This window comes from Polaribacter sp. BAL334, assembly GCF_015767435.1.
In the GTDB taxonomy this organism is placed as follows: domain Bacteria; phylum Bacteroidota; class Bacteroidia; order Flavobacteriales; family Flavobacteriaceae; genus Polaribacter.
Genome location: NZ_JADWOV010000301.1, coordinates 288,356 through 346,026, shown reverse-complemented (window position 1 = coordinate 346,026; position 57,671 = coordinate 288,356). Strand labels below are relative to the sequence as shown.

The 57,671-nt window shown below is 31.8% G+C and carries 47 protein-coding genes (2 of these 47 running past the window's edge); 20 read left to right on the top strand and 27 right to left on the bottom strand.

The features are described 5' to 3' along the window. Positions 1–1,272: the 3' portion of an RIP metalloprotease RseP gene (gene rseP / locus IU405_RS11020; protein WP_197438657.1), read on the top strand. Its footprint begins 75 nt before the window's first position; only the last 1,272 of its 1,347 coding nucleotides appear in the window; its start codon lies off the left edge, out of view; its stop codon occupies positions 1,270–1,272. A 702-nt stretch (positions 1,273–1,974) separates the two neighbouring features. On the opposite strand, the gene IU405_RS11015 is transcribed toward rseP, so the two are convergent. Beyond that, complete coding sequence (locus tag IU405_RS11015; RefSeq protein WP_197438656.1) at positions 1,975–2,841, bottom strand: cupin-like domain-containing protein; 867 nt, start codon at positions 2,839–2,841, stop codon at positions 1,975–1,977. 68 nt (positions 2,842–2,909) lie between these two features. Then, a complete protein-coding gene (locus IU405_RS11010; RefSeq protein WP_197438655.1) occupies positions 2,910–4,733 on the bottom strand; it encodes a TonB-dependent receptor in 1,824 nt (607 codons plus the stop codon). A 68-nt stretch (positions 4,734–4,801) separates the two neighbouring features. Between IU405_RS11010 and IU405_RS11005 the strand changes: the two genes are divergently transcribed. Together IU405_RS11005 and IU405_RS11000 are read left to right on the top strand one after the other, a co-directional pair. Beyond that, complete coding sequence (locus tag IU405_RS11005) at positions 4,802–6,319, top strand: PLP-dependent aminotransferase family protein (protein ID WP_197438654.1); 1,518 nt, start codon at positions 4,802–4,804, stop codon at positions 6,317–6,319. Between the two features lie 71 nt (positions 6,320–6,390). Further along, complete coding sequence (locus tag IU405_RS11000; RefSeq protein ID WP_197438653.1) at positions 6,391–6,825, top strand: LexA family protein; 435 nt, start codon at positions 6,391–6,393, stop codon at positions 6,823–6,825. A 90-nt stretch (positions 6,826–6,915) separates the two neighbouring features. Here IU405_RS11000 and IU405_RS10995 read toward each other — a convergent pair whose 3' ends face one another. Further along, positions 6,916–9,420 (bottom strand): S9 family peptidase, encoded by a 2,505-nt coding sequence (locus IU405_RS10995; RefSeq protein WP_197438652.1) that lies wholly within the window; start codon positions 9,418–9,420, stop codon positions 6,916–6,918. 105 nt (positions 9,421–9,525) lie between these two features. After that, positions 9,526–9,975, bottom strand: coding sequence for a nucleoside deaminase (locus IU405_RS10990; protein ID WP_197438651.1), 450 nt, complete (start codon positions 9,973–9,975; stop codon positions 9,526–9,528). A gap of 32 nt (positions 9,976–10,007) precedes the next feature. Between IU405_RS10990 and dxs the strand changes: the two genes are divergently transcribed. After that, positions 10,008–11,798, top strand: coding sequence for a 1-deoxy-D-xylulose-5-phosphate synthase (gene dxs / locus IU405_RS10985; protein WP_410896751.1), 1,791 nt, complete (start codon positions 10,008–10,010; stop codon positions 11,796–11,798). A gap of 50 nt (positions 11,799–11,848) precedes the next feature. Here dxs and IU405_RS10980 read toward each other — a convergent pair whose 3' ends face one another. Together IU405_RS10980 and IU405_RS10975 are read right to left on the bottom strand one after the other, a co-directional pair. Then, positions 11,849–15,328: a T9SS type A sorting domain-containing protein gene (locus tag IU405_RS10980; RefSeq protein ID WP_197438650.1), complete on the bottom strand. Its 3,480-nt coding sequence runs from the start codon at positions 15,326–15,328 to the stop codon at positions 11,849–11,851. Between the two features lie 20 nt (positions 15,329–15,348). Further along, complete coding sequence (locus tag IU405_RS10975) at positions 15,349–15,726, bottom strand: hypothetical protein (RefSeq protein ID WP_197438649.1); 378 nt, start codon at positions 15,724–15,726, stop codon at positions 15,349–15,351. A 290-nt stretch (positions 15,727–16,016) separates the two neighbouring features. Here IU405_RS10975 and IU405_RS10970 point away from each other — a divergent pair, with 290 nt between their 5' ends. After that, positions 16,017–17,321: a T9SS type A sorting domain-containing protein gene (locus IU405_RS10970; protein ID WP_197438648.1), complete on the top strand. Its 1,305-nt coding sequence runs from the start codon at positions 16,017–16,019 to the stop codon at positions 17,319–17,321. A 6-nt stretch (positions 17,322–17,327) separates the two neighbouring features. On the opposite strand, the gene IU405_RS10965 is transcribed toward IU405_RS10970, so the two are convergent. The 3 genes from IU405_RS10965 to IU405_RS10955 form a co-directional block, all read right to left on the bottom strand. After that, positions 17,328–18,665, bottom strand: coding sequence for a deoxyguanosinetriphosphate triphosphohydrolase (locus tag IU405_RS10965; protein ID WP_197438647.1), 1,338 nt, complete (start codon positions 18,663–18,665; stop codon positions 17,328–17,330). Positions 18,666–18,795: 130 nt separating this feature from the next. Continuing rightward, the gene (locus IU405_RS10960) at positions 18,796–21,192 is read right to left on the bottom strand and encodes a ribonucleoside-diphosphate reductase subunit alpha (RefSeq protein ID WP_197438646.1); all 2,397 of its coding nucleotides are present in this window, start codon (positions 21,190–21,192) and stop codon (positions 18,796–18,798) included. Positions 21,193–21,325: 133 nt separating this feature from the next. Further along, the gene (locus tag IU405_RS10955; RefSeq protein ID WP_197438645.1) at positions 21,326–22,297 is read right to left on the bottom strand and encodes a ribonucleotide-diphosphate reductase subunit beta; all 972 of its coding nucleotides are present in this window, start codon (positions 22,295–22,297) and stop codon (positions 21,326–21,328) included. A 386-nt stretch (positions 22,298–22,683) separates the two neighbouring features. On the opposite strand from IU405_RS10955, the gene IU405_RS10950 reads away from it, so the two are divergent. Together IU405_RS10950 and IU405_RS10945 are read left to right on the top strand one after the other, a co-directional pair. Further along, complete coding sequence (locus IU405_RS10950) at positions 22,684–22,875, top strand: cold-shock protein (RefSeq protein WP_105046282.1); 192 nt, start codon at positions 22,684–22,686, stop codon at positions 22,873–22,875. A gap of 90 nt (positions 22,876–22,965) precedes the next feature. After that, positions 22,966–23,982 carry a COX15/CtaA family protein gene (locus IU405_RS10945; protein ID WP_197438644.1) on the top strand — a complete coding sequence of 339 codons (1,017 nt, stop codon included), beginning with the start codon at positions 22,966–22,968 and terminating at the stop codon, positions 23,980–23,982. Positions 23,983–24,042: 60 nt separating this feature from the next. Here the strand turns inward: IU405_RS10945 and IU405_RS10940 are convergent, their stop codons facing one another. Continuing rightward, positions 24,043–24,465 (bottom strand): molybdenum cofactor biosynthesis protein MoaE, encoded by a 423-nt coding sequence (locus IU405_RS10940; protein WP_197438643.1) that lies wholly within the window; start codon positions 24,463–24,465, stop codon positions 24,043–24,045. Between the two features lie 112 nt (positions 24,466–24,577). On the opposite strand from IU405_RS10940, the gene IU405_RS10935 reads away from it, so the two are divergent. After that, on the top strand, positions 24,578–24,850 hold the full coding sequence (locus IU405_RS10935) for a DUF3817 domain-containing protein (protein WP_197438642.1): 273 nt from the start codon (positions 24,578–24,580) through the stop codon (positions 24,848–24,850). Here the strand turns inward: IU405_RS10935 and IU405_RS10930 are convergent, their stop codons facing one another. From IU405_RS10930 to IU405_RS10920, 3 genes are all read right to left on the bottom strand, one after another. Continuing rightward, positions 24,851–25,096, bottom strand: coding sequence for a MoaD/ThiS family protein (locus tag IU405_RS10930; protein WP_231749681.1), 246 nt, complete (start codon positions 25,094–25,096; stop codon positions 24,851–24,853). A gap of 55 nt (positions 25,097–25,151) precedes the next feature. Continuing rightward, on the bottom strand, positions 25,152–27,626 hold the full coding sequence (locus IU405_RS10925) for a DUF5686 and carboxypeptidase regulatory-like domain-containing protein (protein WP_197438641.1): 2,475 nt from the start codon (positions 27,624–27,626) through the stop codon (positions 25,152–25,154). Positions 27,627–27,717: 91 nt separating this feature from the next. Then, a complete protein-coding gene (locus tag IU405_RS10920; protein ID WP_231749679.1) occupies positions 27,718–29,361 on the bottom strand; it encodes a mechanosensitive ion channel family protein in 1,644 nt (547 codons plus the stop codon). 103 nt (positions 29,362–29,464) lie between these two features. Here IU405_RS10920 and IU405_RS10915 point away from each other — a divergent pair, with 103 nt between their 5' ends. Beyond that, positions 29,465–29,938 (top strand): hypothetical protein, encoded by a 474-nt coding sequence (locus IU405_RS10915; RefSeq protein ID WP_197438640.1) that lies wholly within the window; start codon positions 29,465–29,467, stop codon positions 29,936–29,938. A gap of 56 nt (positions 29,939–29,994) precedes the next feature. Here IU405_RS10915 and IU405_RS10910 read toward each other — a convergent pair whose 3' ends face one another. Further along, positions 29,995–30,510 carry a gamma carbonic anhydrase family protein gene (locus IU405_RS10910; RefSeq protein ID WP_197438639.1) on the bottom strand — a complete coding sequence of 172 codons (516 nt, stop codon included), beginning with the start codon at positions 30,508–30,510 and terminating at the stop codon, positions 29,995–29,997. A 167-nt stretch (positions 30,511–30,677) separates the two neighbouring features. Here IU405_RS10910 and IU405_RS10905 point away from each other — a divergent pair, with 167 nt between their 5' ends. Further along, positions 30,678–31,805, top strand: a complete 1,128-nt coding sequence (locus tag IU405_RS10905; RefSeq protein ID WP_197438638.1) for a vWA domain-containing protein — start codon at positions 30,678–30,680, stop codon at positions 31,803–31,805. A gap of 47 nt (positions 31,806–31,852) precedes the next feature. On the opposite strand, the gene IU405_RS10900 is transcribed toward IU405_RS10905, so the two are convergent. The 3 genes from IU405_RS10900 to IU405_RS10890 are packed head-to-tail and all read right to left on the bottom strand — an operon-like array spanning position 31,853 to position 35,571. Further along, the gene (locus IU405_RS10900) at positions 31,853–32,692 is read right to left on the bottom strand and encodes a glucosaminidase domain-containing protein (RefSeq protein ID WP_197438637.1); all 840 of its coding nucleotides are present in this window, start codon (positions 32,690–32,692) and stop codon (positions 31,853–31,855) included. A 2-nt stretch (positions 32,693–32,694) separates the two neighbouring features. Next, positions 32,695–33,642 carry a 1-aminocyclopropane-1-carboxylate deaminase/D-cysteine desulfhydrase gene (locus IU405_RS10895; RefSeq protein ID WP_231749677.1) on the bottom strand — a complete coding sequence of 316 codons (948 nt, stop codon included), beginning with the start codon at positions 33,640–33,642 and terminating at the stop codon, positions 32,695–32,697. 9 nt (positions 33,643–33,651) lie between these two features. Next, complete coding sequence (locus IU405_RS10890) at positions 33,652–35,571, bottom strand: ABC-F family ATP-binding cassette domain-containing protein (protein ID WP_197438636.1); 1,920 nt, start codon at positions 35,569–35,571, stop codon at positions 33,652–33,654. 77 nt (positions 35,572–35,648) lie between these two features. Here IU405_RS10890 and IU405_RS10885 point away from each other — a divergent pair, with 77 nt between their 5' ends. After that, positions 35,649–36,038, top strand: coding sequence for a DUF983 domain-containing protein (locus IU405_RS10885; RefSeq protein WP_197438635.1), 390 nt, complete (start codon positions 35,649–35,651; stop codon positions 36,036–36,038). Here IU405_RS10885 and IU405_RS10880 read toward each other — a convergent pair. From IU405_RS10880 to topA, 7 genes are all read right to left on the bottom strand, one after another. After that, on the bottom strand, positions 36,019–37,062 hold the full coding sequence (locus IU405_RS10880; RefSeq protein ID WP_197438634.1) for an NAD(P)/FAD-dependent oxidoreductase: 1,044 nt from the start codon (positions 37,060–37,062) through the stop codon (positions 36,019–36,021). The genes IU405_RS10885 and IU405_RS10880 overlap by 20 nt on opposite strands. Before the next feature lie 264 nt (positions 37,063–37,326). Then, the gene (gldN, locus tag IU405_RS10875; protein ID WP_197438633.1) at positions 37,327–38,181 is read right to left on the bottom strand and encodes a gliding motility protein GldN; all 855 of its coding nucleotides are present in this window, start codon (positions 38,179–38,181) and stop codon (positions 37,327–37,329) included. Between the two features lie 14 nt (positions 38,182–38,195). After that, complete coding sequence (gene gldM / locus IU405_RS10870) at positions 38,196–39,728, bottom strand: gliding motility protein GldM (protein WP_197438632.1); 1,533 nt, start codon at positions 39,726–39,728, stop codon at positions 38,196–38,198. Positions 39,729–39,777: 49 nt separating this feature from the next. After that, positions 39,778–40,413 (bottom strand): gliding motility protein GldL, encoded by a 636-nt coding sequence (gene gldL, locus IU405_RS10865; RefSeq protein ID WP_197438631.1) that lies wholly within the window; start codon positions 40,411–40,413, stop codon positions 39,778–39,780. A 36-nt stretch (positions 40,414–40,449) separates the two neighbouring features. Further along, positions 40,450–41,814, bottom strand: coding sequence for a gliding motility lipoprotein GldK (gene gldK / locus IU405_RS10860; protein WP_197438630.1), 1,365 nt, complete (start codon positions 41,812–41,814; stop codon positions 40,450–40,452). A gap of 101 nt (positions 41,815–41,915) precedes the next feature. Then, the gene (locus IU405_RS10855) at positions 41,916–43,076 is read right to left on the bottom strand and encodes a formimidoylglutamase (protein ID WP_197438629.1); all 1,161 of its coding nucleotides are present in this window, start codon (positions 43,074–43,076) and stop codon (positions 41,916–41,918) included. Positions 43,077–43,109: 33 nt separating this feature from the next. Continuing rightward, on the bottom strand, positions 43,110–45,596 hold the full coding sequence (gene topA / locus IU405_RS10850) for a type I DNA topoisomerase (protein ID WP_197438628.1): 2,487 nt from the start codon (positions 45,594–45,596) through the stop codon (positions 43,110–43,112). Between the two features lie 200 nt (positions 45,597–45,796). Between topA and miaB the strand changes: the two genes are divergently transcribed. The 9 genes from miaB to IU405_RS10805 all read left to right on the top strand — a co-directional run bounded on the left by miaB (position 45,797) and on the right by IU405_RS10805 (position 55,250). Beyond that, the gene (gene miaB, locus IU405_RS10845; RefSeq protein WP_197438627.1) at positions 45,797–47,251 is read left to right on the top strand and encodes a tRNA (N6-isopentenyl adenosine(37)-C2)-methylthiotransferase MiaB; all 1,455 of its coding nucleotides are present in this window, start codon (positions 45,797–45,799) and stop codon (positions 47,249–47,251) included. A gap of 64 nt (positions 47,252–47,315) precedes the next feature. Next, entirely contained in the window at positions 47,316–48,542 is a 1,227-nt protein-coding gene (locus IU405_RS10840; RefSeq protein ID WP_197438626.1) for a sigma 54-interacting transcriptional regulator, read from the top strand. Between the two features lie 81 nt (positions 48,543–48,623). After that, positions 48,624–49,130, top strand: a complete 507-nt coding sequence (locus tag IU405_RS10835) for an LptE family protein (RefSeq protein ID WP_197438625.1) — start codon at positions 48,624–48,626, stop codon at positions 49,128–49,130. 12 nt (positions 49,131–49,142) lie between these two features. Beyond that, positions 49,143–49,898, top strand: a complete 756-nt coding sequence (locus IU405_RS10830; protein ID WP_197438624.1) for a hypothetical protein — start codon at positions 49,143–49,145, stop codon at positions 49,896–49,898. After that, positions 49,895–50,218 (top strand): preprotein translocase subunit SecG, encoded by a 324-nt coding sequence (gene secG / locus IU405_RS10825; protein ID WP_197438623.1) that lies wholly within the window; start codon positions 49,895–49,897, stop codon positions 50,216–50,218. Before IU405_RS10830 ends, secG begins: the two co-directional genes overlap by 4 nt. 179 nt (positions 50,219–50,397) lie before the next feature. Beyond that, positions 50,398–50,673 (top strand): co-chaperone GroES, encoded by a 276-nt coding sequence (gene groES, locus IU405_RS10820; protein WP_105046306.1) that lies wholly within the window; start codon positions 50,398–50,400, stop codon positions 50,671–50,673. A 68-nt stretch (positions 50,674–50,741) separates the two neighbouring features. Beyond that, positions 50,742–52,373, top strand: coding sequence for a chaperonin GroEL (gene groL, locus IU405_RS10815; RefSeq protein ID WP_197438622.1), 1,632 nt, complete (start codon positions 50,742–50,744; stop codon positions 52,371–52,373). A gap of 220 nt (positions 52,374–52,593) precedes the next feature. Further along, complete coding sequence (locus tag IU405_RS10810; protein ID WP_197438621.1) at positions 52,594–54,741, top strand: hypothetical protein; 2,148 nt, start codon at positions 52,594–52,596, stop codon at positions 54,739–54,741. Between the two features lie 68 nt (positions 54,742–54,809). Further along, positions 54,810–55,250, top strand: a complete 441-nt coding sequence (locus IU405_RS10805; protein WP_197438620.1) for a hypothetical protein — start codon at positions 54,810–54,812, stop codon at positions 55,248–55,250. Positions 55,251–55,341: 91 nt separating this feature from the next. Here the strand turns inward: IU405_RS10805 and IU405_RS10800 are convergent, their stop codons facing one another. The 3 genes in view from IU405_RS10800 to IU405_RS10790 are tightly spaced (at most 37 nt apart) and all read right to left on the bottom strand, a layout consistent with a single transcriptional unit that may run on beyond the window. Then, positions 55,342–55,821: a hypothetical protein gene (locus IU405_RS10800; protein WP_231749675.1), complete on the bottom strand. Its 480-nt coding sequence runs from the start codon at positions 55,819–55,821 to the stop codon at positions 55,342–55,344. Between the two features lie 37 nt (positions 55,822–55,858). After that, entirely contained in the window at positions 55,859–57,109 is a 1,251-nt protein-coding gene (locus IU405_RS10795; RefSeq protein WP_197438619.1) for a tetratricopeptide repeat protein, read from the bottom strand. 9 nt (positions 57,110–57,118) lie between these two features. Continuing rightward, positions 57,119–57,671, bottom strand: partial view of a M56 family metallopeptidase gene (locus tag IU405_RS10790; protein ID WP_197438618.1) — the final stretch only. It continues 998 nt past the right edge of the window; the window shows 553 of its 1,551 coding nt (coding positions 999–1,551); its start codon lies beyond the right edge, outside the window — the gene reads right to left on this strand; its stop codon occupies positions 57,119–57,121.

Genomic DNA, 57,671 nt, shown 5'->3' with positions numbered 1-57,671 from the left:
TTTATTCCCGCTAAATTGTTCAAAACCCGAGTAGAAAAATTCTATCTATTTTTTGATTACAAGTTTTCACTTTTCAAGAAAAAAGTGGGCGAAACTGTTTATGGAATTGGATGGATTCCGCTTGGAGGTTATGTAAAAATCTCAGGAATGATTGATGAAAGCATGGACACTGAACAGATGAAACAGCCTGCTCAACCTTGGGAATTTCGCTCAAAACCAGCTTGGCAACGTTTGATAATCATGTTGGGTGGTGTTTTTGTGAATTTTGTATTGGGAATTTTTATTTATATCTGCTTGATGTGGGCTTATGGCGAAAATTATCTGCCCAATGAAAATGTAAAAGACGGAGTTTGGGTTCAAGATTCTTTGGCTGTGAATTTAGGATTACAAACTGGAGACAAAATAATAAGTGTTGATGGTGAAAAAGTAAAAAAATTCTCTGATTTATCATTAGAGTTCATCAATGGAAATACCTATGAAATCGAAAGAAATGGCGAAATCATTCAAAAAGAAATTCCTGAAAATTTCATTTCGCAATTGATGGATCGTGGCAAAGATGCTGGTCCGTTTTTATTTCCAAGATATCCTTTTGCAATTTCAGAAATTTCTACTGATTCGCCCAACAAAAATGCTGATTTAAAATCAAAAGACATTGTTATAGCCATTAATGGAACTCCAATTACTTATTTTGATGAAGCGCAAGAAGAATTAGACAAATATAAAAACCAAGAAATTACAGTATTTGTAAAAAGAGGGGATGAAACCAAAAATGTTTCATTGAAAGTAACTAATGATGGAAAAATTGGAGTTGTTTTTGGAGCATTGTCTTTTGATGATATGCAAAAATTAGGCTATTATGATTTGGCAACCATTGAATATTCATTTGCAGAAGCTATTCCTGCTGGTTTTGAGAAATCGTGGAAAACATTGACAGATTATATAAAACAATTGAAGAAAATTTTCAATCCTAATACTGGTGCTTATAAAGGTTTGGGCGGATTTATTTCTATAGGAAGTATTTTTCCTGAAGAATGGAGTGCACAAACTTTTTGGAACATCACCGCGTTTTTATCCATCATGCTTGGTTTTATGAACTTATTACCCATTCCAGCTTTGGATGGTGGTCACGTAGTTTTTACACTTTGGGAAATGATTACTGGAAAAAAACCTGGAGACAAATTCCTTGAATATGCGCAAGTTACAGGTTTTATCATTTTGATAGCTTTGCTCCTTTTCGCCAATGGAAATGACATTGTTAGGTTGTTTAAATAAATTATAAAACACAAAAACTAAAAAAGCACTCAAAACAGAGTGCTTTTTTAGTTTTTAAAAGAGCAATTTATAATTGGAAACCACGTATACTGCGTATTACACTTATCACATCCATAAGCCTTTGTACCTGGAATAAATTTAACAAATGGTTTTCTTTGCAAACGATGTCTAGAGGGAGATTTACATCTTGGGCAAGCTTTCATCATTATATGGTATATAATTAATCGCTAAATTATTGATTTTAAATAAGTTAAAAATGTTCTAAATTAACTGATTTCTATATTTTTATTGTTTACTTCTATTAAAAGGTATCTGAAACACCAATAACATGTTTTACAAAATAAAATTTTAGCGAAAGAGAAATATTACTACAAATAAAAAAACCCAAAAAGCGAAAGACATTTTGGGTTTTTTTGTTAAATTTTAAATGAACAATTAATGAATGAAAACCAGGTATAAAAGGTATTACACTTGTCACAAGAATAACTTTTTGTTCCTGGAATTAATCTCACAAATCCTCTTCTTCTAAGCCTATGATTTGACTCAGATTTGCAATTTGGGCATCTTTTCATAAGTTGTTTGTTTGGGCGATGCTAAATTACTAAAAATGAAATAAATACAAGGAAAAAAAGAAATATTTATAGATTATTAAACAAAATTAAAGATTTGATAAAATTAATTTAAAAAAATAGTAATTTTAAATTAATGTTTATTTGATTTTATTGTTTTAGCAATTGCTTGTTCGTTTTTCCAATCAATCCATTTTTGACCCTTTATTCTTCGCATCAAATTATCAAAATTTCGCATGATAAAAATATTGTAAATCGCTTTGCCCAAGTTTTTTGGTTTGTGTGCAATAGAACGCAAACTCATAGAAAACCCAGGGGTAATATATTTCATGTAATGCCAATAACCTTCAGGAATATACAATACATTTCCGTGTTCAAGATTTGTGATAAATCCTTTTGCTTTTTTCAAAGCGGGCCATTTATCAAAATCAGGATTTGAAAAATCAATATCTTCTCTGGTAATTAATGAATGAGGAATTTTATATAAAAAATCATTTTGCTGTTGATCAAACAAAATAATTTCTTTTTTACCATGAAAATGAAAGTGAAAAATATTTGCCAAATCAATATCATAATGCATAAAAGTATAGGAATCTTTTCCTCCGAAAAAAAGCATTGGCAAGCCTTTCAATAATTTTAAACCAAAATCAGGATAGGTAAAATCATTCTGTAAAACAGGGACTTCTTTTAAGATATTCCACAAAAAAATACGAAATTTTGTAGGTTCTTTTTCAATCAAATCTATATAATCTGACATTTTCATTTTGGCATGAGGCTCATTAAAACCATCTTTATAATCAACAGGTCTGTCATCATATAAAGGGACAATTTTTTCACCAGCAACTTGCTTCATGTAGGACAAATTCCATTTTGAAAAAGCAGGCCAATCTTCAATAAAACGCTCTATAACTACTGGTTTTTGAGGCTTAAAATAGTTTTTTAAAAAATCCTCTTTGGTGATGGTTGCAACCCTATCTATTTGAGATAAATTCAAACTCATGCCTAACAATTTTAAAACTGCAAAGTTAAGAAAAGGTTACGAAATTTTTTAAAAAGTTGACCTAGAAATTACATTTTGAAACGCATTCCAAACAACACATTGCTTCCTGGCATTGGCACAAAACCAGATTCAATATAATCTGAATCAAAAATATTATTTGCAGTAAACGTAAAATCGATTTCTGATAATGTTAAAACAATAGAAGCATCCCACACATTGTAACTTTGACCAGTAGTTCTTTCTGCATGTTTATAAATGATGTTTTGAGTTAGATTTTTAAAGAATTTACTCGAAAATCGAGTCGTAAAATGATGTCTTAATGTGTTTAAAGAATAGCGTGATAAATTTTCATTTTTATTGAAAATGTTATCATCTAAAAACGAATAACCAAATGTTAATTTTTGATAAAATTCGGAAATTTTAAAGGTATAATTTGCATCAAATTCAAAACCTTTGGTAACAACCTCCACAATATTAGTGGCTGTAAAAACACTTTCTAAAGAAGTTGGACGAATATAATCAATCAAATTAGTGGCATCTCTATTGAAAAAAGCCATACTTCCTGAAAAATTTCCACGATTGAATTTCAATCCAATTTCTTGCGAAAATGCTTCCTCTGGTTGCAAATCTGGATTTCCAATGGTTACTGGGTCTCTGTAAAACAAATCTGTGTAAGTTGGAATTCGATAAGTTGTTCCCAAATTTCCATAGATTTTGATACTTTCAGAAAGCTGATATCCAACATCAATTCCAGGAAACGCATGAAATTTGAAATCAGAAAAATACGTAATGGCAACTCCTGGAGTAATATCCAATTGATTGTCAAAAAATTGAAAACGATGTTCCAAAAACACATTTGCCATGATTCTGTGATGTTCTCCCAAATTATTGCTGCTGATAGAAACTCGTGAAACATCTACTCCAAATCCTGTAATTCCCAAATTCGAAGTGTAAGAAGCATTGGTTTCAACACCCATTTTATTGGTGATGTGTAAATTTCTATAAAATGCTGGATTGTTTCTTCGCAATAAAAAAATATCTTGACCACGTCTCCAATAAACTCGCGGTTTTATTTTGAATTTTTCGTTTTGAAATGTGGTTGAAAAACCCACCAAACTATTTTGAGTTTCTTCATATTCATTGAACGTTGGATTGGTCGTATAGAAATTTTCAGCTCCAAATTTCTTATCAAAAAACGTGGCAATCATTTCAATAGGTTGCTTATTTTTATTGAAAGTTCCTTTTAGAAAATAATTATAATTGTTGTAATCGGAATTATTTCGATACCCATCAGAGGTCAACGCGCCAATATGAGCAATGAATTCCGAATTTGAATTTACTTTTCCAATGGTTGCAGAAGCATTTGTTTGTCCAAAAGAACCAGTTTCAGCATTGATTGCAACTGGATTTTTCAACTGTTTTTTAGTCACAATATTGATGGCGCCTGTAAATGCATTTTGTCCAAAAACCCTTGCTGCAGGCCCTTTTATGATTTCAATTCGTTCTATTACTTCAATAGGCAAAGCAGCATTCAATGTGTGATGTCCTGTTTGTGCATCATCCATTTTGATGCCGTCAATCAACAACAATGTTTGGTCAAAACCTCCACCTCTAATGTATAAATCTGCTTGTGCGCCTCCAGTTCCTCTTCGTCTAATATCAACTCCTGCCACTTGTTGTAACAAATCTGCTACATTGGTTGCTGCACTATTTTGAATCGTTTCAGCATTGATAATTGTCATTGTTCTTGAATCTTTCTTAAAAGGCAATTCAATTCTTGTGGAAGTAATGATAATTTCTTTTAGCGTGTCTCTTTTTGAAACAACTTCTTGCGCTTGCAGATTCATAAAATTCAACAATAACAATCCTATCAATAGATGTGTAATTTTCATAAATAGTAATTTAAAAAACGTTGCAAAAGTCGTAATTTTCCGGACTATAAAACTAGTCCCGTTTTAAAATGAAAAATAGTCCGGATTTTGATTTTTTTGCATATCAAATCAGTATTGATACCTCTGCTTCACAGCCACAATATATTCAGGTTTCTCAACAAATCATTCAGGCAATTCAAAGAAATTATTTTAAAAAAGGAACCTTGCTTCCTGGCACACGTTTGTTGTCTAAATTGCTGAAAATTCACAGAAATACTGCAGTGGCTATATACAACGAATTGGCATCTCAAGGCTGGGTTGAAATCATTCCCAATAAAGGAACTTTTGTGTTAGAGCCATTGCAAAATAACCTGAAAATCAAAGCAAACTCTCAAAAAATTCATGAAATTTTTACAGTTGCCAACCATACAGGATTTCATTTTGAAAAATCATTTCATCTGGCTTCAACTACAGAATTTTCCAACGCAGCATATAGCATCAATGATGGAAAACCTGATATTCGGTTGCATCCTGTGAGTGAATTTAATAGGTGGTATAGTGCTGCTATGAAACGAAAAATGTTGCCAAAAAAGTGGGACAAACTCAGTGAAAAATCCAATTCATTTTTTCAAACGCAATTGTGTAATTATTTAAACGCCACAAGAGGATTTCGGATTTCTCCTAAAAACATTCTCAATACACGAAGTACAGAAATGAGTTTATATATTGTTTCTCAATTACTTATCAAAAAAAATGAATTGGTTTTGGTTGGCAATTTGAGTAACTATGCTTCAAATATGATTTTTCAAGAAGCAGGTGCTCTTATCAAAACAATTCCTGTGGATGATGAAGGTTTGGATATTGCATTTATCAAAAAGAATTTTGCAAATCAAAAAATTAGATGCGTATATGTTTGCGCCAATAGAGATTATCCAACAACGGTTAAATTGAGTGCTGAACGAAGGTTGCAATTACTTCAATTGGCCAAAGAAGTTGGATTTGCCATTATTGAAGACGATTATGATTATGATTTTCAGTTTGAAGGAAATGCCATGTTGCCATTGGCAAGTGCAGATACTCATGGAATGGTCATTTATTTAGGGAAATTAGGGCAATCATTATTTCCTAGTTTTCAAACAGGATTTGTAGTTGCGCCAGAAAATCTGATTTCCGAAGCAAAAAATTATTTGCAATTATTGGATAAACAAGGTGATTTGATACAAGAGCAAATGCTCTCAGAATTGATTCATGAAGGAGAAATACATCGTTTGATGAAAAAAAATAGTGTCATTTATAAACGACGAAGAGATTCCCTCTTCAAACATTTGGACACCTATTTTAAAGAAATTTTAGTTTGGAAAAAACCTTCTGGTGGTTTAGCCATTTGGTTACAGTTTGAGCCTAAAATATCGTTGGTTAAATTAGCAGCAGAAGCTGAAAAGAACGATTTATTTTTACCAAAAACGATTCTCTATCAAGATAAAAATACATGTGCTATTCGTTTTGGATATGGTCATTTGGAAGAGGAAGAAATCGAAATTGTTGTAAAAAAATTAAAAGAGGCATATGTAACTGTAGTAAAAAAATTGTCTTCCGAATACATATGATTTGTTTCGTTTTTATTCTTTCTTGTATCTTTACAAAGTAAATCCATACATGATTTCTATTTATTTTTTAAATGAACAACTCAAAAACACTTGAATTTTTTACACCAAAACCTTCCAAAATTGGAGGTGCCATTTTTTTAGATACTGGAATTTCTGCAGGATTTCCCATTCCTGCTGATGATTTTGAAACTACTAGAGTTTCCTTAGACGAAGAACTCATCAAAAATAAAAGCACTACTTTTTTTGCCAAAGTAAAAGGACAATCTATGATTGGTGCTGGACTTAATAATGATGATTTATTAGTAATTGATCGTAGTTTAGAACCAAGTAATAACAAAATTGCGGTTTGTTTTATTGATGGAGATTTTACAGTAAAAAGATTACGTGTAGAAGGAACCGAAGTTTGGTTACAACCAGAAAATCCTGATTATCCCATTATAAAAATTACAGATGAAAATGATTTTATCATTTGGGGAATTGTAACGAATGTGATTAAGAAAGTGTAATTTTCAATATTTTTTCTCTTTTTTACATGTATCAATCATAAAAAAACGCTGAACTTTCGTTCAGCGTTTTCTATTAAATCTAAAAAATGTTTAGTTTTTCAAAGGCTTATCACGATTCATTTCAATCATGTCAACATCTGTAGTTTCAACTCCTAAAAGGTGTTTGCTAAAGTAATCTGCATTCATCCAAAAGAAATATTCTCTTTCCGTAAATCCATGTCTACTTCCTGGAAATAACATAAAATCAAAACGTTTATTAGCTTTTATAAATGCACTTACCATACGAATGGTACCTGTTGGATGTACGTTATTATCAACATCGCCCGTTGCTAATAATAGTTTTCCTTTCAGATTTTGAGCCAATGTTTGATTTTTATCAATCAAGTATTTGTATTTGATATTTCCTTTGTCATCAGCTTCTTCTTTAATTCCATGGTGCGTTTCACTCCACCAACTATTATACACAGTATTGTCATGATTTCCAGCAGATGAAATAGCCACTTTAAAGAAATCAGGATACACTAACATGGCTGCAGTTGACATAAATCCTCCTCCTGAATGTCCGAAAATTCCTACTTTTTCAATATCAATAAAAGCGTGTTTATCTGCCAATTGTTCTGCTACATATTTTTTATCCGCCAAACCATAATCTCTCAAATTTCCATAACCAAACGTGTGATACCATTTTGAACGATCAGGATGTCCTCCTCTATTTCCAAGGGTAATTACAATAAAACCAACCTGCGCTAACCTGTCTGTTCTGTCCATACTTACTGAAAAAGACTTATTGACAGCTTCAGTTTGCGGTCCTGGATACACATATTCAATAATTGGATATTTTTTAATAGAATCAAAATCATAAGGCTTGTACATCACTCCATAAATATCTGTAATTCCGTCATCAGCTTTCACTTTAAAAGGCTCAGGAAATTGATATCCAGCTGCAAATAATTGCGATAAATCTGCTTCTTCCAATTTCATTACCAATTTTCCATTGGCATCTCTCAATTCTGATTTTGGAATGGTATTTACTCTGGAAAAATTACTCACAAAATACTGATTTGAATCTGCCATTTCTATAGTCGAATTGAAATCTCCAGGGTTTAAAGCTGTCAATCCTGAACCATTTAGATTGATTTTATACAAATGCAAATAGTAAGGATCTTCGTTTGTTGGAATTCCATTGGCAGAAAAATATAAAGTGCGTGATTTTTCATCAATTCCTTCAAAAGAATCTACGTGAAATGGGCCATTTGTAACCTGATTTTTTAGATTTCCATTGGCATCATACAAATAAAAATGTCCCCAACCATCATTTTCAGCCCAAAACAAGATTTCTTGTTCATTATTAAATAAAATGATTGATTTTCCTCTACTTTCAATATACACATTCGAATGTTCTTTGATGATGGTTTTTACTTCACCAGTCTCAATATCAGCCACATGAACGTCCAATCTTTTACGATCTCTACTTACGGTATTGAAATAAATTTTACCTTTTTTCGATAGTAATAATGTAGGATTGTGTTCATCTCTTCTTGATGATTTTTTTCTCGGGAATCTATAAATACTGATGGATTGTTGAATGGTAGAATCTAGCTTTACTCCCATTTTAGATTTGCTAGCCATATCAAAAACCAACATTTCTTCTTTGTAAAATTCTTGCTCTCCAGCCATGTGATATTTGTACGTTTCCAATTCTGGTCTGCCACTTTTTGTAGCGTGTATTACCCACAAATCTTCAATATGTCTTGAATCTGTTCTTGTGGTTACGAATTTTTTAGCATCATGTGTCCAAAATCCACCCAAATATTTTCGGTCGTCTTTTTCTTTGATTTTTTCTTTATCTGTTTTTCCAAAAGAACCTCCTCCATAACTAAAGTTTTCTTCACCATCTTTGGTCCATTGATTTTCAACAATGGTAGTATCTTTTTCGTTTTTAACGGCTTTCAGAAAGTTCGTTTTGTCCATCCAATAGATATTATTTTGTTTAGAAAACAAGACAATAGAACTATCAGGAGCAATATTTGCCCAGTTTTTCCATTTTTCTTCTGGCGCTTTTTCATTGTCCAAAACTTTCAATCCATTTCCACCTAATGTATATTCAAAATGATACACTTTCTTCACTTTTTTTGGAGTCCCTTTTTTCTTTTTATCCTCTTTTTTCGCATCGTCTTTTTTCGCATCATCCTCTTTTTCATCAACTTCTTCATTGGAAGTTACATAAAAACGAATTGCTTTTTCATCTTTGGTAAATGTGAAATTAAAACGAGGCAAATGCTTCGCTTCATAAGGATCTTTGGTGATTTGAGACAACCATTTTGCCATTTTTACATTGTCGAAAAGTGGTGTTTTGGTTTTCTTATCAGCATCAACCAAAAAATATTTTGATCCTTCTGAGGCTGTCTTATACTGATACCAAAAACGATTTCCGTTTTGTAACCAATTTGGATTTACACTAGTTGAATGTACCATTTTTGCTATGTTTTCAGGCGAAAATCTAGCAGCTTGTCTGTAATTTGGTTTTGGAGTTTCTTGTGCTAAAATTATTGTTGAAAAAAGCAGACAGAAAAAACCTAACAATTGATTTTTCATGGGTAAGAATTTGAATTAGTTTGAATTAAAAAAGCTAAAGTTCTTTAAAAGATGTTACTTGGCAAATTTTAACGTCTATTTTGTTAAAATTTTAACAGTTTTACATCAATTTAAATTTCTTTTTTCAATAAAAAAACGTTTTAAAATTTGAGAACATTCTGTTTCTAAAACACCTCCAAGAACAACTGTTTTGGGGTGTAATGTAGTTTTTAAATGAAGAAAACCTCTTTCTGGTTCACTGGCTCCAAAAACAATTTTACCAATTTGCGTCCAATAACTGGCTCCTGCACACATTTGACAAGGCTCCAAAGTAACATATAAAACACAGTCTTTTAAGTATTTACCTCCCAAAAAATCAGCTGCCGCTGTAAAAGCTTGCATTTCTGCATGAGCAGTTACGTCATTCAAGGTTTCTGTTAAATTATGTGCTCTAGCAATAATTTGATTTTTATGAACAATAATTGCGCCCACAGGAACTTCACCTTTTTCAAAGGCAGTTTCAGCTTCTTGCAAGGCTTTTTTCATAAAATAAGTATCATCAAATGGTTGTATCATTTTTTGTAAAATAAAAAGTAATATTACAAAAATTGAAATTGTATTTTTGTACTGTTTTGGAAAACTTATTAAAAAACATATCAAATCCTTCTGATGTAAGAAAATTGCATCTATCGCAATTGCCAATTTTGGCAAAAGAATTGCGCGAATTTATCATCGATATTATTGCCACCAAAGAAGGGCATTTGGGCGCGAGTTTGGGCGTCATTGAACTTACAATTGCCTTGCATTATTTGTTCGATACTCCCTCTGATTTATTAGTTTGGGATGTTGGTCACCAAGCTTATGGACACAAAATTTTAACGGGTAGAAAAGATATTTTTTACACCAATAGACAATTGGGAGGAATTGCTGGTTTTCCATCGCGAAAAGAAAGTGAGTTTGATGCTTTTGGAGTTGGACATTCCTCGACTTCAATTTCGGCAGTTTTAGGAATGGCTATTGCCTCTGCTATCAAAGGAAATCTAGAAAAACAGCATATAGCAGTTATTGGGGATGCATCTATAGCTAGTGGAATGGCTTTTGAAGCGTTGAATCATGCAGGTGTTTCTGATGCAAATATTCTCATCATTTTGAATGATAATGCTATTGGGATTGATCCTTCTGTGGGCGCTTTGAAAGAATATCTGACCAAAGTGAAAACAGATAAAAAATTAGCTGCTCAAAATAATATTATCAAAGCCTTGAATTTTGATTATTCAGGTCCAATTGATGGACATGATATTTCAAAATTAGTTCAGGAATTAACAAGATTGAAAGCCATCAAAGGTCCCAAATTCCTACATATTATTACCACCAAAGGGAAAGGTTTGCAAAAAGCAGAAGAAGATCAAGTGACCTATCATGCCCCTGGAAAATTTGATAAATTATCAGGAGAACGCCTTCCAAAAGAGAAAAGTGTTTTTACAAAATACCAAGATGTTTTTGGAAAAACGCTGGTTGAATTGGCAACAAAAAATGAAAAAATTGTAGCTATAACTCCAGCAATGTTGACAGGAAGTTCGTTGAATTTGATGCTGGAAAAGTTCCCAAAACGCACTTTTGATGTAGGAATTGCTGAACAGCATGCAGTAACATTGGCTGCAGGAATGGCAACACAGGGATTGATTCCGTTTTGTGCTATTTATTCCACATTTTTACAACGTGCTTACGATCAAGTGATTCATGATGTTGCTTTGCAAAATTTACCTGTTATTTTTTGTTTGGACAGAGCAGGTTTGGTTGGCGAAGATGGAGCGACACATCATGGTGTTTTTGATATTGCTTATTTACGTTGCATCCCAAATTTAATAATTGCTGCACCAAGCAATGAAATTGAGTTGAGAAATTTATTATTTACAGCCCAACAAGGATTGAAAAATCCGATTGCAATTCGATATCCAAGAGGATTTGGAAATAGTATTGATTGGGAAAAACCTTTTGAGGAAATTGAAATTGGAAAAAGTATTTGTTTGCAAAAAGGTTCAAAAATAGCTGTTTTATCAATTGGAACTATGAGTTCAATTGTAGAACAATCTTTCGAATTTACTATCAAAAAAGATGAAATTTCTCATTATGATATGCGTTTTGTAAAGCCTTTGGATGAAGATTTATTGCATGAAATCTTCACAAATCACGAAAACATTATCACTATTGAAGATGGTGTTATTTCTGGTGGATTTGGAAGTTCAGTGTTGGAATTTGCAGCAAAACATCACTACAAAAAAGAGGTCAAAATTTTAGGAATTCCTGATGAATTTATTGAGCATGGAAGTGTGCATCAATTGCAACAGAAATTACATTTAGATGTTGAGAGTTTTACAAATTATTTAAATTCTATATAACAAAAAAGACGTCACTTAGGACGTCTTTTTTAGTAATACCTAACTCAACTTTATTCGATAATAATTTTAGCTGAAGAATGTTTTTTGTTTTCATCGGTAAGATTTACAAAATAAATTCCAGATTTTAAAGAAACACTCAAAGGATGTTTTGATGTTGATGAAAAATTAATTTTTCTATTATAAACCTCTTTGCCATTGATATCAATAATTTTTATGATTGATTTTCCAAGTGTGTTTTTAGCAAAAATTGTAAAATTCCCATCTGAAATAGTAGGATAAATAGTGAATATTTTTTTGTTATTAAGAACGTCATTGATACTGGCTGTTGCTCCTTCAATAGACTTGATTGCCCATCCAAATGAATTGACTCCAGGGTCTGCTACCAATCTAAAACGAATGACAATAGTTTCTCCAATAGAAAATCCTTTATTTGTCAAAACGATTGTTTGAGATTTGAATAACTCATTGTTTATAGTTGCAGCAGTGCCCTTATTAAATTCGGTTAACCATTCAGGAAATCTTCTAGAATCATATTTATCGAGTGTTTTCCAGGTTATCAAATCGGTTGTTGCTTCTATAATTACAAAATCAAAAAAACTGTTTAAGTCCGCTAAATCATCTGTAAAGGGTTCAACAATTGCTGCATCTTCATAAGTAAAATTTTTATTTGCTTCCGAAATTGTCAATGGTTTTCTTAAATAAGTTGTTGAAACTTTATTGTCTTCATAAGGGTGATTTACGTTGTTTAATACATTTTGAGATACTTTACCTCCAACACTATTTATTACAAATTCTCCATTTATCGTAAAAACATCAGGATTGGAAAATTGACTAATTCCTAAACTTTGAGAGGGAGTATCAAAATCAATTACCATAAAATCGTGTTCTTTCAGAATTGATTTTGTGTTATTTGTGTCATTAAATAATTGAATTCCAAATTTGTGCGTCCCTTCAGACAAATCTGCAGTTTCGAATTTATATATAATTCCTGTATTAAAATCTTGAATAATTTCGGATTGTTCTACACCATCAATAAATATTTTTACTCTATTTACTTCATCTAAAGTTACATTATAACTAACAATTGTTTTAAGACTTTCGATTGATTTTTGTGTAGAAGATACTTCAGGAGTAGCTAAAAATGCTGGTAAAGTGTAGTTGGCAAGTTGAGTTAATGTTGCTGTCCAAATTCCTCTTCCATACGTGGAAATCACAACTTGATCGTTTACAATTTTCATATCATATACAGCAACAGGTATGAAATTATTCAGCAAACTCCAATTAAGACCACCATTGGTAGTTTCAAAAATTCCAATATCAGTACCTGCCCAAATGATATTTTCATCAAAAGGCATTTCTACAATTGAATGAACAGCAACATCTGGAAAACCTGATTTAGTAGTACCTGCAAATCCAGAAATATCTGTCCATGTAACCCCTAAATCCTCCGTTTTTAAAATTTTTGCTGCCCCTTGTGCAGAGAAAAGTGCGTATGCTCTTTTTCTTTCTGTCAAAGAAGTTCCTATTCCTGAAATATTTAAACTATGATTATTTTTAGGATTATCAAAAGTGTTAGTTTTGGTAAATGTTTGTCCATTGTCTTCTGAAACATGTAAAGACGTTAAGCCATCTTCGGTCATTGCTCCTCCAGCCCAAACCACATTTGGGTCTGCTGTAGAAACCTCAACGTTAAGAGAGCTACTAAATGAGGGTTGAAAACCATCCGTAATTGGAGTCAATTTCCAAGTTACTGCAAAATCTGTAGAACGCCAAACTCCGTTCATAGTTACTGCAAAAACTGCATCTGGATTGTTATCGGCATTAGATAATTTGGCATAAAAAGGGGAAACATTGCCATTACCAGAATCTGCAAAATTAGACAATGCTCCAACATAGTTTATGTATCTTCCCACTTGACCATAATTTTGAGAAACCCCAATAAAATTTCCTGGTTTGTTATAATGCCAAATTACCTCAAAACCATCACCACCAAGTATCTTCTGATAACTTTTAGTTGAATTTGAATTATTTCCAGAACTAATCCATGTACCATTATCTTGAGCACCTGCTAAATAATTATCTACACCATTTTGTTTTGTGGCTCCATAAAATTGAGTACTATTTTTGCCCATTGCAATTTCTGACCAATCTCCTTCTGTATTTCCAGGGTCAGTTTTAAATGAGGTACTATAAACACCTCCGTCATTGGCTAATAGAATTCGAAATTCTTGATTATTTCCAAGAATTACTTCCATTCCATGTTGATCAACATGCACTTCATTATTGATTTTTGAAGAGTCATATCCAGAGGCAATTGAAGTTGAAATAAAGTTTGTGCCTGTTATAGTTACTTTAAAAACAGCAACTCCTCCAACATAAAAAACATTAGCATCAAAAGGATGTCCCAAAATAATATTATCATACCAACCTTGACCTGTAACAAGATTTGCATTCGCAGCAGAACCATTTGTTTTTAAATTAACAAATGTATCTCCTTTATTTCTTGACACATAAAAATCAGTATTTACTCCTGTAGTTGCTGCAGAATTTGGTGTGTAAACACTTATAAATAATGAATTTGGGTCTGCAGGAGAAATTGCGGTTTCAAATCTGCTGTGGCTAGTGTTAAAATTTGCTCTATTAAATATTGTTGTCCAAGTAAGACCACCATCAATACTTTTAACCAAACCAAAATTTCTTACTGAGCCATATTGAATATTAAAATTAGTGGGATCTGCGTCTAAATCTTGTACCCAATTTGAGCCTGAAGTTGCATATGTCTGAGTCCAATTTGCGCCTCCATCTATTGTTCTATAAATTCCTCTTGTGGTTCCAACTAGGACATTATTTTTATTTGTTGGATTGATGATAATTCTTCCAACGTCTCCAAATGAGGATGAGTTTCCTAAACTTGACCAAGTTGTTCCTCCATCAGTTGTTTTAAAAACACCTGCACCACCTACTGCACCAAGATTTCCAAAAGGTTCTCCTGTACCAACATACAATGTATTTTTGTCTTGTGGACTAATCACAATGGTGGAAGTTGATAAATTGGGAATTGAAGTATCTGTTAAATTTACCCAAGAAACCCCTTCATCTTCTGTAAGCCAAACTCCACCACTAACTGTACCAACAAACCAACGTTTGTTATTTGTTGGGTCAATAGCCATTCCTCTTGTTCTTCCTGGAACGTTTGCAGGACCTCGCTCTATAAATGTTGGATTTAGTGCTTTTGCACTTTTGAATAATGATTTATTAGTGGTTGCTTTTTTAAACTCCTCAAACAAATATCCTTTTTGATAGGTAGGTTCTTTATCAGTAATTATTTTTCTAATTTGAAACTGATATTCAGCCATTTGTTCTATTCCTTTTTTGTGCCTTTCATCCGCATTTTTTTTGAGTTTTTTATAGGGAATTGGTTTGATTTTTTGTTCAATCTGATGAACATCATTTGTTTCTTTTTGGCAAGATGCTAATGAAAGGAAAAGAAGTGCTATTAAAATATTTGATGTAAGTAGGATTTTTTTCATATGAATTAAGGAGTGTTTTATTATTCAACTTTGATTATTTTATACAATTTTTCAGGATTTTGGTTGTCTTTTTCAACAATAGCTATATAACTGTGCGCTTTGATACTTGTATCATCTTCCCACTCCATTTTAACTCCTGAAAAAACTCCAGAAATCAGTTCTTTTTTGGATGTTGAATCTAAAACTTTATACTTAAAAAGTATGGGGATTTCCATCTTATCAACATATTCTAAAATTAAAATTTTAGACTTATCTGGACTTAAAATTTCTTTGAGAATATTTTTATGTTGCATCACAATTTCTATGTTTTCAGTGTCTTTTATGTTTTTTGTTTTGCAGTTAAAAAAAGAGATAATTGCAAGAGTAACACTTATACTTGCTAAAATTTTTCTAATCATTATATAGTATTATTACGTTTTTAACATTCAAATAATTTTATAAAAATAAAGTTATCTTTTTGTTTTTATACATTTTGGTGTGTTAATTTTTAAAAGAAAAATAATTAATTGATTTTATTAAAATGCTAAGAGTACAATTATACTTGATTTTATCTAAAAAAAACAACTGTTAATTAATGTATATATGAAAATTTTAACATCAAAAAAATATGAATTACGATATATAAAAAGCCAATCAAATATATTATTTTAGCATTTTATTTTTGAAAAAAACGATAACTTTATAACATATGAAAAAGAATTACTTCATTTCAAATAACATCTCGTTAAAAAAAACATCATTATTATTGGCTTTTTTAATGATGATTTCAATAACATCAGCTCAAATTCGTGATTTTAAAGAAATTGAAATCACCGATCCAATTTGTGTTTATCATCCAGATACAAAACCATTTGATAAATCAAAAATTGATAATTTAAGAAAAAGTGTAAATCTTACAAATTCTCCTTGTTCAAATTTTGTAGTTACCTATGTAGGTTTCACTCCAGAAGCACAAGCTGCATTTCAACATGCTGTGGATATTTGGGCTCATATTATTGAATCTCCTGTTCCTATAAATGTGATTGCAGAATTTAAGGTTTTAGGGGAAAATACATTAGGAAGCGCATCTCCTGCAAGTTTAAATACTATAAATGGTGTTCCAGGTATTGATCCGAATTCTTGGTATCCTGCAGCGTTATATGAAAAATTACTTGGTCAAGATCGTGGAGAATTTGGTGGCTCAAATGATATTAATGCCAATTTTAATAGCGACTTTGATTTTTATTTTGGTATAGATGGTAATCCTCCTTCTAACAAACATGATTTTGTTTCTGTTGTGCTTCATGAACTTGGTCATGGATTAGGTTTTGTTGGTTTTGGAAGAATTGATAGCAATAATGAAGCGAATGGAGCAATAAGAAGTAATACTAGACCACTTATTTATGATAATTTTATCGAAAACTCAAACAATATTTCAATACTAACATTACCTGATCCTTCACCAGAATTACTTACAGCTCTTACAAGCAACAATTTGTTTTCAAACAGTCCAACTGCTATCACTCAAAATGGTAATTTTTTACCAAAAATTTATGCGCCATCTGAGTTTAAATCTGGCTCAAGCTACAGTCATTGGGATGAAGATGTGTTTAGCGCTGGCAATGCAAATTCATTAATGACGCCAAGAATTGCAAGTGGCGAAGCAAATCATACTCCTGGTGATGTTACTCTTGGTTTTTTTAAAGATATGGGATGGTCCATTTGTTCAACACTAAGTATTGAGGAAGTGAATTCAGCATCAACAATAACTACTTGGCCAAATCCATTTTCTGATCAAATTACACTGAGCTTTAGCAACTTAAATAGCACAAAATTAAACGTAAAACTGATTGATATTAAGGGTTCTGTGATATTCTCAAAACAACTTAATTATGATGGTAGTAATTCAATTACTTTAAATAATATTGGTAATTTACAATCAGGAATTTATATTATTTCTATTTCTGATTCAACATCAAACTTGAGATTTACAGAAAAAATAATTAAATACTAGTTTGATTTAAATACTATTTCCTGTTAATTTTTTATGGAGTCTGATGGCAAAACCATCAGACATTCCTGAAACATAGCTGCAAATACTCATGATTCTCTCATAGAGAGATGTTGATTTTGTCTGATATTCCTGTGGCAATAACTTCAAAATCAGTGAATCGAAGTTTGAAGCAATTCCTACATGTTGATTATTTAAGGCATTTATAAATACATCCAACAAGTCTGCAATAATTCTATAGCCAGCAACCTCTTTCTCAACAACTTCTTTACTTTGGTATATTTTTGAAATACTTAGTTTAATAATATCATTGATTTGTGCTTCATATTTGCATTTATCCAATAAAGAACGTTCAAAATTTCCTGCTAAAATTTTCTCTTCATTTGCTAAAAAAATATCTACTGCTTCATTGATTAAAACTCCAATTGACAAGGCTCTCAAATAACTTACTCTGTCTTTTTTATGCTGCAGTGAATGGTATTTTTTGATGTCAATAGTGTCTTTTACGAGTTTTATTAGGTATTCTAAAGCAAATTCTTCTTCTATCAAACCCAAATTGATACCGTCTTCAAAATCAATAATAGTGTAACAAATATCATCTGCAGCTTCTACCAAATAAGCCAAAGGATGTCTGAAATAAGAAACATTTTCTATTGATTTTTTTGTCATTCCCAAATCAGTAACCACATCTAAAAAAGCTTCTTTTTCTGATTGAAAAAATCCATATTTTTTATCTACAATGTGATTGGTTGGTTTTTTAGGCAAACTTTCTTTGGGATATTTTAAAAATGCACCCAAAGTTGCATAACTCAAACGCAAACCTCCTGAAATTCCTTCTTTATTCTCTGTCAAGATTTTGAAACCGTTGGCATTTCCTTCAAAATCTATCAAATCTTGGTATTCTTTTGGCGTTAATTGGTCTTTGTATTTTACGCCATTTCCTGAGGAAAAATATTCGCCAATGGCTTTCTCGCCTGAATGTCCAAAAGGCGGATTTCCAATGTCGTGCATTACAGAAGCTGCTGCAACTATAGCTCCAAAATCGTTGAAAGTATAGCCCAAATCAACCAAATTGGGATGACGTTCTAACAATACTTTTCCTACTCTTCTGCCCAAAGTTCTGCCAACTACAGAAACTTCCAAACTATGTGTTAAACGTGTGTGTACAAAATCGGTTTCAGAAAGTGGAATTACCTGAGTTTTATCTTGCAAGCTTCTAAATTCAGATGAAAATATAATTCTGTCAAAATCCACATCAAAACCCAAACGTGTTTCGTCTTGTGAAATTCTTGGTCGTTTTTCGGTATCACCAAATCGTTTTAAAGAGAGGAGTTGTTCCCAGTTCATTGTATGCTGAATTTAGTTCAGTAGCTGTTTTAAGTTTTCGAAAATACAAAAAAGAGAAACAATGCTGCTTCTCTTTTTTGTTCACTATTATATTTATTGAATTCTGAAACAAGTTCAGAATGACAATCAATTAAGATCCACACATTTCACAATCTTCTGGACCAGCATTTTTTGAGGCTTCAACCATCGCTTTGAATTCTGCTGGAGTCATTGGTTTTTCTACCAAAACTTCGTCTTCTTTCTTTTCGATATTCAGTGTAAATTGTTTTGCGTTTACAGCTGATTTTGTTCTCAAATAATACATTCCTGTTTTCAATCCAGATTTCCAAGCATAAAAATGCATTGAAGTTAATTTTCCATAATCTGGATCTTTCATAAACAAGTTCAATGATTGTGATTGATCAATGAAATAACCTCTGTGACGTGCCATATCAATAATATCTTTCATACTCATTTCCCAAACAGTTTTATACAATTCCCTAATCTCTGCTGGAATTTTTTCAATATGTTGGATAGAACCATTTGCACGCATAATGTCTTCTTTCATGTCATTATCCCACAAACCAAGGGCAACCAAATCTTCTAATAAATGTTGGTTTACCACAATAAATTCCCCTGACAATACTCTTCTTGTATAAATATTGGAAGTATATGGTTCAAAAGCTTCATTATTTCCCAAAATTTGTGATGTAGAAGCTGTTGGCATTGGCGCTACTAATAATGAATTACGAACACCGTGTTTCATCACTTGTTTGCGCAATTTTGCCCAATCCCAATTGCCACTCAATTCCTCATCTTTGATTCCCCACATATTGTATTGGAATTCTCCTTCTGACATTGGAGAACCCTGGAATGATGAATACGCCCCTTTTGCTTTGGCAATTTCCATAGAAGATGTTACTGCAGCAAAATAAATGGTTTCAAAAATTTCTTGGTTTAGTTTTTTAGCTTCTTCGGATGTAAAAGGCAATCTCAATTGGATAAATGCATCTGCCAAACCTTGAATTCCTAGTCCAATTGGTCTGTGTCTGAAATTAGAATTTTCCGCTTCTTTTACAGGATAGTAATTCATATCAATCACACTGTCTAAATTGCGCGTTACTTTTTTCGTAACATCGAATAATTTTTTATGATTGAAAAACTTTACACCATTTTCATTTTCGGTAATGAACATTGGTAACGCAATTGACGCTAAATTACATACAGCAACTTCATCTTTCGCTGTATATTCCATGATTTCAGTACACAAATTTGATGAACGAATGGTCCCTAAATTCTTTTGATTAGACTTACGGTTTACAGCATCTTTATACAACATATAAGGCGTTCCAGTCTCAATTTGCGATTCTAAGATTTTTTCCCATAATTCACGTGCTCTGATTGTTTTTCTACCTTTTCCTGCAGTTTCATAACTGGTGTATAAACGCTCAAATTCCTCTCCATATGTATCATATAAATGCGGACATTCGTGCGGACACATCAACGTCCATTTGCTATCTTCTTGCACACGTTCCATGAATAAATCTGAAATCCACATCGCATAAAACAAGTCTCTTGCACGCATTTCTTCTTTTCCATGGTTTTTCTTTAAATCTAAGAAATCAAAAATATCTGCATGCCAAGTTTCAATATAAATTGCAAAAGAACCTTTTCGTTTTCCTCCACCTTGATCTACGTAACGTGCAGTATCATTGAAAACACGCAACATAGGCACAATTCCATTTGATGTTCCATTAGTACCTGCAATGTAACTTCCTGTAGCTCTTACATTGTGAATAGACAATCCTATTCCTCCTGCAGATTGTGAAATTTTAGCGGTTTGTTTTAAGGTATCGTAAATTCCATCAATACTATCATCTTGCATTTGTAATAAAAAACAAGACGACATTTGTGGTTTTGGAGTTCCTGCATTGAACAATGTTGGAGTAGCATGTGTAAAATATTTTTTACTCATCAATTCGTAGGTAGCAATGGCTTCGTCAATATCATTTTTATGAATTCCTACTGCAACTCGCATCAACATTTGTTGAGGACGCTCCACAATCTCTCCGTTTAATTTCAACAAGTAAGAACGCTCTAATGTTTTAAAACCAAAATAATCGTAGTTAAAATCTCTATTATAGATGATGGTAGAATCTAATTTTTGAGCGTTTTCTTTGATGATTTCATGAACATCATCTGCAATTAATGGCGATTTTTTTCCAGTTCGTGGATTTACATAATGATACAAATCGTCCATAGTTTCTGAGAACGATTTTTTGGTATTTTTATGCAAGTTTGATACTGCAATTCGAGCTGCAAGTTTGGCATAATCAGGATGAGCAGTTGTCATAGTTGCCGAAATTTCTGCTGCTAAATTGTCTAATTCTGAAGTAGTTACTCCATCATACAAGCCTTCAATAACACGCATTGTAACCTTTACAGGATCTACAATTGTGTTCAATCCGTAGCACATTTTTCTTACTCTAGCTGTGATTTTATCGAACATCACAGGCTCTTTTCTACCATCTCTTTTTAATACAAACATTGGTTTACTCGTTTAATTTTGTTAGTTGTTTTTTTTAGCCATCAAAACATCCCATTTCTAGGAGTTCTACATTATTGAAATCTGAAAAAATATTCAGTTATAGGGTCTCTTTTTCTTTTTCTAGGAATGCAGCTTAAAAATCAGAATCGAAGCTAATGCTTCCAGTTCCTCCTGATTTTACTCCTGCTTTTTGATACTCAGAAACTCTTTTTTCGAAGAAATTGGTTTTTCCTTCCAAAGAAATCATCTCCATGAAATCAAATGGATTTGTTGATTCATATTCTTTATCACATCCAAACTCTTGTAACAATCTATCCGTTACATATTCTAAATATTGAGTCATCAATTTTGCATTCATTCCAATCAAACTTACCGGTAATGATTCTGTAATGAATTCACGCTCAATGTTTAATGCATCCACAATAATTTCTCTGATACGTTCAGGAGTCACTCTATTTACAATATGATTGTTGTGTAAATGCACTGCAAAATCACAATGCATGCCTTCATCTCTAGAAATCAATTCGTTCGAAAATGTCAATCCTGGTAATAATCCTCTTTTCTTTAACCAAAAAATAGAACAAAAAGCACCTGAAAAGAAAATACCTTCTACTGCTGCAAAAGCAATTAATCGTTCAGCAAAAGAATCAGATTCAATCCATTTTAATGCCCATTCTGCTTTCTTTTTGATGGCTGGAAAAACCTCAATAGCTCTGAACAATCTGTCTTTTTCAACTTCATCTTTTACATAGGTATCAATCAACAACGAATAGGTTTCAGAGTGAATGTTTTCCATCATGATTTGAAATCCATAGAAGAATTTTGCTTCAGAATATTGCACTTCATTCACAAAGTTTTCCGCCAAATTTTCATTCACAATACCATCTGAAGCTGCAAAAAATGCTAAGATATGTTTGATGAAATAGCGTTCATCATCTGTCAATTTGGTATTCCAATCAACGATGTCTGAGTGTAAATCAATTTCTTCGGCAGTCCAAAAGCAAGCCTGTTGTTTTTTGTACCATTCCCATAAATCATTATGTTGAATAGGAAATATTACAAATCTATTGTCATTAGGTTGTAAAATGGGTTCTGTAAAAGACATTTTATATATTTTTTTGAGAGTTAGATATTAATAAATAATTATTTAAAAACGATGCTTACAAAGATTGAAATTTTTAATCCAAAATGAAAGGGATACTTATTCACAAATTGCTTAAAGTTTTTAACAATTTTGATGTTTTACCCATTTTTCACAGAAAAACTAAAATTATTAATTAATTGATTTTCAAAGCTATAAAAATTAAAAACTCTGTAAACCATTCATTTTAGGGGATTTCTCATAAAATTCTTTTTTTGGGAAATGATTGTTTGAAAAATGCATCCATTTTTAGTAACAAAAAGAGTATCAGAAATTTATTTTCATAAAAGAATCAAAAACACAAAATATAACTGTATCTTTGATTCATTATTAACATTTATTTTTTTAAAGTGAAAAACGGTACAGTAAAATTCTTCAACGAATCTAAAGGTTTTGGATTCATTACTGAAGATGGTTCAAAAACAGAGCATTTCGTTCACATTTCTGGCTTAGTAGATGAGGTTAGAGAAGGCGATACAGTTGAATTTGAATTAAAAGAAGGTAGAAAAGGTTTAAACGCGGTTAACGTAAAAGTTATATAACTATTTAGAATTTTTTTACATTAGAACAAGTCGCTTCAATTATTTGAAGCGACTTTTCTTTTGTCGTATTTTTGCATAAAATTTAATCAAATGAAAAGTAGGTTTCCTCAAATTGTTACAATTTCGATTGTTTCCTTATATCTTATTTTTTTAGCAGGAGCTGTTGTACGAATGACAGGCTCAGGAATGGGTTGCCCTGATTGGCCCAAGTGTTTTGGCTATTATATTCCGCCAACTGAAGAAGAACAAATAACTTGGAAACCTAATACAGAGTTCAAAAAAGGAATGATTATCATTAAAGACGAAACGCTTTTTGTTGCCGAAAATGATTTGAAAACAGCCACTGAATTCAATGCAAAAAACTGGACTGAATACACCAAACATGATTATGCTGTGTTTAATACATTCCATACTTGGACTGAATATATCAACAGATTGGTTTCGGTGTTGGCAGGATTTGTATTTTTATTTTTAATATATGCTTCTACTAAATTTTGGAAGGAAAATAAGACAATTCCATTGCTTTCATTTGGAGCATTTTTCTTAATGCTTTTTGAAGCTTGGCTAGGAAAAACAGTGGTTGATTCTAATTTAACTCCTACTATCATTACCATTCACATGGTGGTTGGTTTGATTATTATTGGACTTTTATTGCGATTGAAATTTATCATATCAGAAAAAAATAGGGTTTATAAATACGACAAACTATTTAATCGCCTATTGATTATATCCGTACTTTTTTCATTGATTCAGATTGCCATGGGAACGCAAGTACGACAGTTTATTGATGAACAAGTAAAATTATATGGCTTTGAAAACAAAAACTACAGTTTGATGAATCCGAGTTTTAAATTTTATTTTCACAGGTCGTTTACTATTGCGATTGTGTTGGTGAATTTTGGTATGTTTTATTTGAATCAAGCAAAAAACTTGGGCTATAAGTTGGTCAATTGGATTGTATTTTTGATTTTCCTTGAAACCATCACAGGCATATTGATGTATTATGCTGAAATTCCCATGGGAACTCAGGCTATCCACTTATTAGCAGGTGCCTTTTTGTTTGGATTGCAATTTTATTTGTGGCAACAAAGCAGGAAGGTTGGTTGATGGTTTTTAGTTTTTAGTGATAAAACTTTAAACCTGAAATTTTTAAACAATTCAAACTTTTTACGGATGCGCATTGACCCAAACTTCGCCATCTTCAAAATATTCTTTTTTCCAAATAGGAACTGTTTTTTTGAGGGTATCAATGGCAAATTCACAGGCTAAAAAGGCAGCTTTTCTGTGTTTTGCAGATGCAGCAATAATCACAGGAATTGCTCCTATTTGCAGTGAGCCTTCTGCATGATGTATCGCAATTTTATGAATTTCAAATTGCTGCAACGCTTCTTGAGCAATCAATTCCATTTCTTTGATTGCCATGGGTTTGTATGTTGAAAAATCCAATTGCGTTACCTTTTTTCCTTGTGTATCATTGCGAACGGTCCCTATAAAAGTGACAATTCCACCACAAGTTTCATCAAAGACAAAATCATAGCATGTTTGTACATCAAGTTTTTCTGTGGTAATTTTTATAGAAGTTCGTTGCATAATTTTACAAAAATAGCAAAGATTTAGATTGTTAGATGATTAGATTGTTGGATTTTTAGATATTTGCGACTTTGTAACTTTGTAACTTTGCAACTTTAAAACTCAAAAAAAAATGAAACTAGCCTTTAGAATTGTAGGGTTTTTGGAAGGAATTTCCTACTTATTATTAATGTCCTTAGGATTGTATTTTAAATATGTTTTAAATGATCCTAGTTATGTAAAATTATTAGGCATGCCACATGGATTGTTATTTATGCTGTATTTGATTTTGGCTTATCTTATCAAAGATGAAATGCAATGGAAATTTAAAGATTTGGCCATTGTTTTTTTGGGTTCAATCATTCCATTTGGAACATTTTATGTAGATCAAAAATACCTACGATAATTACCCTCCACTCACAGGTGGAATGATAGCAACTACATCATTTGATTGTAACACCAAATCATCATCTGCGTAACTTTCATTCACTGCAATTGCATAGGAATTGATGTTTTTTAGTGATGGATAATGCCCTATCAAAGCCAATTTACACTCTTTTACTTTGGCATTTTTTGGCATCTGAAAAGAGATTTCAGAGGTTTTTGTCAAATCTGTTGTGATTCCGAAAAAGAGGATTTTGATAGTCATCATTTATTGCAAAAAAAATAAATAAAATCTGTGAATTCGAGATAAAAAATACAGCCAATTATTGCCCCAACAAATTCAAACGAAATAAAAATCCGTCATTGCGAATTCCTGCATAATAGGATTTTGCATAATCAATGCGTAAAAAACGCCATTTTCCAAAACCGATATTGTCCAAACCAATGGAAAACTCCGTATATGGTTTTTTATCAGCCATCATCATTGTTTTTGCGCCACCAACTAAATGGAAGTTCAATTTGTTTATCAGAGGAATTTTACCTAATAAAAACCCTTTGAAATTGTGCTCAACATGTGCTTCAGCATAGCTATCATTTGAATAAAATTTATAGTATTCTAACAAATTGAAACTGGTCAATTGATTGTCTAAAGGAAAAGAAAACTGATTTCCATTGGCTTGTAAAAAATCCATAAAAGCGATGTTTTTTTGTTGTAAAAAAGCGCCTGCTCTTACAGTATAATTCAAAATTCCATAATTTCCAGCATTGATATTTTGACGCACATTTGCAATTAAAACATCCGAATTCAAATCGCTGTTTGAAGCTCCAAAACGTTTTGTGTATGTAAGGTTTAAGGATGGATATTTTTCATTCCCAATATTGAATTTACTATTTGGATAAGACAAATATTTTTGTCCAAAAACAAATGTTGCTCCCACTTTTAACGTTGCTATACTGTGTTCTTCAAATGCTGCATTGACAAAATCTGTTGGATTTAATGGATTATTAGAGGTATACCCTCCGTTTTTATCTTGAGCTGCAAAAGAATAATCAGTGGTGTTAAAAAGCGGTTTTCTGTTGGCATACTCTAGCGAAGTATTTAGATAAATTCCATTGACAACCTCTTCAGTATAATTGACTTTTGCATAGATTTTTTCATAGATTTTCATGTAATTATTTCTATCTAACAACGAACTAATAGTGTTGTTCAATTTCATAATTGGCTCTCGTTCATTGAATTGTACAATGGTATTTCCGCCAGAAAAAGTAAGTGTTGGTCTGGAAAAATTATCCCATTTTTTGGTAAAGAAAAATGTAGGTCTCACTTTTTCATCAGAAAAACCATAGTTTACATTGACACCTGCATTCCACCATTTTCCTTTTTTGTTGATTTGCTCAAAATAACTCAATCCAATAGAGGTATAAAATCCTTGAACCGTATTAAAACCTGTTTGTAGCAAAGGGCCATTGTATGAAAAAGTATTGTTTTCAAAAGAATTTCTGTAGGTATATCCTCTGATTGGAGAAATCCATTCAAATTTATTTCGTTTTCTATCCAAAGAATCCAAATAAGGTTTTGATTCTCTTAGCAATTTGATACTATCTTTTACTTTATAATCTTTTACTTCCTCAATTGTCAAAGGTACAGGACGTAAGGAATTCCAATATAAAGAATCTTTTTCTGTGGCATTTTTTTCGAATGAAAGCACCTCTCTTGTAAACGTAGTTTCGGTAAAATTGGGTGTAAAATTATAGTCTTTATAGGCTGAAGAAAATCTACCATCAAATTTAAATCCAAAGAAATTCACTTTAAAATCAATACTTTGACTGATTAAAACCCACGCATCATTTTCTTTTGAATAATTGTAATCTTGTTTTAAATGCAACACATCCACCACAGGAATATTGATTTGGGCTCCAGTTACAGATACATCTGCGCCATAAATTGCCCAATCATCCTCTACAATATACAAAAAACCATTAAAAACTCGGTCGTTTTTTCGTTTTGGAATGATATTAATTTTATTGATGAGTTTGCCATTTTTATCCGTAAAAGTTCCTACCAATTTAAAATTATAATACCCAAATGCATTGACTGATGTTGGCGAAACGAGTTCATTTCCAAACTCAATGCTATTTTCATAAAAATTGATATTGGCATCTTCTGCCCTATTAAAACTCACACCATTATCACGTCCAGAAACTTTGGAAGCAATGATTTTTTCTCTAAAACGCTTTGGTTTTTTTTGAAATTTAATTTCAGAAACCGTTTCTGACAGATAAATGATGCCACTTCTGGTGGAATCTAATCCTCCACCAAAATCACCCAACGTTTGTCCTAAAAATTTTTCAGGAGCATCTTTTATTTTATACAAACCTCGTGAGTAAAACTGTGCTGTATAGGTTGCAAATTTGTCAGTATTTTTATCTTTATTGGCAATGACATTTCGCATGATTTTATTGGCAGGATTGTCTTTTGTAGAAATCGAAATTCCTTCCAATTCAATATTCTCTTCTACTAAAACAACATCCAATTGAAATGGGAATGTAGAAATTGAAACCTCTTTTTTCAGCGTTTTATATCCTAAAAATTGAAATACAATCGTGTATTTTCCTGTCTTTTTTAAATCTAAAATATAATACCCATTGTCATTGGAAGTGGTTCCTGTAATGGTATTATCCAAATAAATACTTACAAAAGAAAGTGGTTGTTTGTTGTTATCTGTGATGGTTCCTTTTACTTGAGCAACAACTATTGACGATATCAGCAAGATGCCAAAGAAAATGATTTTTTTCATGAAATATTTTTTATTACAAGTCGAATTATAGTTCGTTTTGTTACACTTTTTTCAATTATCAACTGTAAATTTTTTGATTTAATTGTTTGAATCAAATATCAGATTCACTTTTTTCAGTTGGATTTTCTTCAATAAAGCCATTCACTACTGATGAAACTGCTGCTGCAATTCGTTCTTGATTGGTATCATATTTCGGATTCAATCCATTTTTCTCAGGAAAATTTTCAATAGTAACCGTAGTTGAAGGAAATGCAAATTCTACACCCAATTCTTTGGCTAATTTTACAATGGCTAAATGCAATTTATGTTTGGAAGATTGCTCAAAGTTCCAGTCCAAACTTCTAAAATAAACATTCACCATAATTAATAAGGCAGAATCTCCAAAACCAATAAATTCCACATTATAAGCATCTTTTCTTGAATCTGGATGTGCCAAAATAAGTTCGCGAACACCTTTCACAAAAGCTTCAATCAATTCTGGTGGAGTGTCATAACGCAATCCAAGTTCTGTTCGATATCTTCTAAAAAGCAACATTCCTTTATTATTGATCACAATTTCCGATAATTTACTATTTGGAATTTGGAAAATAGAGGTGTCTGCAGCTCGAACTCTTGTGGAGCGAAATCCAACTTTTTCAACAGTTCCTTCTAGTTCAGAAGTCAAAATCCAATCACCAATATGAAATGGTTTATCAATAAAAATCATGATTGTCCCAATCAAGTTCTTCACGGTATCTTGAGATGCCAACGCAAAAGCCAAACCTCCAATAGTTGCTCCTGCCAATAACGTAGTTGCATCTACTCCAAACAATCGCAATATTTTGAAAAACCCAAAAACAAAGACAATTCCTTTTAAAAAATTATTGAGAATTGGCACTAATTGATCGTCTAATTTGCTATCCGTTTTTTGTGTATAATCTGCATAAATACCCATGACTACTTTCACTAATTTCAATAAAATATAAATCAAGAAAACAGTCTCAGCAATATTTATCGATAAAAAGACCCAAGTATTTATATCTATGGCAAATTGTAAAGAAGGAAATGCAATATCGATGATATTGATTCCTACAAACAAACTAATAGGATGTGCTAAGCGTTTTAAAGCCAATTTTTCTTCAAAATCAGAGGCTTTGTGTGTAATTTTCCTTTGTAAAGTTTCTAAAACCCAGTAAATAATTTTTTTAACAATAATTACCATTACTACTGTAAAAATCATTAAAAATAGGATTCCAGCAATTTGCCACAATTCAATTCCGAAAATTCTTTTATACCCAGAAACTGGAATTAATTTTTGCAATTTATGCACATACCATGGAAAAACTTGATTGTAAATTGCGTCAATTTGAGCAACCGTTTCTTGAGAATAATACCATTTCCCATTTATTTTTTCAACAGAAATCTGAGGCATTCTTAATGGAAAAATCACATATTTATAAACATTGATATATCCAATAGAATCGCTATAATTTGGGTTGTTTGGTACTTTATTTAGATCAATAAACAACCCCTTTCCATCTAGGATTTTCTTTAATTTAATTGCTTTTTCAATCGCTTGCTTTTTCGGTAAACCATAAATCGTTTTTGCTGATTTTTCAGGTTGATAGGTATTGTTTTGCAAAAAATACAAATGGGTTTGAATGGTTGCATTTGGATTGCTTAAATCGACTTTAACAGTTTCTTGAGTAAAAGACAATTGATTTACGAAAAGGAGTAAAAAAATAATTTTTTTCATAGGTAATGGTTGTTAATCACTTGTTAAAAGCAATTGCAAAGTTAAACCTTTTGATATTTTATATGTCAAAGAAGCAACAATAAAAAATAAAAACAACCTAAAAATGAAAAATTTCGCACTTATTTTAATGATGGCAATTGCAGGAACGATTTCTGTAAATGCGCAACAAAACAAAGACCAAAACAACAAACAACAAAGACCGCAATTTAGCGCTGAGCAACATTCGGAATTGGCTGTTAAAAAAATGACATTGGCATTGGATTTGAATGAAAAACAACAAAATCAAATCAAACCATTGTTACTTGCACAAGCTACTCAGCGCAAAGCAGCTATGGAAAAAATGAAAGCGGCAAGAGTTAACAAACAAAGACCTTCTGAGGATGAACTTTTTGCGATGAAAAATCAACAATTGGACAATCAAATTGCGATGAAAAAAGCGATGAAAGAAATTTTGACCAAAGAACAATTTGAGGAATTTGAAAAAATGGTGAAAATGCGTAAAATGAAAGGAAAAAAAATGATGGAAGCACGAAATGGAATGAGAAAAAGAATGCCAGAAAAGGAAGGAAAAAAATAGTAAGTTTGGTTAGTTAGTAATGAAAAGCTCAATTTCTTAGATGAAATTGGGCTTTTTTATTCCTGAAACCAGCTTGAATATTTCAAATAATTGTTAGCAATTCTATCAATTTCACCAGAAATTAATTCCTGAGAAATGTCTTTCACTTTTTTGGCAGGAACACCTGCATAAATACTGCCACTTTCAACGTGGGTATTTTTGGTTACCACAGCTCCAGCTGCAATAATCGAATTTGATTCGACCACACAATCATCCATAATAATAGCACCCATTCCAACCAAAACATTGTCGTGAATGGTACAACCATGCACAATTGCATTATGACCTATTGAAACATTATTTCCAATATTTGTAGGAGATTTCAAATAAGTTGCATGCAACACAGCACCATCTTGAATGTTTACTTTATCGCCAATTTTAATGTAATGTACATCACCTCTAATGACTGCATTGAACCAAACACTGCATTGTTTTCCAATAAAAACTTCCCCAACAATTGTGGCATTTTCAGCAATATAACAATCCTCTGAAATTTGAGGTGATTTTCCGTTCACAGGTTTTATAATGGGCATGTTCAGTTGATTTTTTTACATTATTTCTGATGAATAAAGATATATAAAATCATTCAAATTCCATCCAAAAACCCACGTTGGTTTCTATCAAATTATTTTTGGCATTACAATTGATATTTTGAAAACTATCAATCATTAAAAAAAGAAATCACCTTAATCACATTCTTATGAAATCAATAATTTTGAAAACTACAACACTTTTGCTATTCTTCACACAAATTGGTTTTGCAAATCAATCAATTATCGAAGAAAAAGAAAAAAATCAAACCATTAAAATGGCAATTTTATTGGACACTAGTAACAGTATGGATGGTTTAATTGACCAAGCAAAAGCCCAATTGTGGGGTATTATCAACGAATTATCGTATGCAAAATATGGTATGAAAAAGCCAAATTTAGAAATTGCTTTGTATGAATATGGCAATGCCAATTTGCCTTCTGAAGAAGGATTTATAAGAATGGTGTTGCAATTTACAAGTGATTTGGATGAAATTTCAGAAAAATTATTCTCCTTAAAAACAAATGGAGGTAGTGAATTTTGTGGACAAGTGATAGATACTGCTGTCAAAGAATTGTCTTGGGGAAAAAATGAAGAAGATTTAAAATTGCTATTTATTGCTGGTAATGAACCTTTTACACAAGGAAATGTCAATTATAAAGAAGCCATTGCCAGCGCCAAAGAAAAAGGAATTTTGATCAATACCATTTTTTGCGGTGATTATTCCAATGGAATTTCGGCAATGTGGAAAGATGGTGCTGAATTGGGTAAAGGCGATTATATGACCATTGATCACAATAAAAAAATGGTGCATATTGTCACTCCTTATGATGATGAAATTATCATATTGAACAAAAGATTGAACGCAACTTACATTTATTATGGAAAAAAAGGTTCTGAAAATAAATCAAAACAATATGAACAGGATGTAAATGCAGCCAAACTGAATGAAATGGTCATTGTAAGCAGAACTATTAGCAAAAGTTCAAGACTGTATGACAATGCCAGTTGGGATTTGGTAGATGCTATGAAAAAAAATAGTGTAGATTTAGAGAAAATAGATACAAAATTACTTCCTGAAGAATTGCAAAAAAAATCAGTAAAAGAAATCAAAGAATATGTAGCAAAAAAGTCAGAAGAACGAAAAACGATTCAAGATAAAATAACTGAATTGGATGCAAAAAGAAGAAAATATATTACAGAAAAAAACCTTGAATCATCTCAAAAAGAAGTGTTGGATAATGTGATGATTCAAGCGATTAAGAAACAAGCCATTTCAAAAAATTATTCTTGGTAAGTTTTCTAAAAAAATACAAAACTTAAATAAGCTCCTACAATGGGAGCTTATTTTATTTTCAAAATTTGACCAATAGAAATGGTATTGTCTTTTAAGTTATTGCGATCTTTTAAATCTTCCACAGAAATCATAAATCGCTTGGAAATTGAATATAAAGTATCTCCTTTTTGCACTTCATAAAAAGATGTTTTGTCGATGTTCTCTTCGAGCTTTTCATCTATTTTTTCATCAATTTTTGCATATTTGAAATCCTTTTCTTTGATGTTATCAAACTCATGTAATTGATAATCTTCAATAATTTTGATGAGTTTTTCTGGATATTTTGGATCCGTTGCATACCCTGCATCTTTCAATCCTCTAGCCCATTTCTTGTAGTCTTTTGTACTGTAAGAAAACAAAAATTCATAGCGTTTTCTTTGGGTTAAAAATGCAGAATGATCTTCATAAGAAGTTTCTGGATATTCGTATTTTCGGAAACATTCGCCTTTTTCATCATCATCATGAGTGACACTTTCTCCTGTCCAATTTGTATGGCATTTAATCCCAAAATGATTGTTTGATTTCATTGCCAATTCACTTCTTCCACTTCCTGATTCTAAGACTCCTTGCGCCAACGTAATACTTGCTGGAATTTTATGTGTGTGCATTTTTTTTACTGCAATGGGAGCAAATTTTTCAATATATTCTAAGGTATATTTATTGAGATTTTCTTTTTTGTCTTTCAATTCTTTAACGTGTTTTTTTTCATCCACGGAAGGTAATTTGACAGGTTCCTTTTCAACAACTTTTACTACTTTTTTCTTACTTGGTTTTACGACCGTTTTTTTAGAGCCACAACTCGCAACTACTAGTAAAATCAAACAAAATAGTATATTTTTAAAACTCATTTTCAATGTATAATTTCCTCGTTATTTTTGTGTAATTGTTGATTTACACCTTGAATTCCCTGCAAACCTCCAGTGTGAATTGCCAGAATTTTTGCTCCTTTTTGGAATCCGTCATTTTTGATCATTTCCAATACTCCATAGAGCATTTTCGAGTTATAAATCGGATCAAGCAACACAGTTGTTTTCAGTTTAAATTCATTGATAAAACGAATCAAGGTTGCGTTATATTTTGCATACCCTCCAAAATGAAAATCCGTTTGCAAACTCCAATTGGTTTTTGTGGTATATTTTTCGATTTCAGTTTTCAAAAAATTGCCTTTCAATGCAGGAAAACCAATCACTTTTTGATGTTTTTCAGACGCATTTACCAAGCCTGAAATAGTTCCTCCTGTGCCAACTGCACAACAAATATAATCGAATTTTGAATCTTTTGCTGTTAAAATTTCTTCACAACCTTTAATGGCAAATTCATTGGTTCCTCCTTCTGGAATCAAATAAAAATCACCAAATTTTGCAGTAAGTTGCTGTAAAAATTCTTCGGAAGTTTTTGTTCTGTACCTTTCTCTTGATACAAATTCGAACATCATTCCGTTTTCGTGTGCTTTCTGCAACGTTGGATTTTCGAGAATTGTTTTTTGAAAATCAGTGGCTAATTCATCTCCTCTTATGATTCCAATAGTCCTGAAACCAGTCATTTTTCCAGCAACAGCAGTAGCAATTATATGATTTGAAAATGCACCTCCAAAAGTCAGCAAAGTTTTATATCCTTGATTTTTAGCTTCTTGGAGATTGTATTTTAGTTTCCTGAATTTATTTCCAGAGATAAAAGGATGAATTTCGTCTTCTCTTTTGATGAACAACTCAACCTGTTTTTCTTCCAAAATGGGGAGCACAATTTGTTGATTTCTTGACGAAATTTGGGTATTAAAAAAATCAATTTTTATGTCCAAAAGAAAATATTAATTAATGCTTTCTAATTCCTCTTCTAATTTTTCCCATTCATGCATCAACTTTTCCATGGTTGCTTTTTTGGCTTTATACTTCTCAAAAAAACCAGGTCTTGTTGAAACTTCTGCATAATTTTTTTCCAATTCAGCATCCAATTTCTCAATTTCTAATTCCAAATCAGAAATTTCTGATTCTAATTTTGAAAGTTTGTTGTTGAGTTTTTTCAAATCTTTGTCTTGCTCCTTTGAAAACTGTGTGTTTTCTTTATTTTCCGCAGTTTTTTCTTCTTTTACAATCGTTCTTTTTTCTGCATCACGCAAACTTTCCATTTTGTGTTGCTCTAAGAAATAATCAATATCGCCCAAATATTCTTTGATAACGTGATCTTTAAACCCATAAACTGTTGTGGTCAATCCTTGTAAAAATTCACGGTCGTGAGAAACTAAAATCAATGTTCCATTGAACTGTTTCAACGCTTCTTTCAACACATTTTTTGAGGCAATGTCCAAGTGATTTGTAGGCTCATCCATAATCAAGACATTGAATGGCTGCAATAATAACTTACACAATGCCAATCTATTACGCTCTCCTCCAGACAATACTTTTGCTTTTTTATCAACAGCATCACCTCCAAATAAAAACGAACCTAACATGTCTCTTACGCGCATTCTGTTGCCATCTGTTGCTGAATCCTCCATAATTTCCAACACCGTTTTTTCTGGTGGCAAATATTCTGATTGATTTTGCGCAAAATACCCAACTTGTACGTTGTGCCCTAATTTTAAATGACCTTTGAACGGAATTTCGCCCACCATCATTTTGGCTAAGGTAGATTTTCCTTGTCCATTTTGTCCTACAAACGCAATTTTACTGTTGCGTTCAATCAGCAAGTTTACGTTTTCTAGAATTTTTTTATCACCATAATATTTGGAAACATTTTCTGCCTCCACAATGATTCTTCCTGGTTCTTTAGAGATGGCAAATCGCACATTCATCACAGCATTGTCATCCTGATCTACTTCAATTCGCTCTACTTTATCCAACTGTTTGATGAGTGATTGTGCCATAGAAGCTTTGTTGGCTTTTGCACGGAATTTATCAATCAACAATTGTTTTGCTTTGATTTCCTTGTCCTGATTTTTCTGAGCCTGTAACTGTTTTTCTTTGATTTCTCCTCGCAATTCTAAAAATTGAGAATACGGTTTTTTGTAATCGTAAATTTGACCTAAAGAAATTTCAATAGTTCTATTTGTTACGTTGTCTAAGAACATTTTATCGTGAGAAACCAACACAATGGCACCTGAATAATTCTTTAAAAAGTTTTCTAACCAAATAATGGATTCAATATCCAAGTGGTTTGTAGGCTCATCTAGTAACAAAATATCATTGTTCTGCAACAGTAATTTTGCCAATTCAATTCGCATTCTCCATCCACCAGAAAAAGTATCTGTCAACTTATCAAAATCTTCTCTTTGAAATCCTAAACCTTGTAATATTTTCTCAGTATCTCCTTGATAATTATACCCTCCTAGCAATTCGTAACGCTCAGTTAAATCGGTCAAATCATGAATTAATTGGCTGTATTCTTCACTTTCATAATCCGTTCTTGTCACCAATTGTTCATTAATTCCCTCCAGTTTTACTTCAATTTCTTTGATTTCCACAAATGCTTGATACGCTTCTTCCAAAATGGTTCGTCCTTGCACAAAATCAATATCTTGACGTAGAAAACCAATTCTCACATCTTTGTCAAAAGCCATAGTGCCTCCACTACTTTCAATATCTCTAGAAAGCACTTTTAAAAGTGTGGATTTTCCAGCACCATTTTTCCCTATCAATCCAATTCTATCTCCTTTATTTAGTTTGAAAGTAATGCCTGAAAACAAGTCAGTTCCCATGAAGGTGACTGATAAATTGTGTACGTTTAACATAAAATGTGATAATTGTTACTCAGTATGAGTTTTTAAAAATTTACTTTTGCAAAAGTATGTAAATTTTAATTTGTATCATGTTTAAAAAAGGCACCAAATTGTATAGTATTTTCAAGGCAAAATGTCCAAGATGTCATGAAGGTGAGTTCTATAAAAATAAATTCAATTATCGACCTTCAAAAGTGACAGAAATTCATTCTCATTGTCCGAATTGTAATTTAAAATACATGATGGAACCTTCCTTTTTTTATGGGGCAATGTATGTAAATTATGGAATTACAGTGGCGATTTCTGTGGCTGTTTTTGTGATTTCAAAAGTGTTTTTTGAACTAAATTTATTACAGTCTTTTTTAAGTATTTTCTTGGTTTTATTGATTTTAGCTCCTTTCAATTTACGTTTATCGCGAATTCTTTGGATCAATATGTTTGTGAGTTTTGATAAAAAATTTACGAAGAAAAACGACTAATATCAATCTCAGTATCTAATTTTTGGTGATGTTCCAAATGCTGAAATAATTGCTTGGCTACTGTTGGCGCAATCATGACACCACGTGTTCCTAAACCATTTAAAATTGCCAATTGTTTGTATTTTGAATGCACACCAACCAAAGGTCTTCTATCTTTGACTGTGGGTCTGATTCCTGCAGTTTGTTCTACAATTTTGTAGGGAACATTCAATACTTTTTCTAGTTTTTCCACTAATTCGTTTTTTCCTTCTTCTGATGGTTCAGAAGTTTTGTCTTTCCAATTAAAAGTGGCGCCCACTTTATACACATGATTTCCTAAAGGCAATACAAACAAGGTTGATTTCACTAAAAAATCAATATGTAATTTAGGTGCATGAATTGTAATCAATTCACCTTTTGCTTCATTTAATGGCAAATGATTGAAGAAGGGATTTTGTTTCATGCCAAAACCTTCGCAAAAAACGATGTTGTTTGCTGTGATATTTTTGTAAGTGATGCTATTTTCTTCAAACTGAATTTGAGCATACTCAAACTTTTCAAATCTGATTTTGTCTTCTTTTTGAAGAAAATCTCTGTAAGCTTCTACTAATTTTTTTGTGTCAATTCTCCCAGTTTCTTTGACGTTTCCAAAACCTAAATTTCCAATAACACCTTCGTATTTTTTGGTATCCAAATTTGGGTCTAAATAAGCTGTTAAATTGGGTTTGTCAAGTGCCGCAAACCAATTATTTTGTTCTTCAATCGATTTGAAAACCTTTTTGGTGATGAACTTTTCATCAAATTGTTGCTTGAATTTTTGTGCTAGCTTTTCATAAAAAGGTAAGGCAATTTCCAATTGCTCTTTTGCATTCCAAACTGGTGTGAACCTTTTTAAAATAACAGGATTGTAAACGCCTCCTGCCACCAAAGAAGATGTTTGAGAATCATCTTCAAAAACAATAAATGATTTGTTGGCATGCAATAATTCTTCTGCAAAAGCAAGACCTGCCAATCCTAAACCTACAATGATATAATCTATTTTCACAAGACAAAAGTACGCAAGTTGAAGACTATTTTCTAGAAAATTGAACTGAGTTTACAAATTGGCTTAGCCCTGATTGCAGCGAAAAGCCCGAAGTTTAAAAATGCTAATTTTTGTTGGCTTTTTGGGGCGACTGCAAGAAGCCAATAAAAAGACTTACAAAAATGCTTTTTTAAACGAGGACTTGCAGCGAAAAGCAGGAAATAGCTCATCAAAAAAAAACGCTTGCTCACGCAAACGTTTTGTAGTTTTATTGAAATTGGAATTTTAATAATTCCACATATCTATTTCTTTGTTTCTGATATCCTCTTTGATTTTGTCAGCTTCCAATAATTGGAATAAGGAGTTTCCGCGAACGTAATCCGCAATAGCTCTATTGCCGTAAATATTTTCTTCACGCACAATTACAGAACTAAATCTTCGAGCGTTTAACAAATGATCAAAAGAAATCGCATTGACAGCGTTGTCTGGATTAAATACTTTGGTATCGTGTAAAACCTCTCTTGCTGATGGGAAAAATATCCAAAATAATTCGTATAAATTTTCGTCTTCAATTTCTTTGATTCCCAATGTTTGTACATCTTTTCCCATTGGTGCTAAAGCCAATAAACGATACTTTAATTCTCCTTGACGTTTGTCAAAATACCACATCCCTTTCAACATATATCCCTGAACATCTTGAGTTTGAATTCTGAACGTATCTTTATAGCCATTCTCCTCACGGATATTTACCAATCTTGATTCAATTTCATTTTGAGTAATTTTTGAAGTGAAAAAAGAGTCTGAATACGCTTCTTTGATTTTACCTTGTTTGATACCACGAATTAAGGTGTCAAATAACGAACGTCTATCAGAAGAAATATTGATAGTATCAATTGGAAAATAGTAAGGTAAATTGATTTTTTGATTCAAATCAACAAATTCCCACACTACTTTTGACCACATAATATCTCTGTCATCCACATACCCATAAGGAATTGGACCATCATTATCTGCCATCAATTGGTTTTCATTTTTTTTACCAATTTGCTCAACGGTTTTTGCGTTTAACAAGTTGGTTTGAGCATACACAGCTGTACTGAAAATGCTGATGAAAAATACGATATAAATCTTTTGAAACATATTGTTTATTTTTTCTAATTTGTAATGTCAATACTTACAGGCAATACTTTTTTGATTGGCACGCCATTAGCAGTCGCTTGAATGTCATATATATTGATGATATCTCCTCTTTGTGCTTTTGATAAAGCCGCTTTTGCAGCTGCATTTAAGGTTGAACCATTTACTATAATCGTTAATTGTCCAGGTACTTTTATTTTAAATCCTTGAACAACAATACTCAAATCGAATTCAAAATCTGGCAAACCAGCTGCAATTGGTGCATTTGCCAATCCTGTTTTTGGCATAGAAACAATTCCATATTGCTCACGTACAGAACCCATGGCTGGTGGAATATCTTTGATTCTGAATACTGTTTTTGGGGAAATCGTTTTACCACTACTTAACTTAGCTGTTACAGTTACAACAGCTTCATTGCCTGCTCCAGGCTTTAAAATATATTTTCCATTACTTCCTGATATTACGCCACCTGAAGCAGAAACATTGATATTGTTTGCGCCAACTCCAGGCAAAGAAACCGAAATTGGGTTCTCTAAACCCCTATACACAACATTCATTTTATCAGCAGAAACCACAGCACTATTTGGTTCTGGAATTACAGAATATGTACTTTCAAAAGGAACAGGAAAAGGAACACCATTCTCCATAAAGGAAATAGTTCCTTTAATGGTTTTTTCACCAACATTTCCAGCAGCAATATTTATGGGTACTTGTCCATCTTTTGCTGTATTTGTAACATCAACACCATTTAAAACTACCTTGTTTGGGACTAATGTTGCATCATAACGTCCTAAAACTACTGTTCCAGTAACTTTTTCACCGGCAAAATAAGCAGTTTTATCTAAACTTACAATTCCTTTATAATTGCTAAGTTTTAAAGATTCTTCTAATTTTCCTCCTAATAAACTTGTCACAATATCGCTTTCGGTATTTTTAATATCCGCTTGCATTTGTGTGAAATTGGTTAAAGAAGCTACCATTGGAAAACCTTCGTAACGAGCTTTTAACCAAAGTGTTTTTTTATTTGAATCAGGAACAGGAACGTCATCTGTATTGAAACGCTTGTTGATTACTGCTGCAAACTGACTTTTTTCTCCAACAATTTTAATTAAATTTGTTCTATAGCTATTGATTTGATTCAAAAACTCATTTCCTTCCTTAGTAAAAGCATCACCTTTAAAGAAATAAGCATCTAAAAAATCGGTTTTATCCATAGATTCATAATCCGTTTTATCTTCAATACTCGCTGTCATCTTCGTTTTTAAACTATCTAGATAGGTATAAAAATCAGATGAGTATTTTTTGATTTCTTTTGCTTGTTCATTTAAAACTTTAAATTTTGCTGCTTGTTCAGAAGCTTTGGTTGCTAAGTTTTCGTAAGCACTGTTATTTTTTAGTGTTGTGGAAAGATTGTTTTCTGTGAGTTTCTCATTCATAAAACCAAAAGCTGACAATACCTCTTTGCTCATATTCATTGCTAACATTGCAATAAATACAAGATACATTAGGTTTATCATCTTTTGTCTTGCCGACATTTTTCCTGCTGCCATTTTCTAACTAGTTTTTTTTGTAAAAGTTTTCGTTGTTATTTTTCACTAATTATTTAACGGTCATTGCGGAAAGCATTCCTCCATAAACACCGTTTAAAGAAGATAAGTTTTTAGCTAAAGATTCCATTTGATCTTTCAATTTTTGTGTATTTTCAACTACTTCTGCATTCAATTCAGCTTGTTTGCTTGAATTTTCAACTTGAGATTTGTACAAGCTATTCAACGTTTCCATTTGAACAGCTGCTAAAGAAACTTGCTCATTGTATTTGTTTGTTGAAGCAACACTTTCTGAAGCTGCAGATAATCCTACAGCAGCATTTTGAAAATTTTTCATACTTGAACCTAAACTTTCCATTAAAGCTGAATCGATTTTTGCTTCTTGAAGTAGGTTGTCTAATTTTTGAGAAAGCATTCCGTCAGCACCTAGTTTTTCATCAGTAACCAATCCGTCTTGTCCTAATTCAGGATATACTTTTGTCCAATCAAAATCATCTTCTGGAGTATCAAAAGCCGAAACTGCAAAAACTCCTGCTTCTACTAATAATCCAATTGTAAGCATTAAACCTCCAGTTAATGGACCTATTGTAATATGTTGAATTTTGAATAACGCTCCAATGATTACTACTGCAGCTCCCATTCCATATACGAAATTCATTGTTTTTTTGTAAGATCTTGACTGTGCCATTTTTGATATTATTTTGTAATTTTAATTTTAATTTTCTTATTTATTTCCTGTACCTATATAATTCTGAACGGTTCTAAAACCAATATAACTCCTCGCAGTATCTGCATACTCGAAATCTCTTGAAGCAACTTCTAAATAATACGCAACGTCTTTCCAAGAACCACCACGTGTAATTTTTCGTTGATTTTTTCGATCTTCTACATTTGGGTTCATGGTTGATGCCATGTAATAAGAAGATAGATTATATGCCGTATTTGTCCATTCAGCAACGTTTCCTGCCATGTTATACAAACCATAATCGTTTGCGTTGAATGATTTTGCTTCCATTGTGTACAATGCGCCATCTACAGCATAATTTCCTCTCACTGGTTTAAAGTTTGCCAAGAAACAACCTCTATCGCTTGTAGTGCTTCCTGTTCCCCAAGGATAGGTTGCGAATTCTAGTCCTCCTCTTGCAGCATATTCCCATTCAGCCTCTGTTGGTAATCTGAAATCTGGAACAAGGGTTACATTTTTTTGAGTTCTTAAAAAACTATTTTTCTTTTTAGTTCTCCAATTACAAAAAGCATTTGCTTGATTCCAAGTAACACCCACAACTGGATATTCTCCATAAGATTGATGATAAAAGTAATCTTGATGCATTGGATCATTGTAAGAATAATTGAAATCTTTTACCCAAACTGTAGTATCTGGATAAATATTCAATACTTCTGTTTGGACGAATTTTTTTCTATCTCCGCCTTTTCTAGCTGCATTATCTCTATCAAACCAAGAGTATTTATAGTTTAAAAACTTTGTATTGAAAGTTCTAACACCATCTACAGCATCATCTTTTTTGATGTATAAAGAATCCATCACTTCCACATAGTCTGTATCAGGATATTCGTCTTTTTTCCAAACCAATTCAGTTTCCCAATTCAAAGGCTGAATAGTATCAAACTGGTAATAGTTTTCGAACATGTATTTTTGATAAGGAGATAAATTCGTAGTATCTGCAGTTTTAAAAGCATACTGCTGAATCCCTGCATTACGCTTTCTTCCATTTGGATCAGGATCTGTGTTTCCTAATGCTGCAAATTCTGCTTGATACGCCAAACGAGTTCTTACGATTGAATCTCTAACCCAATACACAAATTCTTTGTATTCGTTGTTAGTGATTTCAGTTTCATCCATGTAATAAGGCCTAACAGTCACCGTTTTTGTAGGTGCGTTTAAGGTACCTATCATGTCTTGATCTTGTTTTCCCATGGTAAATGAACCTCCTGGAATTAGTGCCATTCCATAGGGTTTTTCAGAAAACCACTTTTTCTTGGCTTTCACTCCTACTAATTCCCCTCTATCTTTGGAACCGCAACTATAAAAAAAGGTTATTAAAAGTGCAAATACTGCTGCTTTCTTCATAAAAAATTTGTCTTTACTAAAAGTTCGTAAACCTATTATTTTTTTTGCTAAAATACAATCTTACGAGTGTTTTTAACTTTCTATTTTTAATATTTTTTTGATTACACCAATTTTTTCATCGCTTTATACCATCTTTCAGGAATATGATGCGCTGTTGCTTGCTGATAATCTTGATATGTACATGGTATTAACGCATGCCTTTTAAATTTATTATCTGATAAAATTTGAACTTCAATCCACCATCTTCCCGTTTTATGACTTTTATAAAAAACCAATGGATCATCATCTTCAAATAAAACAGTAAATTTTTGGTAATTTTCTTTGTTTGAAAACGGATAATCTTTTACTCTAAAATTCACACCTTCAATAAAATACCACATCATTTGAGCTATTAAACTAGCTGTTTGATGATTTTGATCGTATTTTGAATTGTACTCATAAATGCCGAATGAAGAAACTTTATCACTAATTCCTGCATATCTTGCAATGGCGCAAATTTCATCACCATAAAAACCGTTTGGTGAAGCATTATTATTTGCTGGAGCATCACTTTGTTTTACAGCACCAATGTCAATGGAAACTATATCTGCATCTCTAAAAGCAGGTTCAATATTTTCTAATTCTTTGGCTTTTCCTAGTCTATACGTATCAAAATAAAGACTTTCAAGCAAATCAATTTCATCTTGCGGATTGAAATAGGTTTGATAGCCAACATTGGTATAATTGAATAAATTGTTGGGTTCTTGCATGATGATTTTGCTCAAATAAGACTGAGAAGTCAATCCGTCTTCGAAACTTCCTAAATCAAAACGACTATCCACTGCTGTGATATTTACTGTCTGCTCAAGCGAGTCATAGGCTCTGTAATTGACATAGGTAATATCTTGACCACCTCCTAAAATCACAGGAATGATATTTTTTTTCAGCAGATAATTGATAATTTCTGCCACTGCAAAATAAGTATCATTTACTTCATGCCCTTTGATCACATCCCCTAAATCTGCAATTTCAGTATGCCAATCTCCAGGAAAAAGTTCGTAAAACTTTCTTCTGATGAAATGCAGATTTTCTCCACAACCAAAATTATTTTCTGAATTTCGATCTTCTTGAACACCAAAAATGGCAATTTTCACATCTTCTAAATCTGGAAAACCTTCTCTAATTGTATGAATTTGAATTTTTCTCCCAATACATGATGGCGAATGCAGCACCAAATGTGCAATGGCATTTTCTTCAACAGGAGTTAAAAAGGCTGTATTCATCTATTTTTTTTGCAGTCGCAAGATAGCAAATCCTTACTTCTTTTTTGCGGTAGTTTTCTTTTTTGTTACTTTTTTCTTTGGCATTTTCGCCTCAATCATTTCAAGTGCTTTTTCTTTGGTCAGTTTTTCGATATTGGTGGTTTTTGGCAACTCAATTTTGATTTTTCCTTTCATCAAATGAAATCTTCCCCATCTTGCTTTTTCAACAACAACACCCACATCTTGCCAATCATATATTACTTTGTCAATTTCTTTTTGCTTTTTATCTTCAATCAATTGTACAATATCAGCATTGGATAAATTATCAAAATCATATTTTTTTGAAACATTGATAAAAATAGCATTCCATTTGATAAAAGGCCCAAAACGTCCTGTGCCTTTTTGAACTGGAAAACCTTCATAGGTTGCAATTGGCGCATCTGCTTCTTGCTTGGCTTTTATCAATTCAATAGCTCTTTCTAAATCCACTTCCATTGGATTTTCATTTCTGTCAAGAGAAACAAATAAATCTCCAAATTTTACATATGGCCCAAAACGTCCATTGGAAACAATGACTTCTTCATTTTTATATTTTCCAACTGTTTTGGGCAATAAAAATAATTCTAAGGCTTCCTCAAGGGTGATGGTTCCTAAATTTTGATCTGGATTTAAACTTGCAAATTGCTTTTCATCATCATCAGGAGCACCAATTTGAGCCATGGCACCAAACTTTCCTAAACGAACTAAGACTGTTTTTCCTGTTTCTGGATGTTCTCCTAAAATTCGTTCTCCACTTTCTCTTTCCGCATTTTCTTTAACATCTTCAACATTATCGTGGAATTTTTTATAAAAATCACGAATCATGGCTGTCCAATTTTCTGTTCCTTCAGAAATATCATCAAAAGACGATTCTACTTTTGCTGTAAATCCGAAATCTAAAATCGATGAAAAATTTGCTACCAAAAAGTCATTTACGATATTTCCAATATCTGTTGGTACCAATTTTCCTTTGTCAGCGCCTGTTTTTTCTGATAAAATCTTTTTAGTGATGTTTCCTTTAATCAAACTAAATTGTTCGTATTCTCTAATTTCTCCTTCATTTTGTCCTTTTTCTACATAACCTCTTTTTTGAATGGTAGAAATTGTTGGAGCATAGGTTGATGGTCTTCCTATTCCCAATTCTTCTAATTGTTTTACCAAAGATGCTTCCGTAAAACGATAAGGTGGTGTTGAAAATCGTTGTGTAGCGTTGATGTACTGATATCCTAATTTTTCATTGACAAATAAATTTGGCAACATGCCTTCTTGCTCTTCATCTTCATTGTCATTTCCTTCTAAATACACTTTCAGAAAACCGTCAAACTGAATCATTTCACCATTTGCTGTAAATATTTTTTCGTTAGAAGTATTTTCGATTTTCACATTGGTTCTTTCTAACAATGCATCACTCATTTGCGAAGCTAAGGTTCTTTTCCAAATCAAATCATATAATTTGTCTTGATCATAATCCACTTGAATCGAATGCATTTCCATGTTGGTGGGTCTGATTGCCTCATGCGCTTCTTGAGCTCCTTTTGCTTTCGATTTGAAAACTCTTGGAAAACTATATTCTTTTCCATAATAGTTTGTGATTTCTTTTGCAGCAGCATTTCTTGCTTCTACTGAAAGATTTACACTATCTGTTCTCATATAAGTAATCAAACCTGCTTCGTATAAACGCTGTGCAACTTGCATGGTTCTTGACACTGCAAAACCCAATTTTCTAGCAGCTTCTTGTTGCAATGTGGACGTTGTAAAAGGTGCAGCTGGTGTTTTTGAGGCTGGTTTTTTGGATAATTCAGCAATTGAAAATAAGGCATTTTTAGAAGAAGTTAAAAATTCTTGCGCTTCTCCTTTCGTGTCAAAATTCTTAGGAATACTTGCTTTGAATGATTTCCCTTCCGAATTTACAAACTCAGCAACTACTTTATAATGAATTTCCGAAACAAATTCTTGAATACTTCTTTCTCTTTCAACAATCAATCTGACTGCTACAGATTGCACTCTTCCTGCAGACAAACCTCCTTTTACTTTACGCCACAAAACGGGCGATAATTCATACCCTACAAGCCTGTCTAAAACTCTTCGTGCTTGTTGTGCATTGACCATATTATAGTCAATATCTCTTGGATTTTCAACGGCTTTTAAAATGGCATTCTTCGTAATTTCATGAAAAACAATACGTTTTGTATTGGCATCTTTTAGCTCTAATTGCTCTTTTAAATGCCACGCAATTGCCTCTCCTTCACGATCTTCATCACTTGCTAACCAAATTGTATCTGCTTTTTTTGCTAATTTTTTCAACCTGTCAACCAATGCAATTTTATCATCGGAAACTATATATTTTGGTGAAAAATCTCCCTCAATATCAATTCCTAATTCTTTGGATGGTAAATCTGCAATATGCCCATAACTCGATTCTACTTGAAAATCTGAACCCAGAAATTTTTCGATGGTTTTTGCTTTTGCTGGAGACTCTACGATTACTAAATTTTTTGCCATTTTTTTGATTTGTAGCTAAAAACGCTTTGGTAGCGTGTTTCATTTTCGACTGCAAAAGTATGTAGTTTTTTTTTATTTCAAATTTATTCTTTGAAAATCAAAACAATTTAACAAAAAATCAATCTAATTTTTCTGCCAATTTGTCATAAAAAATGAATTTTGGTTGTATCTTTGCATCCCATTATATCTAAATTTAGTTCATGGAACCTGTAGAAAAAGTTATTGACGAACGATTGCAAGGCAAAGCACTTGTAACACAACATAAAGAAGGAAATACCAAGAAATTATTCATTGAAAGCTATGGCTGTCAAATGAATATGAATGATAGTGAAATTGTGGCTTCCATCCTTGCTGATCAAGGTTTTAACACCACTCAAATCTTAGAAGAAGCTGATTTGGTATTGGTAAATACCTGTTCCATTCGCGAAAAAGCAGAAACTACGGTTCGTAATCGTTTGAAAAAATACAATGCTGTCAAAAAAATCAACAAAAACATGAAAGTAGGTGTTTTGGGTTGTATGGCAGAACGTCTGAAAGAAAAATTTTTAGAAGAAGAAAAAATTGTTGATTTGGTTGTAGGACCAGATGCGTATCGTGATTTACCTAATTTATTAGAAGAAATTGAAGCAGGAAGAGATGCTGTCAATGTCATTTTATCCAAAGACGAAACCTATGGTGATGTGTCTCCAGTTCGTTTGAATTCGAATGGAGTTTCTGCATTTGTTTCGATTACAAGAGGTTGTGATAATATGTGTACTTTTTGCGTGGTTCCTTTTACTAGAGGTCGTGAAAGAAGTCGTGATCCACAAAGTATTTTGGATGAAATCCGAAATATGGTTGAAAGTAACTATAAGGAAATCACACTTCTTGGTCAAAATGTGGACAGTTATCTTTGGTTTGGTGGTGGATTGAAAAAAGATTTCAACAAAGCATCAGAAATGGCGCAAGCAACTGCTGTAAATTTTGCGGAATTGTTAGATATGTGCGCTACAGAATTTCCAAAAACACGTTTTCGTTTTTCAACTTCAAATCCTCAAGACATGAGTTTGGAGGTGATTCACGTCATGGCAAAACACAAAAATATTTGCAAATACATTCATTTACCTGTTCAAAGTGGAAGCAACAATATGCTAAAAGCGATGAACAGACAGCATACACGTGAAGAATATATGCAATTGGTGAATAATATCTATAAAATAATTCCAGAAATGGCATTGTCTCAAGATATGATTGTTGGTTTTTGTGGAGAAACAGAAGATGATCATAAAGATACGTTGAACTTAATGGAATATGTAAAATATGATTTTGGATTTATGTTTGCCTATTCTGAAAGACCAGGAACTTTAGCTGCCAAAAAAATGGTAGATGATGTGCCTGAAGAAGTGAAAAAAAGACGTTTAGAAGAAGTGATTGCCTTGCAACAAAAACATGCCTTATACAGAACGCAACAACATTTAGGGAAAATTGAAGAAGTTTTGATTGAAGGTGTTTCAAAGAAAAATCCAAATGAATGGAAAGGAAGAAATACCCAAAATACAGTGATCGTTTTTCCCAAAGAGCACTATAAATTGGGTGATTTTGTAATGGTGAAAGTGGAAGATTGCACGTCTGCAACTTTGAGAGGAACTGCTGTTGGGTATTCTGATAATAACTAAAAAAACAAGAAAAGAGAAAAAAGAATATAGATTGACTCTTTTTTCTTTTATCTAGAAAATAAAAATGGAAGATTTACAAACATTAAAACTGCGATTTGGCATCATTGGAAATGATGTTCATCTCAATATGGCATTGGAAAAAGCAGTGCGTGTTGCGCCTACTGATATTTCTGTTTTGGTGACTGGAGAAAGTGGTGTTGGTAAAGAAAATATTCCGAAAATTATTCATCAATTATCGCACAGAAAACATGCCAAATACATTGCTGTAAACTGTGGTGCCATTCCAGAGGGAACTATTGATAGTGAATTATTTGGTCATGAAAAAGGTTCTTTTACAGGTGCAACTCAAGATAGAAAAGGCTATTTTGAAGTAGCTGATGGTGGCACAATTTTTTTAGATGAAGTTGGCGAATTGCCTTTAACCACTCAAGTCCGATTGTTACGCGTCTTAGAAAATGGTGAATTTATAAAAGTTGGTTCATCAATTGTGCAAAAAACGGACGTTCGAATTGTAGCTGCAACCAATGTGAATATGCATACAGCTATAGAAAAAGAGCGTTTTAGAGAAGATTTGTATTACAGATTAAGTACCGTAGAAATTCATTTACCTGCGCTCAGAGAACGCCTTCAAGACATCCATTTGCTGTTCCGAAAATTTGCTTCGGATTTTGCACAAAAATATAGAATGCCTGCAGTAAGATTGGAAGATGATGCTGTTCAGGTTTTATTGAATTACAGATTTCCTGGAAATATCCGTCAACTAAAAAATTTGGCAGAACAAATATCTGTAATTGAAGAAAGTAGAACTATTTCTGCCGCGAAATTACAACTATATTTACCTGATCATAAAGGACATTTACCGGCGATTATTGGAGGTTCAAAAAAAGAAAATGATTTTTCAAACGAACGTGATATCATGTACAAAATTTTATTTGACATGCGCAATGATATCAACGATTTGAAAAAATTGACTTTAGATTTATTGAACAGCGAAAATATTGAAGATGTACAGCAAGAAAATCATCAGTTGATTGAAAAAATCTATGGAAATAAAGAACCCAAAAGCTCGAATATTGAGGTGTTGAACATACCACAAAAAGTTGCTGTAGAAAAAAATTATGATTTTATCGAAACTATTGAAGAAGATGAAAGTTTGTCTTTGCAAGACAAAGAAATCGAAATGATCAAACGTTCATTAGAAAAAAACAATAATAAACGTAAATTAGCTGCGAAAGAATTGGGTATTTCTGAACGAACTTTGTATCGAAAAATCAAACAATATGATTTGTAAATAGGTTCAAGGTTTAAAATTTAAAATTCAAGGTTGTACTTTGAACTCGAAATTTTAAACCCGAAATTTTAAACTAAAAGAATGAAAAAACTACTATATATTTCCATTTTCACCCTAACAAGTTTGTTAATTCTTGCATGTGGTGCCTATTCATTTACAGGAGGAAATACTGGAGATGCCAAAACCATCCAAATTGATTTTTTCCCAAATCAAGCACCTTTAGTAGAACCTGCTTTGACACAACGTTTTACCAATGATTTACAGGATTTGTTTACGCGTCAAACCAATTTAACACTCACAAATTCAAACGGAGATTTGCATTTTAGCGGAGAAATTACTGATTTTAGAGTAACACCCATGAGTGGAACATCAGACCAAACTGCTGCTCAAAATAGATTGACGGTTTCTGTAAATGTTCGATTTGTAAATAAATTTGTAGAAAAAGATAGCTTCGAGAAAACCTTTTCATTTTATTCAGATTATGATGCTAATGCACAATTAACAGGAAGTGTTTTGGAAACTGCGTTGGATGAAATTGTTGAACGAATAACACAAGATATTTTCAACGCTTCTGTAGCAAAATGGTAAGAATGTAAGCAAATGAAAAAAGCAAGTTTTTTGGATATTTTACAAAAAAACAGCCCAATTCAACAAGTAGAAACTGCTGAATTGAAAGGGGTTATTGATGCTTTTCCTTATTTTCAATCAGCAAGAGCATTGTATTTGAAAGGTCTTAAAAATCAAGAAAGTTTCAAATACAATAATGAACTTAAAATCACAGCAGCTTATACTTCTGATAGAACTGTATTGTTTGATTTTATCACTTCAACCAACTTTAATAATCCCAAAAAAGACATTCATCAGCAACTCAAAGAAAAGATTTCTGAAGAGAAAAAAATAGAAATTAATGAAGTTTCAAAGCCCACTTTTATTGAAAATTCATCTGAAGAAATTGAAGAAAAATTAACCATTGGAAAACCAATTGCATTCAATTCTACTGAAACCTATTCTTTCAATCAATGGTTGCAATTAGCCTCAAAAAAACCAATTGAAAGAACAGAAAATGCAACTCCAAAAATTGCATCAGAAAAAGAGGAAATTATCGAAAAATTTATTCAAAATAATCCAAAAATCATTCCGCTTCCAAAAGATAAAAATATTATAGTTCCTGTATCAGAAAACAAGGCTGATTCCTCTTTAATGACCGAAACTTTGGCGAAAGTATATTTGGAACAAAAAAAATATGAAAATGCAATTCAAGCTTACCGAATTTTAAGTTTGAAATATCCAGAAAAAAGTGGTTTCTTTGCAGACCAAATTAAAAGAGTACAAATTTTACAAAAATACAAACAATGAATTATACAGCATTTTTAATTCTGATTTTGATTGTAGCTGTTGCATTAATCTTAATTGTAATGGTTCAAAATCCTAAAGGTGGAGGATTATCTTCTTCTTTTGGTGGTGGAGCGCAAGCTTTAGGAGGTGTTCAAAACACCAATAATTTTCTAGACAGAACTACTTGGACATTGGCAATTGCGATGTTCGCTTTAATTTTGTTAGCAAATTTTGCCATTCCAAGAGATGGAGAGAAAGATTTTAAATTAGACAAAACTTTGGATGGAGTTGAGTCAACTGCTCCAAAAACAACAAATACTACAAACGATACATTGAAATAAGCAATCGTTTACGAGACAAAAAAATGCCAACGAAATGACACGTTGGCATTTTTTTTTATCAGAAAGAAAACCAAAAAATAGAATCAGCGAAAAAATGTCAGTTTCATTGGCTTGGCACAATTTCTGACTAGTAGGTAATCGAAAAAAATAATTTTTAATTCACTAAATTTATATAAAAAATGGGAGTAAACATTAAACCTTTAGCAGACAGAGTTCTTGTAGAACCTGCTCCAGCAGAAACAAAAACAGCTTCAGGAATTATCATTCCAGACAATGCCAAAGAAAAACCTCAAAAAGGAACTGTTGTTGCCATTGGAAATGGGAAAAAAGACGAGCCATTAACTGTAAAAGTTGGTGACACTGTTTTGTATAGTAAATACGGAGGAACAGACTTAAAATTAGAAGGAAAGGATTATTTGATGATGCGTGAATCTGATATTTTAGCAATCATCTAAAAAATCAATTTACAGTTTCAGTAAACAGTTAAACAAGTAAACTTTAAAAATTAAACATTTATAATAAAATGGCAAAAGACATAAAATTTGATATTGAAGCACGTGATGGATTGAAACGTGGCGTTGATGCATTAGCAAATGCAGTAAAAGTAACTTTAGGTCCAAAAGGAAGAAACGTAATTATTTCTAGATCTTTTGGAGCTCCAATAGTAACCAAAGACGGAGTTTCCGTAGCAAAAGAAATTGAATTGCAAGACCCATTAGAAAATATGGGTGCACAAATGGTAAAAGAAGTTGCTTCTAAAACCAATGATTTGGCTGGTGATGGAACAACAACTGCTACAGTTTTGGCGCAAGCAATCGTAAAAGAAGGATTGAAAAATGTAGCTGCTGGCGCAAATCCTATGGATTTGAAACGCGGAATTGACAAAGCTGTGGCTGCAATTGTTGCAGATTTAGAAAAACAATCTCAACAAGTTGGAAATTCGTCTGAAAAAATAAAACAAGTAGCTGCTATTTCTGCAAATAACGATGATGTAATTGGAGATTTAATTGCAAAAGCATTTTCAAAAGTGGGTAAAGAAGGTGTCATCACTGTTGAAGAAGCAAAAGGAATGGACACTTACGTGGATGTAGTTGAAGGAATGCAATTTGACAGAGGATATTTATCCCCTTATTTTGTAACGGATGCTGATAAAATGGTGGCAGATTTAGACCATCCATATATTTTATTGTTCGATAAAAAGATTTCTAATTTGCAAGAAATTCTTCCGATTTTAGAACCAGTTGCGCAATCAGGAAGACCATTATTGATCATTGCTGAAGATGTTGACGGACAAGCATTGGCCACTTTAGTAGTAAACAAATTACGTGGAGGTTTAAAAATTGCAGCTGTAAAAGCACCTGGTTTTGGTGATCGTAGAAAAGCAATGCTTGAAGATATCGCCATTTTAACTGGTGGAACTGTAATTTCTGAAGAAAGAGGTTTTTCTCTTGAAAACGCAACGTTAGATTTATTAGGAACTGCAGAAACAGTGACTGTTGACAAAGACAATACAACTATTGTAAATGGTTCTGGAAATGCAGAAAATATCAAAGCTAGAGTAAACCAAATCAAAGCGCAAATAGAAACTACAACGTCTGATTATGATAAAGAGAAATTGCAAGAGCGTTTGGCTAAATTAGCTGGAGGTGTTGCCGTTTTATATGTAGGTGCAGCTTCTGAAGTGGAAATGAAAGAGAAAAAAGACAGAGTTGACGATGCTTTACACGCTACAAGAGCTGCTGTTGAAGAAGGCATTGTTGCTGGTGGTGGTGTTGCTTTAGTTCGTGCTAAAAAAGTATTGGAAAATTTAACAACCTCTAATTTAGACGAAACTACAGGAGTACAAATTGTAAACAAAGCCATTGAAGCACCTTTAAGAACCATTGTTGAAAATGCTGGTGGTGAAGGTTCAGTTGTTATCAACAAAGTATTGGAAGGAAAAAAGAATTTTGGTTATGATGCAAAAGCAGATGCTTATGTTGACATGTTAGAAGCTGGAATTATTGATCCTAAAAAAGTAACTAGAATCGCTTTAGAAAATGCAGCTTCTGTTGCTGGAATGATTTTAACGACAGAATGTGCATTGATTGACATTAAAGAAGATGCTCCTGCAATGCCAGGTGGAATGGGTGGTGGAATGCCAGGAATGATGTAGCCAATAGCATTGGCAAGCAAGTATTTTCTTGATGTTTCACTGCAAACACAATGGAATAATTTGTCATCACCTTGATATTTGATGATTATTGAAATCTAAAAAATGTTTCAAGAATACTTGAACTCAAAAATCCGTTAGAAGTTTTCTAACGGATTTTTTTATGGTAAAAATTTTAGGCATAATTGTTGATGATTTTTTAATTAATTATAAACTATTAGCTATGAGTTTTAAAAAATACCTTCTCATTTTATCATTATTTTTATTTAATTTTTTAAATAGTCAAACCTCAGAAATAATTGATAGTTCTTATCAGGAATATTTTAAAAAAACTAGAGAAATTCCTCATTTACATTTAAACAAAACTTCTTTTTTAAATGGTGAAAATATTTGGATTCAAGCGTATGTTTTAGATCAAAATTCAGAACAACTTCATAATGCAACTTCTAACTTATATGTCTCAATATTTGACGAAAACAGCAATTTGAAAGACCAGCATTTGATTCCTATTGAAAATGGAATTGGCTCAGGAAATATACTAATTGACTCAACATTTACAAATGAAACCTATTATATAAAAGCTTCCACAAATTGGATGAAAAACTTCAATGAAGAAAATGCTTACTTTCAAAAAATAGAAATTATCAAAGATGAATCTTCAGAAAAAAATAGTCAGAAAAATGAAAAGTACGATTTTCAACTTTTTCCTGAAGGTGGACATTTACTAGCAAATACCTACAATAAAATTGGAATTTTAATTAAAGATGGAAATAATAAAGGAATTAGAATAAAAAAAGGTCATGTAAAGGATGAAAATGGCAATGTAATTGATTCTTTTAGTACCAATCAATTTGGAATTGGAATGGCTTTTCTGCCTTTCAATGAAAATCAAAAATATATTTTTGAGGCAATTACAAAAGAAAATCAAAAAATTGAAGCATACACACCTACTGTTGAAAAATTAGGAATTACTTTGAATTTAGCAAATGATATAGAAAATAATAGGTTTCTTTTAAACATAGCCACCAATTCAAACACTTTGAAAAATATCAAAGAAAAAAAATTTAAAATCTTTATTCATAATACTCGAAAATACATTCAAAGTTTTATCGATTTTAAAGAAGACAAAAAAGAGTATAGTTTTATTTTAGAAAAAAATAATATCCTTGAAGGCATCAATATCATTACTGTTTTTAACGAAGAAAATAAACCAATTTTAGAGCGATTGTTTTTTAATGAGTCATCAAGAATACTTTCAAACTCGCTAAAAACAAGTATTGAAAACACCAATTATGATTCAATAAAAATAAAAATTCAAAATAATCATAAAGGAAAAATATCTTTAAGCACATCATTTTTACCACTAAAAACAAAAGCTTACAATCCTGAAAACAGTATTGCTTCTTCTTTTTTATTAACTCCATTTATTTCTGGAGCTATTGAAAATCCAAATTATTATTTTACAAGCGCGAATAAAAATAGGCTTACTGATTTAGATTTGTTGCTATTAACTCAAGGTTGGAGTAAATATAAGTGGGATGATATTTTTAACAATCCTCCTTCAGAAGTTTATAAATTTGAGAATGGAATTGACATCACTTTAAAAATTAGTCAAAAAGTTGCAACTGATAACATTTTTATTATCAACTCAGATGAAAACAAATTTCATGGAGCTTTGCCTTTCACAAAAGAGAATATTTACACTATTAAAAATAGTTTTTTCATCAAAAATTCTACTATTCATTTTTCTATGAAAAAAAACAATAACTTTTATAAAATCGGGCCCAGTTTATCTTTTTCATCTCATTCACTTTCTGATAATTTAAATTTAACTCAGCAAAAAGCAATCTTCAAAAACTCTAATTTTTCATCATTATTAGAAAATGATTCTTTTTCAATTGAAGAAAAGAATTCAATAAAAAATGAGTCAAAAAGCTCCAACTTTACATATAATTATACAACTTCTAGATGGAGCACTTATCCTATAAGAAAACGAATACCTGTCATAGAATATAAGCAAAAAACATGTAGGAATTTTATTGAACAAAACGGCTTGTATACTTTAGAAGGAATCTCAAATCCAGCAGAAGTGCATTTTTCAGATAAAATTATAAAAGAATTTTACGAATATAAATTACCTATCGGATTTATGAGTAAAAAAGAATATTACTCTCCAAAATATTCCTCATTAGATGAACAAACTTATGTAAATTATGGAGCAATTTTTTGGAAACCTAATATTGAAATTGATGCAAATTCTTTTATAGAATTTCATATTCCTAACAACAATCAAAAAAATATAGTACTACAAATAGAAGGAATTGATAATCAAGGAAACTTTTTAACTGAAAAAATAACTTTTGAAAATTAAAATTTCAATAACTTAACGGAATGATTCTTGATAATCAAAAAAATATATAAACCACTAAATTAATCCATATGAAAACTAAAAACTTTTTACTCGCAATCATTACCTTACTTTCTGTTACTTTTTCAGCTCAAGAGAAAAAAAATAAAACAGAAAAAGAAGCTTTTATCACTATTGATGTTGAAGGAGAAGAAAGAAAAAACCTTTTATTATTAGAGTTTTTAACAAGAGATGCAAGATTTAGCAATGATAAACTTTCAAAAATGATTGAAGATCAAAGAAAGATGAACGGAGGAACTTATGAAAATCAAAATTTGAGAGGTAATAAAGAATTTGGTTATGGAAGTCCAAGTCTTACAACAGTTTATTACGATGGCGAAGTCATTTTTGGTGAAGGAATCAACAGACTTTATATCATAGATCAAGTGAGATTGAAAGATATAAAAACAATCAAAAGAGTGAGAGCTGGAATTGATAATGAGATTTATGTTGAATCGTTAGAAAAAAAATAATGAGTTAATGGTTAACACCGCTTCGAATATTTGACTCACCAAGTCTTTACAATTAGAAAAGTTATATTGTAGAATAATGTTTATTTAAAATTTACTCTTTCAACTGAATTCTAATCGGCAACGTATATTTCGTTGTCACTGGAATTCCTCTTTTGATTGCTGGATAAATTGCTGGAATTTTCTGAATACTTGCTGAAATAACACTATCCAATTTAGGAAGTTGATTTTTTATGATTTCGGAAGCATCCATTTTCTCAAATTGAATTTTTCCTTTTGAATCAATAATCAGAGAAACATTGACGATTTCATCAATAGAATCTTGAATGGTAAAAACTTGTTTTTGCAACTCCTCTCCTATTTTTTGATGAATTGTTGCTCTAAAACAATCCGATTTTGCTTCCTTTTCTATAATAGAATCACATATTTTAAAAGATGGAGAAAAATCGACTTCATTAAAATTGATAATGGTATCTAAAACTGGTTTTTGTTGTTTTTTTGAAAATGGGAAATTTTCGCACGAAGTGCAAAACATCAGTAAAATCAAAAAAGAAAAAACACGCACTATCATCATTATATTTATGGCGTGAATTTACTAAAATTTACTGAATTTAATCCAAGGTTTCTCCTTTCATAAAATACTCTTTTTTGATATCTTGAATTCTTCGATTTACAAAATCAGAAATTACTGTATCAGTATCACGAAAATTATCAATATATCTGACATAAAGTTTATACGCAGTCTTTTTTTCTTTGTAAAAATCGTCTGATAATTTTGCCCATTGATATAATGCTCTGTAATTTCTAGGATTTTCTTTGTATGCATTTTCAAATGCATCCATAGCATCTCTTGGTTTTTCTGTTTCAAAAAATACGCTTCCTAATCCGTAAAATTCTTCATCTCGACTTTTCTTTCCTTTTCTAGTGGCAAACATATAGTTCATAGTTGCACTTCTGTAATCCTTTTCTTTGAAAGCGATATGGCCCAAATACGTGTTGGCTTTGAAGTCCTCTTTGTCAACATTTGATAACTTTTGAAAATACTTTTTTGCTTTGTCTAGACTATCTAAATTAAAATAAACTTTACCCAACAAAGACAAACTATAGGTATCACTTTTATCAATCGTATCCAAATTCAATAATAAAGGAAGCGTTTCCATATATTTTTTATCTCTAAATAATTGATTGATTTTTATTCTATTGAGATTGATATGATTTTTATCCAACATCAATCCTTTGTCCACAAATAACATGGTTGAATCCAAATCTCCTAATTTAGCGAAACTAGAAGCTAAATGAGCAATTGCTTTTAAATGCAATGTGTCTTTTTTAAAAGTATCAATAAAACTATTGATCATTCTATCTCTGTCATTTTTCAAGGCATAAGCCAATGCTAAATGATACGAATAATTAGCATTTGAATTATCATTTTTGATCAATTGAGAGAACGTTTCAATAGCTTTTTCAGTTCTTTTTGTGGTCAGATATAATTTTCCTAATTGGTATTGTATCAACAGATTTAATGAATCCTTAGCCACCAATTCTTCATAAATAGGAACAGCCAAAGTTGGTTTTTCTATACGTTGATAGGCTTTTGCCAACTTCCATTTTGTATTGAAATCATTTTTAAAAGTCAATGCTTTTTCAAGTGAATTTGCAGCTTTTTTATCATCGTCAATCGATTCATAAATAACTGCCATTTTTAAGTTTGTTTCAAAACTTTGAGGCATTTTTTCTAAATGTTTCAATGCCAATTGATACCTGCCTTTTGCAAACAAACTATCAGAAACAGCAAAAGTTGAAGTTTGCGCTTCAACTTTTACAATTACAAATAATAATACAAGGATAATTTTCTTTTTCATAGATTTTTTTTAAAGTACATTTACAACAAATGGGATTGAATATTTTACAGCTACCTTTTTACCCTCATGTTCTCCAGGAGTCATTTTTGGAAGCGAACTTATTACTCTTATTACTTCTTTTTCAATATTTTCGTGAGGAGCTTTTACTACAATATCTTGAATATTTCCTTCAATATCAATTTTAAAACCAACAAATACTCTTTTCTTTCCTGATTCTAATTCTGGATAATTTTGAATTATAAAATTAGAGTCAAAATGTTTTTTTATATTTTTTGAAAAACATTCTTTATCACCATCATCACAACCAGGAAAAGTAGGTGCTTTATCTATTTTTAGGAACGAAATGTCATTAGACTCATTACTTTTTTTATTCTTCCCCAAAAAATTCATGCCCTTTTCTATAGTTCCATAAGCATTTCTACCTGTAGGCATTTTAAAAAATTTATAATGTATATTTTTTAAAATTTCTGGTCTGTTTTTATAATATTCTTTTTCTCTTTTTAAATAATTATTAAACTCTTCTTTTTCATTCGAAGTTAAATCATGAAAAGAAATTTCTTTT

What these genes read in the sequence shown, in the direction of transcription:
- secG (WP_197438623.1), top strand. Translation starts at nt 49,895, where the DNA reads ATGAATTATACAGCATTTTTAATTCTGATTTTGATTGTAGCTGTTGCA.
- groES (WP_105046306.1), top strand. Translation starts at nt 50,398, where the DNA reads ATGGGAGTAAACATTAAACCTTTAGCAGACAGAGTTCTTGTAGAACCT.
- IU405_RS10970 (WP_197438648.1), top strand. Translation starts at nt 16,017, where the DNA reads ATGAAAAAGAATTACTTCATTTCAAATAACATCTCGTTAAAAAAAACA.
- IU405_RS10915 (WP_197438640.1), top strand. Translation starts at nt 29,465, where the DNA reads ATGAAAAATTTCGCACTTATTTTAATGATGGCAATTGCAGGAACGATT.
- IU405_RS10930 (WP_231749681.1), bottom strand. Translation starts at nt 25,096, where the DNA reads ATGATGACTATCAAAATCCTCTTTTTCGGAATCACAACAGATTTGACA.
- IU405_RS10855 (WP_197438629.1), bottom strand. Translation starts at nt 43,076, where the DNA reads ATGAATACAGCCTTTTTAACTCCTGTTGAAGAAAATGCCATTGCACAT.
- IU405_RS10920 (WP_231749679.1), bottom strand. Translation starts at nt 29,361, where the DNA reads ATGAAAAAAATTATTTTTTTACTCCTTTTCGTAAATCAATTGTCTTTT.
- IU405_RS10965 (WP_197438647.1), bottom strand. Translation starts at nt 18,665, where the DNA reads ATGAACTGGGAACAACTCCTCTCTTTAAAACGATTTGGTGATACCGAA.
- groL (WP_197438622.1), top strand. Translation starts at nt 50,742, where the DNA reads ATGGCAAAAGACATAAAATTTGATATTGAAGCACGTGATGGATTGAAA.
- IU405_RS10810 (WP_197438621.1), top strand. Translation starts at nt 52,594, where the DNA reads ATGAGTTTTAAAAAATACCTTCTCATTTTATCATTATTTTTATTTAAT.
- IU405_RS10885 (WP_197438635.1), top strand. Translation starts at nt 35,649, where the DNA reads ATGTTTAAAAAAGGCACCAAATTGTATAGTATTTTCAAGGCAAAATGT.
- IU405_RS11015 (WP_197438656.1), bottom strand. Translation starts at nt 2,841, where the DNA reads ATGAGTTTGAATTTATCTCAAATAGATAGGGTTGCAACCATCACCAAA.
- IU405_RS10905 (WP_197438638.1), top strand. Translation starts at nt 30,678, where the DNA reads ATGAAATCAATAATTTTGAAAACTACAACACTTTTGCTATTCTTCACA.
- IU405_RS11000 (WP_197438653.1), top strand. Translation starts at nt 6,391, where the DNA reads ATGAACAACTCAAAAACACTTGAATTTTTTACACCAAAACCTTCCAAA.
- IU405_RS11010 (WP_197438655.1), bottom strand. Translation starts at nt 4,733, where the DNA reads ATGAAAATTACACATCTATTGATAGGATTGTTATTGTTGAATTTTATG.
- gldK (WP_197438630.1), bottom strand. Translation starts at nt 41,814, where the DNA reads ATGAAGAAAGCAGCAGTATTTGCACTTTTAATAACCTTTTTTTATAGT.
- IU405_RS10980 (WP_197438650.1), bottom strand. Translation starts at nt 15,328, where the DNA reads ATGAAAAAAATCCTACTTACATCAAATATTTTAATAGCACTTCTTTTC.
- gldL (WP_197438631.1), bottom strand. Translation starts at nt 40,413, where the DNA reads ATGGCACAGTCAAGATCTTACAAAAAAACAATGAATTTCGTATATGGA.
- IU405_RS10925 (WP_197438641.1), bottom strand. Translation starts at nt 27,626, where the DNA reads ATGAAAAAAATCATTTTCTTTGGCATCTTGCTGATATCGTCAATAGTT.
- IU405_RS10835 (WP_197438625.1), top strand. Translation starts at nt 48,624, where the DNA reads ATGAAAAAACTACTATATATTTCCATTTTCACCCTAACAAGTTTGTTA.
- gldM (WP_197438632.1), bottom strand. Translation starts at nt 39,728, where the DNA reads ATGGCAGCAGGAAAAATGTCGGCAAGACAAAAGATGATAAACCTAATG.
- IU405_RS10940 (WP_197438643.1), bottom strand. Translation starts at nt 24,465, where the DNA reads ATGCAACGAACTTCTATAAAAATTACCACAGAAAAACTTGATGTACAA.
- IU405_RS11005 (WP_197438654.1), top strand. Translation starts at nt 4,802, where the DNA reads ATGAAAAATAGTCCGGATTTTGATTTTTTTGCATATCAAATCAGTATT.
- IU405_RS10960 (WP_197438646.1), bottom strand. Translation starts at nt 21,192, where the DNA reads ATGTTTGTATTAAAAAGAGATGGTAGAAAAGAGCCTGTGATGTTCGAT.
- topA (WP_197438628.1), bottom strand. Translation starts at nt 45,596, where the DNA reads ATGGCAAAAAATTTAGTAATCGTAGAGTCTCCAGCAAAAGCAAAAACC.
- IU405_RS10800 (WP_231749675.1), bottom strand. Translation starts at nt 55,821, where the DNA reads ATGATGATAGTGCGTGTTTTTTCTTTTTTGATTTTACTGATGTTTTGC.
- IU405_RS10995 (WP_197438652.1), bottom strand. Translation starts at nt 9,420, where the DNA reads ATGAAAAATCAATTGTTAGGTTTTTTCTGTCTGCTTTTTTCAACAATA.
- IU405_RS10795 (WP_197438619.1), bottom strand. Translation starts at nt 57,109, where the DNA reads ATGAAAAAGAAAATTATCCTTGTATTATTATTTGTAATTGTAAAAGTT.
- gldN (WP_197438633.1), bottom strand. Translation starts at nt 38,181, where the DNA reads ATGTTTCAAAAGATTTATATCGTATTTTTCATCAGCATTTTCAGTACA.
- IU405_RS10975 (WP_197438649.1), bottom strand. Translation starts at nt 15,726, where the DNA reads ATGATTAGAAAAATTTTAGCAAGTATAAGTGTTACTCTTGCAATTATC.
- miaB (WP_197438627.1), top strand. Translation starts at nt 45,797, where the DNA reads ATGGAACCTGTAGAAAAAGTTATTGACGAACGATTGCAAGGCAAAGCA.
- IU405_RS10805 (WP_197438620.1), top strand. Translation starts at nt 54,810, where the DNA reads ATGAAAACTAAAAACTTTTTACTCGCAATCATTACCTTACTTTCTGTT.
- IU405_RS10955 (WP_197438645.1), bottom strand. Translation starts at nt 22,297, where the DNA reads ATGTCTTTTACAGAACCCATTTTACAACCTAATGACAATAGATTTGTA.
- IU405_RS10990 (WP_197438651.1), bottom strand. Translation starts at nt 9,975, where the DNA reads ATGATACAACCATTTGATGATACTTATTTTATGAAAAAAGCCTTGCAA.
- IU405_RS10945 (WP_197438644.1), top strand. Translation starts at nt 22,966, where the DNA reads ATGAAAAGTAGGTTTCCTCAAATTGTTACAATTTCGATTGTTTCCTTA.
- IU405_RS10830 (WP_197438624.1), top strand. Translation starts at nt 49,143, where the DNA reads ATGAAAAAAGCAAGTTTTTTGGATATTTTACAAAAAAACAGCCCAATT.
- IU405_RS10910 (WP_197438639.1), bottom strand. Translation starts at nt 30,510, where the DNA reads ATGCCCATTATAAAACCTGTGAACGGAAAATCACCTCAAATTTCAGAG.
- IU405_RS10840 (WP_197438626.1), top strand. Translation starts at nt 47,316, where the DNA reads ATGGAAGATTTACAAACATTAAAACTGCGATTTGGCATCATTGGAAAT.
- IU405_RS10935 (WP_197438642.1), top strand. Translation starts at nt 24,578, where the DNA reads ATGAAACTAGCCTTTAGAATTGTAGGGTTTTTGGAAGGAATTTCCTAC.
- IU405_RS10900 (WP_197438637.1), bottom strand. Translation starts at nt 32,692, where the DNA reads ATGAGTTTTAAAAATATACTATTTTGTTTGATTTTACTAGTAGTTGCG.
- IU405_RS10890 (WP_197438636.1), bottom strand. Translation starts at nt 35,571, where the DNA reads ATGTTAAACGTACACAATTTATCAGTCACCTTCATGGGAACTGACTTG.